Origin of the sequence: Polaromonas sp. 39-63-25, from assembly GCF_002278925.1 — a bacterium.
Classification (GTDB): Bacteria; Pseudomonadota; Gammaproteobacteria; order Burkholderiales; family Burkholderiaceae_C; genus Polaromonas.
On record NZ_NCJH01000015.1, the window covers coordinates 112,585 to 159,451 of the forward strand.

45 protein-coding genes and 1 other RNA gene (1 of these 46 cut by a window edge) are annotated in these 46,867 nt (G+C 64.2%); 30 read left to right on the forward strand and 16 right to left on the reverse strand.

Going from position 1 to position 46,867, the window contains the following annotated elements; translation table 11 throughout:
• Nucleotides 1-685 carry the 5' portion of a YncE family protein gene (locus B7X65_RS17430; RefSeq protein ID WP_324488454.1) on the reverse strand. It extends 299 nt beyond the left edge of the window, so only the first 685 of its 984 coding nucleotides appear in the window; it begins with the start codon at nucleotides 683-685; its stop codon lies beyond the left edge, outside the window.
• Between the two features lie 94 nt (nucleotides 686-779).
• Between B7X65_RS17430 and B7X65_RS17435 the strand changes: the two genes are divergently transcribed.
• Nucleotides 780-1,562 (forward strand): alpha/beta hydrolase, encoded by a 783-nt coding sequence (locus B7X65_RS17435; protein ID WP_293595567.1) that lies wholly within the window; start codon nucleotides 780-782, stop codon nucleotides 1,560-1,562.
• An 82-nt stretch (nucleotides 1,563-1,644) separates the two neighbouring features.
• On the opposite strand, the gene B7X65_RS17440 is transcribed toward B7X65_RS17435, so the two are convergent.
• Nucleotides 1,645-2,373, reverse strand: a complete 729-nt coding sequence (locus B7X65_RS17440; RefSeq protein WP_293595608.1) for a 16S rRNA pseudouridine(516) synthase — start codon at nucleotides 2,371-2,373, stop codon at nucleotides 1,645-1,647.
• 176 nt (nucleotides 2,374-2,549) lie between these two features.
• Here B7X65_RS17440 and B7X65_RS17445 point away from each other — a divergent pair, with 176 nt between their 5' ends.
• Complete coding sequence (locus B7X65_RS17445) at nucleotides 2,550-3,830, forward strand: phosphatidylserine/phosphatidylglycerophosphate/cardiolipin synthase family protein (protein ID WP_293595568.1); 1,281 nt, start codon at nucleotides 2,550-2,552, stop codon at nucleotides 3,828-3,830.
• A gap of 124 nt (nucleotides 3,831-3,954) precedes the next feature.
• On the opposite strand, the gene ssrA is transcribed toward B7X65_RS17445, so the two are convergent.
• The 4 genes from ssrA to ompA form a co-directional block, all read right to left on the reverse strand.
• Nucleotides 3,955-4,317, reverse strand: a transfer-messenger RNA (tmRNA) gene (gene ssrA / locus B7X65_RS17450).
• Nucleotides 4,268-4,915, reverse strand: a complete 648-nt coding sequence (locus B7X65_RS17455; protein WP_293595609.1) for an HAD-IA family hydrolase — start codon at nucleotides 4,913-4,915, stop codon at nucleotides 4,268-4,270. Before B7X65_RS17455 ends, ssrA begins: the two co-directional genes overlap by 50 nt.
• A gap of 12 nt (nucleotides 4,916-4,927) precedes the next feature.
• Nucleotides 4,928-5,635, reverse strand: coding sequence for a bifunctional 2-polyprenyl-6-hydroxyphenol methylase/3-demethylubiquinol 3-O-methyltransferase UbiG (ubiG, locus tag B7X65_RS17460; RefSeq protein ID WP_293595569.1), 708 nt, complete (start codon nucleotides 5,633-5,635; stop codon nucleotides 4,928-4,930).
• Between the two features lie 69 nt (nucleotides 5,636-5,704).
• The gene (ompA, locus tag B7X65_RS17465; protein ID WP_293595570.1) at nucleotides 5,705-6,337 is read right to left on the reverse strand and encodes an outer membrane protein OmpA; all 633 of its coding nucleotides are present in this window, start codon (nucleotides 6,335-6,337) and stop codon (nucleotides 5,705-5,707) included.
• Nucleotides 6,338-6,590: 253 nt separating this feature from the next.
• Between ompA and gyrA the strand changes: the two genes are divergently transcribed.
• From gyrA to rfaD, 11 genes are all read left to right on the forward strand, one after another.
• Complete coding sequence (gene gyrA / locus B7X65_RS17470; protein ID WP_293595571.1) at nucleotides 6,591-9,239, forward strand: DNA gyrase subunit A; 2,649 nt, start codon at nucleotides 6,591-6,593, stop codon at nucleotides 9,237-9,239.
• Nucleotides 9,239-9,826: a DUF2059 domain-containing protein gene (locus tag B7X65_RS17475; protein ID WP_293595572.1), complete on the forward strand. Its 588-nt coding sequence runs from the start codon at nucleotides 9,239-9,241 to the stop codon at nucleotides 9,824-9,826. Before gyrA ends, B7X65_RS17475 begins: the two co-directional genes overlap by 1 nt.
• A 91-nt stretch (nucleotides 9,827-9,917) precedes the next feature.
• Nucleotides 9,918-11,000 carry a prephenate dehydratase gene (pheA, locus tag B7X65_RS17480; RefSeq protein ID WP_293595573.1) on the forward strand — a complete coding sequence of 361 codons (1,083 nt, stop codon included), beginning with the start codon at nucleotides 9,918-9,920 and terminating at the stop codon, nucleotides 10,998-11,000.
• Nucleotides 11,001-11,038: 38 nt separating this feature from the next.
• Nucleotides 11,039-11,917, forward strand: a complete 879-nt coding sequence (locus B7X65_RS17485) for a prephenate dehydrogenase/arogenate dehydrogenase family protein (protein WP_293595574.1) — start codon at nucleotides 11,039-11,041, stop codon at nucleotides 11,915-11,917.
• A gap of 10 nt (nucleotides 11,918-11,927) precedes the next feature.
• Complete coding sequence (locus B7X65_RS17490; protein ID WP_293595575.1) at nucleotides 11,928-13,910, forward strand: bifunctional 3-phosphoshikimate 1-carboxyvinyltransferase/cytidylate kinase; 1,983 nt, start codon at nucleotides 11,928-11,930, stop codon at nucleotides 13,908-13,910.
• 148 nt (nucleotides 13,911-14,058) lie between these two features.
• Nucleotides 14,059-15,744 carry a 30S ribosomal protein S1 gene (rpsA, locus tag B7X65_RS17495; RefSeq protein WP_096697422.1) on the forward strand — a complete coding sequence of 562 codons (1,686 nt, stop codon included), beginning with the start codon at nucleotides 14,059-14,061 and terminating at the stop codon, nucleotides 15,742-15,744.
• Nucleotides 15,745-15,813: 69 nt separating this feature from the next.
• On the forward strand, nucleotides 15,814-16,125 hold the full coding sequence (locus tag B7X65_RS17500) for an integration host factor subunit beta (RefSeq protein ID WP_077595754.1): 312 nt from the start codon (nucleotides 15,814-15,816) through the stop codon (nucleotides 16,123-16,125).
• Between the two features lie 52 nt (nucleotides 16,126-16,177).
• The gene (locus B7X65_RS17505) at nucleotides 16,178-16,450 is read left to right on the forward strand and encodes a lipopolysaccharide assembly LapA domain-containing protein (RefSeq protein ID WP_293595576.1); all 273 of its coding nucleotides are present in this window, start codon (nucleotides 16,178-16,180) and stop codon (nucleotides 16,448-16,450) included.
• On the forward strand, nucleotides 16,440-17,585 hold the full coding sequence (gene lapB / locus B7X65_RS17510; RefSeq protein WP_293595577.1) for a lipopolysaccharide assembly protein LapB: 1,146 nt from the start codon (nucleotides 16,440-16,442) through the stop codon (nucleotides 17,583-17,585). The genes B7X65_RS17505 and lapB overlap by 11 nt, the downstream gene beginning before the upstream one ends.
• Before the next feature lie 107 nt (nucleotides 17,586-17,692).
• The gene (gene rfaE1 / locus B7X65_RS17515; protein ID WP_293595578.1) at nucleotides 17,693-18,640 is read left to right on the forward strand and encodes a D-glycero-beta-D-manno-heptose-7-phosphate kinase; all 948 of its coding nucleotides are present in this window, start codon (nucleotides 17,693-17,695) and stop codon (nucleotides 18,638-18,640) included.
• Between the two features lie 15 nt (nucleotides 18,641-18,655).
• Entirely contained in the window at nucleotides 18,656-19,672 is a 1,017-nt protein-coding gene (gene rfaD, locus B7X65_RS17520) for an ADP-glyceromanno-heptose 6-epimerase (protein WP_293595579.1), read from the forward strand.
• 21 nt (nucleotides 19,673-19,693) lie between these two features.
• On the opposite strand, the gene B7X65_RS17525 is transcribed toward rfaD, so the two are convergent.
• Both B7X65_RS17525 and B7X65_RS17530 read right to left on the reverse strand, forming a co-directional pair.
• On the reverse strand, nucleotides 19,694-20,044 hold the full coding sequence (locus B7X65_RS17525) for a cytochrome C (RefSeq protein WP_293595580.1): 351 nt from the start codon (nucleotides 20,042-20,044) through the stop codon (nucleotides 19,694-19,696).
• Between the two features lie 10 nt (nucleotides 20,045-20,054).
• On the reverse strand, nucleotides 20,055-20,507 hold the full coding sequence (locus tag B7X65_RS17530; protein ID WP_293595581.1) for a CBS domain-containing protein: 453 nt from the start codon (nucleotides 20,505-20,507) through the stop codon (nucleotides 20,055-20,057).
• 197 nt (nucleotides 20,508-20,704) lie between these two features.
• Here B7X65_RS17530 and B7X65_RS17535 point away from each other — a divergent pair, with 197 nt between their 5' ends.
• On the forward strand, nucleotides 20,705-21,160 hold the full coding sequence (locus tag B7X65_RS17535; protein WP_293595582.1) for a helix-hairpin-helix domain-containing protein: 456 nt from the start codon (nucleotides 20,705-20,707) through the stop codon (nucleotides 21,158-21,160).
• A 123-nt stretch (nucleotides 21,161-21,283) separates the two neighbouring features.
• Here B7X65_RS17535 and B7X65_RS17540 read toward each other — a convergent pair whose 3' ends face one another.
• The 3 genes from B7X65_RS17540 to B7X65_RS17550 are packed head-to-tail and all read right to left on the reverse strand — an operon-like array spanning nucleotide 21,284 to nucleotide 25,339.
• Entirely contained in the window at nucleotides 21,284-22,438 is a 1,155-nt protein-coding gene (locus B7X65_RS17540; protein WP_293595583.1) for an FAD-dependent oxidoreductase, read from the reverse strand.
• Nucleotides 22,435-23,175 (reverse strand): DUF3047 domain-containing protein, encoded by a 741-nt coding sequence (locus tag B7X65_RS17545; RefSeq protein ID WP_293595584.1) that lies wholly within the window; start codon nucleotides 23,173-23,175, stop codon nucleotides 22,435-22,437. The genes B7X65_RS17540 and B7X65_RS17545 overlap by 4 nt, the downstream gene beginning before the upstream one ends.
• A 1-nt stretch (nucleotide 23,176) precedes the next feature.
• On the reverse strand, nucleotides 23,177-25,339 hold the full coding sequence (locus B7X65_RS17550; RefSeq protein WP_293595585.1) for an FAD-dependent oxidoreductase: 2,163 nt from the start codon (nucleotides 25,337-25,339) through the stop codon (nucleotides 23,177-23,179).
• A gap of 206 nt (nucleotides 25,340-25,545) precedes the next feature.
• Here B7X65_RS17550 and mtnP point away from each other — a divergent pair, with 206 nt between their 5' ends.
• The 6 genes from mtnP to B7X65_RS17580 all read left to right on the forward strand — a co-directional run bounded on the left by mtnP (nucleotide 25,546) and on the right by B7X65_RS17580 (nucleotide 31,078).
• Complete coding sequence (gene mtnP / locus B7X65_RS17555; RefSeq protein WP_293595586.1) at nucleotides 25,546-26,424, forward strand: S-methyl-5'-thioadenosine phosphorylase; 879 nt, start codon at nucleotides 25,546-25,548, stop codon at nucleotides 26,422-26,424.
• 20 nt (nucleotides 26,425-26,444) lie between these two features.
• Entirely contained in the window at nucleotides 26,445-27,407 is a 963-nt protein-coding gene (gene arsS, locus B7X65_RS17560; RefSeq protein WP_293595587.1) for an arsenosugar biosynthesis radical SAM (seleno)protein ArsS, read from the forward strand.
• 6 nt (nucleotides 27,408-27,413) lie between these two features.
• On the forward strand, nucleotides 27,414-28,097 hold the full coding sequence (locus B7X65_RS17565) for a TIGR04283 family arsenosugar biosynthesis glycosyltransferase (protein ID WP_293595588.1): 684 nt from the start codon (nucleotides 27,414-27,416) through the stop codon (nucleotides 28,095-28,097).
• A 7-nt stretch (nucleotides 28,098-28,104) separates the two neighbouring features.
• On the forward strand, nucleotides 28,105-28,806 hold the full coding sequence (locus B7X65_RS17570; RefSeq protein ID WP_293595589.1) for a TIGR04282 family arsenosugar biosynthesis glycosyltransferase: 702 nt from the start codon (nucleotides 28,105-28,107) through the stop codon (nucleotides 28,804-28,806).
• Nucleotides 28,803-29,879, forward strand: coding sequence for a methyltransferase domain-containing protein (locus B7X65_RS17575; RefSeq protein ID WP_293595590.1), 1,077 nt, complete (start codon nucleotides 28,803-28,805; stop codon nucleotides 29,877-29,879). Before B7X65_RS17570 ends, B7X65_RS17575 begins: the two co-directional genes overlap by 4 nt.
• Nucleotides 29,880-30,139: 260 nt before the next feature.
• Entirely contained in the window at nucleotides 30,140-31,078 is a 939-nt protein-coding gene (locus B7X65_RS17580) for a succinylglutamate desuccinylase/aspartoacylase family protein (protein ID WP_293595591.1), read from the forward strand.
• A gap of 111 nt (nucleotides 31,079-31,189) precedes the next feature.
• Here B7X65_RS17580 and B7X65_RS17585 read toward each other — a convergent pair whose 3' ends face one another.
• The 3 genes from B7X65_RS17585 to B7X65_RS17595 form a co-directional block, all read right to left on the reverse strand.
• Nucleotides 31,190-31,735 carry a DinB family protein gene (locus B7X65_RS17585; RefSeq protein WP_293595592.1) on the reverse strand — a complete coding sequence of 182 codons (546 nt, stop codon included), beginning with the start codon at nucleotides 31,733-31,735 and terminating at the stop codon, nucleotides 31,190-31,192.
• Between the two features lie 90 nt (nucleotides 31,736-31,825).
• The gene (locus tag B7X65_RS17590) at nucleotides 31,826-35,437 is read right to left on the reverse strand and encodes a hydantoinase B/oxoprolinase family protein (RefSeq protein WP_293595593.1); all 3,612 of its coding nucleotides are present in this window, start codon (nucleotides 35,435-35,437) and stop codon (nucleotides 31,826-31,828) included.
• A 21-nt stretch (nucleotides 35,438-35,458) separates the two neighbouring features.
• A complete protein-coding gene (locus B7X65_RS17595) occupies nucleotides 35,459-35,998 on the reverse strand; it encodes a winged helix DNA-binding protein (RefSeq protein WP_293595594.1) in 540 nt (179 codons plus the stop codon).
• A 158-nt stretch (nucleotides 35,999-36,156) separates the two neighbouring features.
• Here B7X65_RS17595 and B7X65_RS17600 point away from each other — a divergent pair, with 158 nt between their 5' ends.
• The 10 genes from B7X65_RS17600 to crcB all read left to right on the forward strand — a co-directional run bounded on the left by B7X65_RS17600 (nucleotide 36,157) and on the right by crcB (nucleotide 45,620).
• The gene (locus B7X65_RS17600) at nucleotides 36,157-37,125 is read left to right on the forward strand and encodes a TRAP transporter substrate-binding protein (RefSeq protein ID WP_293595595.1); all 969 of its coding nucleotides are present in this window, start codon (nucleotides 36,157-36,159) and stop codon (nucleotides 37,123-37,125) included.
• A 9-nt stretch (nucleotides 37,126-37,134) separates the two neighbouring features.
• The gene (locus B7X65_RS17605) at nucleotides 37,135-37,644 is read left to right on the forward strand and encodes a TRAP transporter small permease (RefSeq protein WP_293595596.1); all 510 of its coding nucleotides are present in this window, start codon (nucleotides 37,135-37,137) and stop codon (nucleotides 37,642-37,644) included.
• Between the two features lie 7 nt (nucleotides 37,645-37,651).
• Nucleotides 37,652-38,953 carry a TRAP transporter large permease subunit gene (locus tag B7X65_RS17610; RefSeq protein WP_293595597.1) on the forward strand — a complete coding sequence of 434 codons (1,302 nt, stop codon included), beginning with the start codon at nucleotides 37,652-37,654 and terminating at the stop codon, nucleotides 38,951-38,953.
• A gap of 106 nt (nucleotides 38,954-39,059) precedes the next feature.
• Nucleotides 39,060-42,005 (forward strand): monovalent cation/H+ antiporter subunit A, encoded by a 2,946-nt coding sequence (locus B7X65_RS17615; protein ID WP_293595598.1) that lies wholly within the window; start codon nucleotides 39,060-39,062, stop codon nucleotides 42,003-42,005.
• Entirely contained in the window at nucleotides 42,005-42,385 is a 381-nt protein-coding gene (locus tag B7X65_RS17620) for a Na+/H+ antiporter subunit C (protein ID WP_293595599.1), read from the forward strand. The genes B7X65_RS17615 and B7X65_RS17620 overlap by 1 nt, the downstream gene beginning before the upstream one ends.
• Nucleotides 42,382-44,079, forward strand: a complete 1,698-nt coding sequence (locus tag B7X65_RS17625) for a monovalent cation/H+ antiporter subunit D (protein ID WP_293595600.1) — start codon at nucleotides 42,382-42,384, stop codon at nucleotides 44,077-44,079. Before B7X65_RS17620 ends, B7X65_RS17625 begins: the two co-directional genes overlap by 4 nt.
• Complete coding sequence (locus tag B7X65_RS17630) at nucleotides 44,079-44,570, forward strand: Na+/H+ antiporter subunit E (protein ID WP_293595610.1); 492 nt, start codon at nucleotides 44,079-44,081, stop codon at nucleotides 44,568-44,570. Before B7X65_RS17625 ends, B7X65_RS17630 begins: the two co-directional genes overlap by 1 nt.
• The gene (locus B7X65_RS17635) at nucleotides 44,567-44,845 is read left to right on the forward strand and encodes a K+/H+ antiporter subunit F (protein ID WP_293595601.1); all 279 of its coding nucleotides are present in this window, start codon (nucleotides 44,567-44,569) and stop codon (nucleotides 44,843-44,845) included. Before B7X65_RS17630 ends, B7X65_RS17635 begins: the two co-directional genes overlap by 4 nt.
• On the forward strand, nucleotides 44,842-45,210 hold the full coding sequence (gene mnhG / locus B7X65_RS17640) for a monovalent cation/H(+) antiporter subunit G (protein ID WP_293595602.1): 369 nt from the start codon (nucleotides 44,842-44,844) through the stop codon (nucleotides 45,208-45,210). Before B7X65_RS17635 ends, mnhG begins: the two co-directional genes overlap by 4 nt.
• A gap of 23 nt (nucleotides 45,211-45,233) precedes the next feature.
• Nucleotides 45,234-45,620 (forward strand): fluoride efflux transporter CrcB, encoded by a 387-nt coding sequence (crcB, locus tag B7X65_RS17645; protein WP_293595603.1) that lies wholly within the window; start codon nucleotides 45,234-45,236, stop codon nucleotides 45,618-45,620.
• A 137-nt stretch (nucleotides 45,621-45,757) separates the two neighbouring features.
• Here the strand turns inward: crcB and B7X65_RS17650 are convergent, their stop codons facing one another.
• Nucleotides 45,758-46,432, reverse strand: coding sequence for a transmembrane anchor protein (locus B7X65_RS17650; protein WP_293595604.1), 675 nt, complete (start codon nucleotides 46,430-46,432; stop codon nucleotides 45,758-45,760).
• A 20-nt stretch (nucleotides 46,433-46,452) separates the two neighbouring features.
• Nucleotides 46,453-46,867, reverse strand: a 415-nt coding sequence (locus B7X65_RS17655) for a HupE/UreJ family protein (protein ID WP_293595605.1), incomplete at its 5' end; no start/stop codon positions are given.

Sequence of the window (46,867 nt, forward strand, 5' to 3'; positions counted from 1 at the left end):
CGGTCTTGATGCTGCGGCTGTGCTGCGGCTGCTTGCCGCTCACGTCGTAAACCTCGACCGCGTCGCTGCCGGTCAGTCCGACCAGCAGGAACTTGTCGTCGGCCGTGCCGAACACGTCGGCGGGCGTCAGGCCCGTCGGCGTGCGCCACTTGATGGTCTGGGTGCTCAGGTCGATCGCGATCAGTTCATCGCTGTCTTGCATCGTCGAATACACCGTGGCGCTTTTGCTGTCTATCCACAAATGGCTGGGCGTCTTGCCGGTGGGGATACGCTTGACCAGTGCGATATCGGTGCCGTCCCAGCGGTAGATGTCGATGTGGTTGAGCCGGTTGGCCGCCGTGACAAACCACTTCATGTCGGGCGAAAAGCGCAGGTGGTAGGGGTCGATGATGTCGCGCACCACACGCTGGACGTCGGCGGTCCGGGGGTCGATGAAAGTCAGCGTGTCAGACAGGGCGTTGGCCACGATCACCGACTTCTCGTCAGGTGTGAGGTACAGGTGGTGCGGCTGCTTGCCGGTGGGAATGCGCCGGGTTTCCGTCCAGTCGACCGGATTGATGACGCTGACGCTGTCACTGAGCGAATTGAGCACCAGCAGGGGCATGGTCTGCGCCAGGGCCGGGACAGTGGCTCCGCCCAGGCAGGTGCACAGGACGGCTGCAAACAAACGGAAGGGGAAATTCACGCAGCGGCTTTCTTCGGACAGCCGGCAAGTTTACCGGCAGGCTTTTATCAACGCGCCAGAGGCTCGGTACGCTTACATCCCTTACGATCTGGTGATGAATTTGGTAGAGATTGCCGGCACACGGCTTGAAGTGCAGCCCATCACCGGTTCGGCCAGCCTGGCACCGCTTGTTTTCCTGCACGAAGGCCTGGGCTCGGTCAGCCTGTGGACCCAGCGCGGCCGCAACTGGCCCGAAGCAGTCTGCCAGGCCACAGGCCGTGCCGGCCTGATGTATTCGCGGCGCGGCTACGGCCGCTCGGACCCCGTGCCCGACGTGCGCGGCACCGGCCGCCTGGCGCCCGACTACATGCACCGCGAGGCCTGGGAGGTGTTGCCGGCCCTGCTCGCCAGCCAGGGCATCCACCAGCCGCCCGTGCTGCTGGGCCACTCGGATGGCGCGAGCATCGCCCTGCTCCATGCGAGCCGGCACCCGGTGAGCGCCGTCATCGTGATGGCACCGCACCTGATGGTCGAGGACATCGCCGTGCAGGCGATTGGCCAGGCAACGGCTGCCTTTGAGTCGGGAGGATTGCGGGAGAAGCTGGCCCGCCATCATGCCGATGTGGATAGCGCCTTCTGGCAGTGGAACGACGTCTGGCTGTCGCCCGGTTTTCGCAGCTTTGACATCCGGCCGGACTGTCGGCACATCAGCGCGCCGCTGCTGGCCATCCAGGGGCTGGGCGACGAATACGGCACCCTGGTGCAGCTCGACGAGCTGGCCTTGGCCGCGCCGCAGACCGTGCAGTTGCGGCTGCCCGATTGCGGGCATTCGCCGCAGCGCGACCAACCCGACCGGACGCTGGAAGCGGTTGTCGCTTTCCTGCAGCCGCTGCCATGACGCTATCGATTCAATAGCTTTTAACGCCCGTCATATAAGGGCTGGAGGCAATTTTCTCCATCAGACACGGGGTTTCTGGTACTCAGCCAGCAATGGCCGCCAGGTCCTGCGCCGTGAGCCAGCGCCACTGGCCGGGTTTCAGGTCGCCCGGCAGATCCAGCGAACCGATGCGCGAGCGGTGCAGGCCCGCCACGTCTTCCACCCGGTTGCCCACCGCGGCAATCATGCGTTTGACCTGATGGTACTTGCCCTCGGTGAGCGTCAGGCGCAAGGTCTGCTCGCCGGTTTTTTCGCAGGCTGCGGCCCGCACCGGCTTGGGGTCGTCGTCCAGCACCACGCCCGCCAGCAGCTTCTGGACCTGTTTGTCATCGACCGGGTGTTTGGCAGTGACCTCGTACACCTTGGGCACATGGTGCTTGGGTGAACTCATGCGGTGGATGAACTTGCCGTCGTCCGACAGCAGCAGCAGGCCGGTGGTGTCCTGGTCCAGCCGCCCCACCGCCTGCACACCGGCAGCCGCGCCGCCGCCGCGCTGGCGAATCGGCGCCGGCAGCAGCGTGTAGATGCTCGGGTAGGTGCTGGGCTTTTGCGAGCACTCGTAGCCGGCCGGCTTGTGCAGCATCAGGTAGGCCTTTTCGTGGTATTCCCAGTCCACACCTTGCACCGTGAACTTCAGCCCTTCCGCTACAAAATCCATAGCTGGCTCCGTACAGGGGACGCCGGCCACGGCCACAAAACCCTGTTGAACCAGGCCGGCGCAGACGCGCCGTGTGCCAAAGCCCTGGGAGAAAAGAATGTCCTGCAATTGCATGTTTTTTGCCATGGGCCTATTGTCGCCGGGCCGGACAGGGTCCCGGCCTACCGCGCAACAGCCCATCGGCTTTCAGGGGCCGGCCGGGCATCTGCTTATGCTTTTTACCATCGACGCAGCGCTTACCGGCACGTGTCGCACCCGCCCCTGTACCACGACCCCGTTTCCGACCCATGATGAAAAAAAACCGCGTTGCACTGACCATTCTGCTCACCTTCCTGATCACCGTGGCCGGCGTGCTACTCGTCCTGAACTTCAGCACTGGAGAAAAAAAGGTCAACCGCGAGTTGCCGCGCCTGTATGCCACGCAGGACCCCCAGTTCCGCCGCGCCATGGGCGCCCTGCTCGGCCCGGCCCTGGTGGGCGGCAACCGGGTCCGGGAGCTGCTCAATGGCGACCATATCTTCCCCGCCATGCTGCAGGCCATCCACGGCGCGCAGCGCAGCATCACCTTTGAAACCTACATCTACTGGTCCGGCGATGTGGGCCGCCAGTTTGCCGACGCTCTGGCCGAACGTGCCCGGGCCGGCGTGAAGGTGCATGTGCTGCTGGACTGGGTCGGCAGTGCCAAGATCGATGCCTCGTTTCTGCAGGAGATGGAAGCGGCCGGCGTGGAAATCCGAAAATTTCACAAGCCGCACTGGTACAACCTGGCACGCATGAACAACCGCACCCACCGCAAGCTGCTGGTCGTGGACGGCAAGACCGGCTTCACCGGAGGCGTGGGCATTGCGCCCAAGTGGACCGGTGCCGGCCAGGACGCCGAGCACTGGCGCGACTCCCACTTCCAGATCGAGGGCCCGGCCGTCGCCCAGATGCAGGCTGTGTTCATGGACAACTGGCTCAAGGTCACCGGCAAGGTGATGCACGGCGAAGCCTACTTCCCGGCCCTGCTGGCGGTCGGCAGCAGCGACGCCCAGGTGTTTTCCAGTTCACCCTCGGGCGGCAGCGAAAGCATGCAGCTGATGTACCAGCTGTCCATCACGGCGGCCGGGAAAAGCATCGACCTGTCGACCGCGTACTTTGTCCCCGACGAGCTCACCACCCGCGCCCTGACCGATGCGCTCAAACGCGGCGTGAAGATCCGCATCATCACGCCCGGAGAAATCATCGACACGGACACCGTGCGTGCGGCGTCGCGCGGCAGCTGGGGGTCACTGCTACAGGCCGGCGCGCAGATCTACGAGTACCAGCCCACCATGTACCACTGCAAGGTCATGATCGTGGACCAGCTGCTGGTATCGGTCGGCTCGACCAACTTCGACAACCGCTCCTTTCGCCTCAACGACGAGGCCAACCTCAATGTCTACGACGAAACCTTTGCAGCGCGGCAGACCCGGGTGTTTGAGGACGACCTGAAGCGCTCCCGGCAGATCACCTACGAGGAATGGGCGAACCGCCCTCTCAGGGAAAAATTCATGGAGCGGCTGGCGCTGCTGCTGGAGTCCCAGCTCTGACAGAAGCTGAGGCGGCGGGTTGCCGGCGGGGCGCGAAAAAACCGGCTGTTGGACGGGCGGGCTGCGATTAACCAAAGAAAAAGGCCGCGAACCATCTCTAGTTAGCGGCCTTTGTCTCGGCGTATGGTGGAGCTGGGGGGATTTGAACCCCCGTCCGCAAGCCTTGTTCGGGCAGATCTACATGTTTAGCGGTCTGATTTGAGTCTCGCCACCTGTATCGCGCAGTCGCACGCTATACAGGACGCCAGCACCCTATTTTCTCGCCCCGGGTTAAGGTACCCAGCCCGGAGCCAGCCGATGAAATTATCTTTACAGCCGGGAGCGTTCAACTTGCGCTAAACACCCCTTGCCCAGCCCATCGGCCTGCTGTTGTAAAGCTCACTGGCAATTAAGCAGCGAGTGCGAAACGTTCGTCGTTTGCAGTTAGTTTGTTTGAATCACAAGAGGGATGACGGCGAAACAATGGTGGCGTCGGCTTTCCAGTGCCGGGTATCGGCCAGCGCACCGAGGTAACCATAGGCCGCGGCCACGGTCGGCATGCCGGCGGCGCGCCCGGCGACGATGTCCCGCTCGTCATCACCGACATAGACACAACGCCCGGGATGGAGCTGGAGCTGACGGGCGGCTTCCAGCAGCGGCGCCGGATGCGGCTTGGCGTGGGGAGTGGTGTCGCCGCTGATGATGGTCTGCGCGGACTCAAACAGCGGCATCCGGCGCGTCAGCGGCAGGGTAAAACGCGCCGATTTGTTGGTCACCACACCCCATTTGAGTCCGGACCGGTCAATTTGCGCAATCAGCTCGGCCACGCCGTCGAAGGCATAGGTGCGCTCGGTCATGCAGGCTTCGTAATTGGCGAAAAACTCTTCTTTCAGGTCACCGAAACCATCATCGTCAGGCGACAGCCCAAAAGCAATGCCAATCATGCCGCGCGCACCCGCACCGGCCATGGGCCGGTAGTCGGCCAGCGGCAGCGACGCCAGACCGCGGTCGGTGCGCATCTTGTCCGCGGCAGCGCCCAGGTCGGGCGCACTGTCGATCAGCGTGCCGTCCAGATCGAACAGCACAGCCTCAATACCGTTGAATATCGGCCCCATCACTCAGGGCTTCTGCGTGGCCAGCATGTAATTGACGCTGGTGTCGGCGCTGAGCCAGTAATGCCCGGTCAACGGGTTGTATTCCATGCCTTTGGTCTGCTGCAGATCGAGCCCGGCAAGGCGGCAATAAGCAGCCAGTTCGCTGGGTTTGATGAACTTGGCGTATTCGTGGGTGCCGCGCGGCAGCAGGCTCAGCACGTACTCCGCGCCGACGATGGCAAACAGAAAGGCTTTGGCATTGCGGTTGATCGTGGAAAAGAAAACCTGGCCACCGGGCTTGACCAGCGTCGCGCAAGCCCGCACCACGGAGGACGGGTCAGGCACATGCTCGAGCATTTCCATGCAGGTGACCACATCAAAGCTTCCCGGCTGTTCGGATGCCAGTGCCTCCGCACTGATCTCCCGGTACTCGACGCCCTGGGTATTGGCCTCGAGCGCATGAAGCTGCGCCACTTTCAACGCCTTGCTCGCCAGGTCGATGCCCAGAACCTGGGCGCCCCGGCGAGCCATGGAATCGGCAAGAATGCCACCACCGCAGCCGATATCGAGGACGCGCTTGCCCTGGAGCGGCGCCAGGCCCTCAATCCAGCCAAGTCTCAAGGGATTGATCTGGTGCAGGGGGCGGAACTCGCTCTCGGTGTCCCACCAGCGATGGGCCAGATCGGAAAATTTGGCCAGTTCGGCCGGGTCTGCGTTTTCAGTGGTGTGCATGGATCTGATTATCGCCCGCCCATAAAAAAACCGCGCCGTAGCGCGGTTTTTTAAGCGATCCTTGAAGGATTACTTGTTGGCGCGGGTACCAACCACTTCGATTTCCACGCGACGGTTCTTCGCGCGGCCTTCGCTGGTCTTGTTGTCAGCAACTGGCTGTTTCTCGCCCTTGCCTTCGGTGTAGACGCGGTTTTTCTCGATGCCCTTGGACACCAGATAAGACTTGACAGACTCCGAGCGGCGAACCGACAGTTTCTGGTTGTAGGAATCACTACCCACTGCATCGGTGTGACCGACAGCAATGATGACTTCCAAGTTGATGCCCTTGATCTTGCCGACCAGGTCGTCAAGCTTGGCTTTGCCTTCAGGCTTGAGCACAGACTTGTCGAAGTCGAAGAACGCGTCAGCAGCGTAGGTGACCTTGGTCGCTGCAGGAGGAGCTACCGGCTTGGGAGCAGCTGGCTTGGCAGGAACTGCGGCGACGGGAGCCGAAGCAGGAGCTGCAGGAACGATAGCACCGTCGCAACCTGGAGCGGCAGTAGCCGGGGTCCAGTTGGAATCACGCCAGCAGTACTCGTTGGTGCCGTTTTTCCAGACCAGCTCATTGGTGCCGTTTTTCCAGTTGTCAATTGTTTGTGCACCAGCGGCGGTTGCAAGCGCTGCGGAAGCAAACAACATTGCCACTTTGTTGAGTTTCTTCATGGTTCTCCTCTAGAGAAAAGCCGCAGACTGGCTGCGATTGGATACACGCCGTAAGTGACCATCACTCAAAGCGTTACAGTTATTGTGCCATAGCTCATTGACCGTTCAAGCGCCCTATCGGCTTCGTCTGACAGAGATTCGAGAATCTTTGTTTTTTGTTGCGGACTTGCCACACCCCGATCGAACCCGGCACAGGCCTTAAAATCAGCAGGCTTATCTCCCTGCGCATTGCATTACCCTTTTCAGGCCTCTCATGACCCAGTTTGCCAAAGAAACCCTGCCCATCAGTCTTGAAGAGGAGATGCGGCGCAGCTACCTGGATTACGCGATGAGCGTGATCGTGGGTCGCGCCCTGCCCGATGCGCGCGATGGCCTCAAGCCGGTGCACCGACGCGTGCTGTTTGCGATGCATGAGCTCAACAACGACTGGAACCGGCCTTACAAGAAATCGGCCCGTATCGTCGGCGACGTGATCGGCAAGTACCACCCGCATGGCGACCAGTCAGTCTATGACGCGATTGTCCGCATGGCCCAGGACTTTTCCATGCGCCACATGCTGGTGGACGGCCAGGGCAACTTCGGCTCGGTGGACGGCGACAGCGCCGCGGCCATGCGTTACACCGAGGTGCGCCTGTCCAAGATCGCCCAGGAGATGCTGACCGACATCGACAAGGAAACCGTCGATTTCGGGCCCAACTACGACGGCAGCGAAAAGGAGCCGCTGGTTCTCCCCTCCCGCATTCCCAACCTGCTGATCAATGGCTCCGGCGGCATTGCCGTGGGCATGGCCACCAACATCCCGCCGCACAACATCAACGAGGTCGTTGATGCCTGCCTGCACCTGCTGAAGAACCCCCAGGCCAGCATCGACGAGCTGATGGAGATCATCCCCGCGCCCGACTTCCCCACCGCCGGCATCATTTATGGCATCAACGGGGTCAAGGACGGTTACCGCACCGGCCGCGGCAAGGTCGTCATGCGTGCGCGCTGCCACTTCGAGGACATCGACAAAGGCCAGCGCCAGTCCATCATCGTTGACGAGCTTCCCTACCAGGTCAACAAGAAGACGCTGCAGGAACGCATGGCCGAGCTGGTCCACGAGAAAAAAATCGAGGGCATCAGCCACATCCAGGACGAAAGCGACAAGTCCGGCATGCGCCTGGTCATCGAGCTCAAGCGCGGCGAAGTGCCCGAGGTGGTGCTGAACAACCTGTACAAGCAGACGCAGCTGCAGGACACCTTCGGCATCAACATGGTGGCGCTGGTCAACGGCCAACCCAAGCTGTGCAACCTGAAAGACCTGATCCAGGTGTTCCTGTCGCACCGCCGCGAGGTGGTCACGCGGCGCACGGTGTTCACGCTGCGCAAGGCGCGCGAGCGCGGCCATGTGCTCGAGGGCCTGGCCGTCGCGCTGGCCAACATCGACGATTTCATCGCGATCATCCGCAACGCGCCGACACCGCCGGTCGCCAAGGCCGAGCTGATGCTGCGTCCCTGGGACAGCAGCCTGGTACGCGAGATGCTGACACGCACCCGCGCGGACGGCGGCGTGGTCAACGCCGACGACTATCGCCCGGACGGGCTGGAGAAGGACTTCGGCATGGGCAGCGACGGCCTGTACCGCCTGTCCGAAACCCAGGCCCAGGAAATCCTGCAGATGCGCCTGCAGCGCCTGACCGGCCTGGAGCAGGACAAGATCGTTGCCGAGTACAAGGAGGTCATGGCGGAAATCGACGATCTGCTCGACATCCTGGCGCGTCCGGAACGTGTCTCGACCATCATCGGCGAAGAACTCGCTGTCATCCGCCAGGAGTTCGGCCAGTCCAAGCTGGGCCTGCGCCGCAGCCAGGTCGAGCACAGTTCGTTTGACCTGAGCACCGAAGACCTGATCACGCCGACGGACATGGTGGTGACGCTCTCGCACACCGGCTACATCAAGAGCCAGCCGCTTTCCGAATACCGGGCGCAAAAGCGCGGCGGCCGCGGCAAGCTCGCCACGGCCACCAAGGAAGACGACTGGGTCGACCAGCTCTTCATCGCCAACACGCACGACTACATCCTGTGTTTTTCCAACCGCGGCCGGCTTTACTGGCTCAAGGTGTGGGAAGTGCCGGCTGGCTCGCGTGGCTCGCGTGGCCGTCCCATCGTCAACATGTTCCCGCTGCAGGAAGGCGAAAAAATCACGGTGGTGCTGCCGCTGACCGGCGAAAAACGCAGCTTCCCTGCGGACCAGTATGTGTTCATGGCCACCAGCATGGGCACGGTCAAGAAAACCCCGCTCGAAGACTTCAGCAACCCGCGCAAGGCCGGCATCATTGCCGTGGACCTCGACGACGGCGACTACCTGATAGGCGCCGCACTCACCGATGGCAAGCACGATGTGATGCTGTTCTCGGACGGTGGCAAGGCGGTGCGTTTCGATGAAAACGACGTGCGTCCCATGGGCCGCAATGCCCGCGGCGTGCGCGGCATGACGCTCGACGACGGCCAGGGCGTGATCGCCATGCTGGTCGCGGAAGATGAAGAACAAAGCGTTCTGACGGCCACCCAGCACGGCTACGGCAAACGCACCTCCATCCAGGAATACACGCGCCACGGCCGTGGCACCAAAGGCATGATTGCCATCCAGCAAAGCGAGCGCAATGGCAAGGTGGTCGCAGCCACCCTGGTGCACGTGGACGACGAAATCATGCTGATCACCGACAAGGGTGTGCTGGTTCGTACCCGTGTCAGCGAAATCCGGGAGATGGGCCGCGCCACCCAGGGCGTCACGCTGATCGGCCTCGACGAAGGCTCCCAGCTCAGCGGCCTGCAGCGCATCGTGGAAAACGACGCCAGCCTGGACGACAATGAAACCGACACTGACACAGGCGCACCTGCCTCCAACCCGGAAACGAATTGATGAAAAAGCTGCTCACCACCCTCCTGATTGCTGGCTGCGCCTTCTCGGCCGCGAGTCAGGCCCAGACGACCGACCCCAAGCTCGAGTGGGCCACCCGGCTCGTCGCCCTGCAGCAGGGCCCCGACCTGGACAGCCTGGTCGAACAACTGGCCGGCAGCGCCACCCAGGACCTGATCTCCGGCTGGGAATCCAGGCTGGAAACCTCCGTTCCCAAAGCCAAGCAGGCCAAGGCCACCGAGGACCTCAACGCCGAGCTTGCCAAGTTCGCCGCAGATGCCAACAAGATCATCGGCAGCAAGGTCAGTCAGGCCAACAAGGATGCCCTGGTACCGGCCTACATGGACCGCTTTACCCTGGAAGAACTCAAGCAACTCACCGCTTTCTTCGACTCCCCTGCCGTAAAGAAATACAAGGCAACCACGCCCGATCTGGTCAATGTCTTCGTGAAACAACTGGTGGAGTCCTCCAGAACCGAGATCCAGGCCCGCGCCAAGCAGTTCAACGAAACCGCCACCAAAATCGTCGGCGCCGCACCCGCAGCGAAGCCTGCAGGCGCCGCCCCCGCGGCCAAACCCGCGAAGAAATGACGCGGGGCTGTTTCCCCAAGCCGGCGCGCCGTCGCCCAACCTTCCACCTGTGCGACGCCCTCCTGCCCGCCGGGCCTGAGACGCCTTATCCATGACCCAAAGTCTTCAGCAACTTCGCGTAAAAATCGATTCTGTCGACCAGCAACTGCTGGCGCTCCTGAACCAGCGTGCCTCGCTGGCCAACGAGGTCGGCGAGATCAAACGCCAGGACGGATCGCCGGTCTTCAGGCCGGAACGTGAGGCCCAGGTCATCCAGGGGCTGCAGGCGGCCAATCCCGGCCCGCTCAAAGGGGACAACATCGCCCACATCTGGCGCGAAGTCATGTCGGCCTGCCGCGCGCTCGAAGCACCCCAGCGCGTGGCCTACCTCGGCCCTGCTGGCACCTTCAGCGAGCAGGCAGCCGTGCTGTTTTTCGGCTCCAGCATCGAACACGTGCCCTGCGCCAGTTTTGACGAGGTGTTTCGCGCCGCGACGGCCGGCACCGCCCAGTTCGGGGTGGTGCCTGTGGAAAACAACACCGAAGGCGTGGTGACACGCACGCTGGACCTGTTCCTGAATTCACCCCTGCATGTGGTGGGCGAAACCAGCCTGCTGGTGCGCCACAACCTGCTGCGCCTGACGGCGTCGTTAGACGGCATCGAGGTCGTGCTGGCCCACGCACAGGCACTGGCGCAATGCCAGGGCTGGCTCGCCACGCATCTGCCCCATGCCGAGCGGCGCGCGGTCTCCAGCAATGCCGAAGGCGCCCGCCTGGCGGCCAGCAACCCCGCGTGGGCCGGTATCGCCAGCGAACGGGCGGGTGCCGAATTCGGCCTGCACATTGCGGCTCACGCGATCCAGGACGACGCGTTCAACCGCACCCGCTTTGCCGTGATCTGCCTGCCGCAGGTGCTGGGCGCGCCGCAGGCGTCGGGCAAGGACTGCGTCAGCCTGATCGTGTCGGTTCCGAACAAGCCAGGTGCTGTGCACGACATCCTGGTTCCCCTGAAAACCCATGGTGTGTCGATGACACGCTTCGAATCGCGCCCTGCCCGCTCGGGCCAGTGGGAGTATTTTTTCTACATCGACTTGCAGGGTCACCCTTCGCAACCCAACGTGGCAGCGGCCCTGAAAGACCTGCAGCAGCTCTGTGCGTTCTACAAAGTGCTGGGCACCTATCCGGTCAGCGACTGAAACCATGACGCAATTGCAAGTAACCACGGCCCCCCGACATGTTTGAACAACTGGGATTGATAGGCTGCGGCCTGATGGGTGGCTCCTTTGCGCTGGCGCTCAAACGCGCAGGTCTGGTCAAACGGGTGGTGGGTTACAGCAAGTCGCCGTCCACGACCGAGCGCGCGCGCCAGATGGGCGTGATCGACGTGGAAGCGCCTTCGGCATTGCTGGCGGTCTCCGGTGCTGACATCGTGCTGCTGGCCGTGCCTGTGTCCGCCACCGAGGCCACCTTCAAGGCCATCCGCCATCTCGTGACCCCGACAACGCTGATCATGGACGTCGGCTCCACCAAGCGCGATGTCGTGGACGCCGCGCGCCGGGTGCTGCGCGACCACCTCGGCTGTTTTGTGCCGGCCCATCCGATCACCGGCAAGGAAGTTTCTGGCGTCGAACATGCCGATGCGGACCTGTACACCGGAAAGCAGGTCATCCTGACGCCGATCGAACGCACCTTCACGGTTCAGCTTCAGAAAGCCGTGGATGTCTGGACGGCGCTGGGCTGCAACGTCGTCAAGATGTCGCCCCAGTCGCATGACGCCGCGTATGCCGCCGTCAGCCATCTGCCGCACCTGATCGCGTTTGCACTGATCAACAGCATCTCCGGCCAGGCCCAGGGCAAGGACTACCTGTCGCTGGCCGGCCCGGGGTTTCGCGACTTCACCCGCATTGCGGCGAGCGACCCCAAAATGTGGCGGGACATCCTGATTGCCAACCGGGAGGAGTTGCTGGAGCAGTCGAAGATTTTCCAGGCCACCCTGCATTCGCTTGAAAAGCTGATCAGCAGCGGCGACGGCGATGCACTGGAAGCAGGTATCGACCATGCCAGCCATACCCGCGCCAACTGGCGGATCACCCCCCCCAAAGCCCTCAAGTAGGCGCGGGGCCATGTTCGATACCGAGTTCCTGGACATTCCAGCATTGACGGGTGCCGGCGGTAGCGTGCGCCTGCCCGGCTCCAAAAGCATTTCCAACCGGGTCCTGCTGCTCGCGGCGCTGAGCGAAGGCCGCACCACGGTGCATGACCTGCTCGCTTCCGACGACACTGCCGTGATGCTGGCCGCGCTGCGCCAGCTCGGCTGCACGGTGGCACAAAGCGGCAACAGCGCCGTCATCGACGGCCTGGGCGGCCAGCTGGCGCAAAGGCAGGCCAAGCTCTATCTCGGCAACGCGGGCACCGCCATGCGACCGCTGACGGCGGCGCTGGCGCTGCTGGGTGGAGACTTTGAACTGTCGGGCGTGCCGCGCATGCATGAGCGTCCGATTGGCGACCTGGTCGATGCCCTGCGCGGCCTGGGTTGCGCCATTGACTATCTGGGCGAAAACGGTTTTCCGCCGCTGCGTATCCGTACCGGCCAGCTCTCACTGGATGCGCCCATCCGCGTGCGCGGCGACGTCTCCAGCCAGTTCCTGACCGCCCTGCTGCTGGCCCTGCCGCTGGTGGCCACACGCGCTATTCACATCGACGTGGTCGGCGAGCTGATCTCTCGCCCCTACATCGAGATCACGCTGAACCTGCTGGCGCGTTTCGGCATCGCCGTCCAGCGCGAGAGCTGGCGGCGTTTCACCATTCCGGCCGGCAGCCGCTACCGGTCGCCCGGCGAGATCCATGTCGAAGGGGACGCTTCATCCGCTAGCTATTTCATAGCGCTTGGCGCAATAGCAGCGGTGGCTTCAGGCCAAAATGGCATCGAAATTGTGGGGGTGGGTGCGGACTCCATCCAGGGCGACATCCGTTTTGTGGAAGCCGCGCGGATGATGGGCGCACACATAGCCAGCACACCCAATACCCTGCGTATCTCCCGCGGCGCCTGGCCGCTCAAGGCCATCACCCTGGACTGCAACCACATCCCCGATGCGGCAATGACGCTGGCCGTGATGGCGCTGTACGCGGACGGCACCACCACGCTGAGCAACATCGCCAGTTGGCGCGTCAAGGAAACCGACCGCATCGCCGCCATGGCCTGCGAGTTGCGCAAGCTGGGGGCCGGCGTGGAGGAAGGCGCCGACTACATCCGCATCACGCCGCCAATCCAGTGGCGCACCGCCCCCATCCACACCTACGACGATCACCGCGTGGCCATGTGTTTTTCGCTGGCGGCCTTCAACCCGGCGCGTCTGCCGGTGCGCATTCTGGACCCGAAATGTGTCGCCAAGACCTTTCCGGACTACTTCGAAGCCCTGTTTTCGGTGTCGGTGACCGAGCGCCGGCTGATCCCGGTGATCTGTGTCGATGGCCCCACCGCGTCGGGCAAAGGCACGCTGGCCGCCCTGGTGGCGCACCGTCTCGGCTACCACTACCTCGATTCCGGCGCCCTGTACCGCCTGACCGCGTTTGCCGCCGGCCGTGCCGGCGTGGCGCTCGATGACGAAGCCGGCGTCGCCGCCGTCGCGCGCACCCTGCCGGTGCGTTTTCAGGGCGAACAGGTGTTTCTGGGCCAGAAAGACGTGTCGGACGCCATCCGCAGCGAAGCCGCCGGCATGGCCGCCTCCCGGGTGTCGGTGCATCCCGCCGTGCGCGACGCCCTGACCGAGTTGCAGCGGGGCTTTCGGCAGTTGCCGGGGCTGGTGGCCGATGGGCGGGACATGGGCACCGTGATTTTCCCGGACGCCGCGCTGAAAATCTTCCTGACGGCGAGCGCCCGGCACCGGGCGGAACGACGCCATAAGCAATTGATTTCAAAGGGAATTCCGGCTACAATAGCCGCGATTGAGCAGGATTTGGAGGCAAGGGACGCGCGTGACATGTCACGGCAATCCGCCCCTTTGAAGCCTGCTGATGACGCTGTGCTACTGGACAACTCCGAGCTGTCGATTGAAGAATCGGTAGACCGGGTGTTGCAACTCTGGCAAGGCACCCGGCCCTTCTGACCCTCATACATTTTTGTAGGCACGCCAGTGCCTCGGTCGGCAGGATCACTAACTTAACCGCGGTCACCCGCACACAACCGCCGCAGTCAGCTCTAAAAACGATAGCAATGGTGCCGTCGGAAACCTGCTCTGTGGACTAGGAAAATCAATGTCTGAATCTTTTGCCGCCCTCTTTGAAGAATCGCTGAAACGCTCCGAAATGCGTACGGGCGAAGTCATTACCGCCGAGGTAGTGCGTATTGATCACAACCACGTGGTTGTGAATGCCGGACTCAAATCCGAGGCTTATGTCCCCCTCGAAGAATTCAAGAACGACCAGGGCGAACTCGAAGTCCAGGTCGGCGACTTTGTCTCCGTGGCCATCGACTCGGTCGAAAACGGTTACGGCGACACCCTGCTGTCCCGCGACAAGGCCAAGCGCCTGGCCTCGTGGATGAGCCTGGAAAAAGCCCTGGAATCCGGCGAATTCGTCACCGGCCAGACCAGCGGCAAGGTCAAGGGCGGCCTGACCGTCCTGGTCAACGGCATCCGTGCCTTCCTGCCCGGCTCGCTGATCGACACCCGCCCCGTCAAGGACTTGTCTCCGTACGAGAACAAGACCATGGAATTCAAGGTCATCAAGCTCGACCGCAAGCGCAACAACGTCGTGCTGTCACGCCGTGCGGTTGTAGAAGCGTCCATGGGCGAAGAACGCGCCAAGCTGATGGAAACCCTGAAAGAAGGCTCCGCCGTCAAGGGTATCGTCAAGAACATCACCGAATACGGTGCCTTCGTTGACCTGGGCGGCATCGACGGCCTGCTGCACATCACCGACATGGCATGGCGCCGTGTGCGTCACCCGAGCGAAGTGGTGACGGCTGGCCAGGAAATCGTGGCCAAGATCCTGAAGTTCGACACCGAGAAAAACCGCGTGTCCCTGGGTCTGAAGCAGATGGGCGACGACCCATGGATGGGCGTGAACCGCCGCTATCCGCAGAGCACCCGCCTGTTCGGCAAGATCACCAACATCGCCGACTACGGCGCGTTTGTGGAACTCGAGCCGGGCATCGAAGGCCTGGTCCACGTGTCCGAAATGGACTGGACCAACAAGAACGTGGCCCCGAGCAAGCTCGTCAACCTCGGCGACGAAGTCGAAGTCATGGTTCTGGAAATCGACGAGGACAAGCGCCGCATCAGCCTGGGCATGAAGCAGTGCAAGGCCAACCCGTGGCAGGAATTTGCCCAGGACACCAAGCGCGGCGACCGCGTCAAGGGCCCGATCAAGTCGATCACCGACTTCGGCGTCTTTGTGGGCCTGGCTGCCGGTATCGACGGCCTCGTGCACCTGTCCGACCTCTCGTGGAACGAACCCGGCGAAGCCGCCGTTCGCAACTACAAAAAGGGCCAGGAAGTCGAAGCCATCGTGCTGGCCGTTGACGTGGACCGCGAGCGTATCTCCCTGGGCATCAAGCAGCTCGATTCCGACCCGTTCACCACCTTCGTGTCGATCAACGACAAGGGTGCGGTTGTGACCGGCAAGGTCAAGACGGTTGACGCCAAGGGCGCCGAGATCGATCTGGGCGAAGACATCATCGGTTACCTGCGCGCCAGCGAAATCAGCCGTGACCGCGTCGAAGACGCACGCAACGTGCTGAAAGAAGGCGACGAAGTCTCCGCAGTCGTGGTGAACGTGGATCGCAAGACCCGCAACATCCAGCTGTCGGTCAAAGCCAAGGACAACGTTGACCAGCAGGAAGCCATGGCTTCCCTGAGCCAGCAGTCTTCGCGTGAAAGCGCCGGCCTGACCAACCTGGGCGCCCTGCTGCGCGCCAAGCTGGACAACAACGAGAAGTAAACCGGACCCCTGAGACATGGCGTGCCCGCTCCCCGGAACGGCACGCCATTTCTCTGTCCCCCCATTTTTATGACCCGAAGCGATCTTGTCGAGGAACTGGCTGCACGTTTCAGCCAGCTGACCCACCGCGATGCCGAATATGCCGTCAAGACGATTCTTGACGCCATGAGCGATGCACTGGTGCGTGGGCACCGCATAGAGATTCGTGGTTTTGGCAGTTTTTCGATCAACCGGCGTCCGCCGCGCATGGGCCGCAACCCGCGCTCTGGCGAAAGCGTTGCGATTCCGGAAAAACGTGTTCCCCATTTCAAGCCGGGCAAGGCCCTGCGCGAAGCGGTGGATACCCGGACCGAAGAAATGCTGGCCCCTCCGGCCAAATAACGGCGCCCTGCCTGGTGCTGGCTACAATTGCCGGACCACAAGGGGACCTGTAGTGAAATACCTCATGTGGCTGCTCAAGGCAGCCATTTTTTTTACGCTTTTTGCGTTCGCGCTGAACAACCAGCAAGCCGTTTCCGTGTATTTCTTTTTCGGTACGCTGTGGCAGGCGCCCCTGGTGCTGGTCGTGCTGGTCACGTTTGCCTGCGGGCTGGCCACCGGCATCCTGATGATGATGCCGCGCTGGTGGAAAAAACGCAAAAACGTGCGCGCCAGCCAGCAGAGCCAACTCGGCGAGAACCCCTCCACCATGCACCATGGACTTTGATTTCACCTGGGTTCTGCTCGGGTTTCCGATTGCCTTCACGCTGGGCTGGCTGGCCTCCCGCCTCGATCTGAGGCAGATGCGCATCGAAAACCGGCAGGCGCCTAAAGCTTACTTCCGCGGTCTCAATTTCCTGCTCAACGAACAGCAGGACCAGGCGATTGACGCCTTTATTGAAGCCGTCCAGAACGACCCCGACACCTCCGAGCTGCACTTCGCACTGGGCAACCTGTTTCGCCGCCGTGGCGAATACGAGCGGGCCGTGCGTGTACACGAGCACCTGATGTCGCGCGGCGACCTGACCCAGACCGAGCGCGACCGTGCGCAGCACGCGCTGGCACTGGATTTCCTCAAGGCCGGCCTGCTGGACCGCGCGGAGGTGGCGCTGCGAAAGCTCGAAGGCACGACTTATGAAGAAGAAGCCAGGCTGGCTCTGCTGTCGATTTATGAACGCTCGCGCGACTGGACACACGCCACCGATATCGCCGCCAAGCTCGACAGCGCCAGCCACGGCAGCTTCAGCGCCCGGCAGGCCCACTACCTGTGCGAACAGGCGGTGTCGGCGGCAGCTTCCGGCGATACCGGCCAGGCGCTCGACAGCCTGCAACAGGCGGCCGTCATGGCGCCGGCCTCACCGCGCCCGCTGATCGACCTGGCCAAGCTCCAGACCCAGCTGGGTCAACATGCGGATGCGTTTGCAACCCTGCGCCAGCTGGAGCGAACCGCCCCCCAGGCCTTGCCGCTGGCAGCCGGCCTGCTCGTCAACATTGCACAGCAAAGCGGCCAGCAAGCGGCCGCGCTGGACCTGCTGAAGGCCAACTATGCCCAGCTGCCGTCGATTGACGTGATCGAGGCCATCGTCAAACTCGATACAGAGTCCGCCGATCCGCGCCAATGGTACGGCCGGCACCTCGAGCGAGAAGCCTCGCTGGTGGCAGCGGCCAAATGGATTGCCGGTGAAAAACTGGGCAGCGAGCACGAACACAGCATGGTGCAGCGCGCGCTCGACCAGGCCACCAAGCCCCTGATGCGTTACCGCTGCGCCGCCTGCGGTTTCGAAGCGACGCAGCACTTCTGGCACTGCCCCGGCTGCCAGGCCTGGGACAGCTACCCTGCCCGGCGCATCGAAGAGTTATGAACACCCCCGTGGCTGCGCTTCGCTTGCCTTCCCCCTTGCAGGGGGCGGACACCAGCGGCCCGGCAAAGCCGGTTCCGCGGCGTCCGCTTGAATAAGATTCTCTCAACATGACCACATCTTTAACTCTGTCCCGCGAACAGCTAGCCAAGGCCCGCGTGCTGGTGGTCGGCGACGCCATGCTGGACCGCTACTGGTACGGGGCGGTAGACCGCATCTCGCCGGAAGCGCCTGTGCCGGTGGTGCGTGTCACGCGCCAGGAAGAACGCATGGGCGGCGCGGCCAACGTGGCCTATAACATCGTGACTGTGGGCGCGCGCGCCTCGCTGCTGAGCGTGGTCGGCGACGACGAGGCCAGCCACCAGCTCGAGGCCCTGGTGGCCGGCTCGGGCATCACGCCCTGCTTCGGCCGCGACCCGCAGCTCAAGACCACGGTCAAGCTGCGCGTGATCGGCCGCCAGCAGCAGCTGTTGCGCCTGGATTTTGAAAACACGCCCGAAAACGAGGTGCTGGCCTCGCAGTCGGCCGAGTTCGAAAAACTGCTGCCGGCGCATGACACGGTGCTGTTTTCCGACTACGGCAAAGGTGGTCTGGCGCACATCGGCCTGATGATTGCGCAGGCCCGCGCCGCCGGCAAGGTGGTGCTGGTCGACCCCAAGGGCTCGGACTATTCGCGTTACCAGAACGCCACGGCCATCACCCCGAACCGCGCCGAACTCGAGCAGGTCATCGGCCCCTGGCAGGATGAAGCCGACCTGCAGCGCAAGGCGCAGAACCTGCGCGAGGTCCTCAAGCTGCAGGCCCTGCTGCTGACGCGCAGTGAAGAAGGCATGACGCTGTTCGACGCCCAAGGCCAGCTGCATGTGCCGGCACTGGCGCGCGAGGTTTTCGACGTGACCGGGGCCGGCGACACCGTGATCGGCACCCTGGCCGCGATGGCTGCCGCCGGCCTGAGCCTGCGCGACGCCGTCCCGGTGGCCAACCGCGCCGGCGGCATCGTGGTCGGCAAATTCGGCACGGCGACGGTCAGCTACGGCGAGCTGTTTGCCGCGCCCTGAACACAAGGAACAAACATGAAAATCGTCGTCACGGGTGCCGCAGGTTTTATCGGCTCCAACCTCATCAAGGGACTCAATGCCCGCGGCATCGACAACATCATTGCCGTCGATGACCTGACCGACGGCGACAAGTTCCGCAACCTGGCCGACCTGCAGATCGCCGACTACATCGACGCCGACGATTTCTACGAACTGTTTGCCGAATCCGCCTTTGGCAACGTCGAGGCGGTTTTCCACGAGGGTGCCTGCAGCGACACCATGGAGAGCGACGGCAAGTACATGATGGACAACAACTACGCGCTGTCCTGCGACTTGTTTGCCGCCTGCCAGGAACAGCGCACCCGGCTGCTCTACGCCTCCTCGGCCGCGACCTACGGTGGGTCGGACACCTTCCGTGAGTCACCCGAGTTCGAGAAGCCGCTCAATGTCTACGGCTACTCCAAGCTGCTGTTCGACCAGCGGCTGCGGCGCGAACTGGGAACCGGTTTTTCCGGCACGGCCACCCAGGTCGCCGGCTTTCGCTATTTCAATGTGTACGGCCCGCGTGAGCAGCACAAGGGGCGCATGGCCAGTGTCGCCTTTCACCAGTTCAACCAGTTCCGCGCCGAAGGCAAGGTCAAGCTGTTCGGCGAGTACGGCGGTTACGGCCGTGGCGGGCAGATGCGCGACTTCGTGTTCATCGACGACATCGTGGCCGTCAATCTCTGGTTTTTCGACAACCCCGGAAAGTCCGGCATTTTCAACCTCGGCACTGGCCGTGCCCAGCCCTTCAACGATGTGGCGCTGGCCGTCGTCAACACCCTGCGCCAGCAGCAGGGCGATGCGCCGCTGACGCTGGAAGAAGCCGCGCACGGCAGCCTGATCGACTACATCGATTTCCCCGTCGCGCTGGTCGGCAAGTACCAGAGCTACACCCAAGCCGATCTGACGGCCCTGCGAGCGGCCGGCTGCGACCATGTGTTTGCCGATGTGCAGACCGGCGTGGCGGCCTACATGCGCGCCTTGACCCAAGGCGAAGCCGCAAAAGCCTGACCGGCCCGCGACCAGCGCCCGTCAGCGGGCGGGCGCCGGTGCGGCGGCGTCTGCCGTCGAAGCAGCATCGCCCCGCAGCTCGGGAAAACGGTAATACAGGGTGTTGAGGTAACGCGCCACGTCGGTCACGTCCTCCTCCCGCCAGCCCAGCCCCGAGGTTTTCTGCCAGCGTTCGACTTCGGCCTTGAGGCTGGCCCAGTTGTTGGCCGCCTTTTTGTCGCGCCAGTGAAGCTGGGCGTTGTGACAGCCGATGCAATGGGTCGAATACAGCAGTTCGCCGCGCAGGGCATCGGTTTTGGTCCGGGCAAGCACAGGCCCGGCAAGGCCCCAGAGAACGACCACAAGAAAAACAAGCCACTTCTCAACCATCATGAGGCTCTCCTCATGCGCGCTGCTCGAATTCCCGGTCCCTGGCACCGATCACCCCGGCGGCCAGATCGGCCAGCTCCCGCGTCAGCAAGGCCAGGATGTCCTCCATCGTGACGACACCCGTCAGCCGGCCCGACTCATCGACGATGACCAGCCGTCGCAACCGGTGCCTGCGCATCAGTGCCACCGCGTCCATCGCATCCATCTCGGGGGTCGCCTGGACTAGTTCGACGGACATGATGTCTCCGGCGGTAAACACCTCGGGATCCAGCCCTTCGGCCATCAAGGCGAGCACCAGATCCCTGTCGGTCAGGATGCCGACCGGTCGGCTCTTTTGCGCAGCATCGACAACGACAAGCGCGCCGACATGGTGCTTGCGCATCAGCTGGGCGGCCACCAACGCCGAGGTCTCGGGCTCGACCACAGCCACCACGGCGGTTGCAAAGTCTTTCAAACGAGTGGGCATCTTCAGCTCCTTTTCGCCGCCTGGAGGCTTCTTTGTGGCGATACTGCAGCTTATGCCTTTCCCGGCGCCTGCATTGTTGATCCAGCGCAAATACACGGGTTGGTCAACCTGGCGGCTGCAACAGCCGTTAAACGCAGGACATCCCGGTGCACGGGAGGGATCACCTGCTTCAACCATCCATTTTGAGGAGCTTCCCGATGTTCAAGAAACTGTTGGCCTTTGTCGCCACCATGTATGTCGCCATGGCCTTTGCCGCGGTTGACGTCAACACCGCCACCTCGGCCGAACTTGACGCCATCAAGGGCATCGGTCCGGTGAAGTCGGCGCTGATCATCTCCGAGCGCAAGAAAGCGCCGTTCAAGGACTGGAATGACTTTGTGACCCGCGTCAAAGGTGTGGGCACCGACAGCGCCGCCAAGTTTTCCGCCGATGGCCTGACCGTCAACGGCACCAGCTACAAGGCCGGCGCCAAGGCCGACAAGAAAGCCGACAAGCCGATGACTGAAAAAGCCAAGGATGCCGCGGTCGCCACCAAAGACACCGTCAAAGGTGCTGCCATTGCCACCAAGGACGCGGCCAAGGAAACCGCGAAGGACGTCAAGGCCGCGGTGACGCCCAAAACCGACACCAAGACCGAGCCCGCCAAGAAGTAAACGCCACGCGCTTGTGAGTCAACCCGCCTTGCGCGGGTTTTTTCATGCCTTTTCGGCCTCCAGTCCTTATCCCACAAGCGCAAGCAGCTATCAAAAACAGAGCAATTCAGTGAATGTTCCAGGTCAGGCCGGCGCGGTGTACCGGGCCACAAAGCCGCGGTCGATGCGGTCTTTCAGGTGCCACACCCAGCGCCCTTCCACGTGCAACTGGCCCCAGGCGGCTATCGCGTAACGCCCGCCACAGGAAATCAGGTTCAGCGTGCGCCCGGGTGGCGCGTAAGGCAGCAGCGGCTGGCCCTGCCATGCAGCGCGCAGGTTGGCCAGCAGGGGCGGCCCGGCACGTACCGCATAAACACCGCTGCGCGGATGCGGCGCATCGATGCGGCTGGCCACATCGCCGGCCGCAAACACATGGGCATGGCTGGTGCTTTGCTGAAAGCGGTTGACGGCCACGAACCCGGCGTCGTCCAGTGCCAGCCCGCTGCCGGCCAGCCAGCCCGGCGCCTGGGCGCCGACGGCCAGCAAGGGGGCGTCGCAGGCCAGGCGCGCGCCGCCGGCCAGTTGGACTTCCCCGGCCGACATGCCCACACAGGCATCAGGCAGCACCGTGATCTGCAGGCGCCGCAGGGCCTGCACCACCCGGCGCTGCACACCGGCCGGGTAGTTCCAGGCCGGCGGCGGGCCGCCGGTCACCAGGCTCACGTGGCCACCGGGCGGGTAGTCGGCACTCCGAAGCGTATGGGCTGCGGCCATGGCCAGTTCCAGCCCCGCCGCGCCCGCCCCCACCACCACCAGATGAATCGGCCGGCTGCGACCCAGCGCCGCCACCTGGGGCCACAACTGGCCGAAGGCTTCGATGGGCCGCACAAACAGCGCGTGTTCGCGCGCGCCGGGCATCTGCGCCTCGATGCTTTCGCGGTCCATCACCGGCCCGGTGTTGATGCTCAGCCAGTCCCAGGCCACGGTGTCACCGCTGGCCAGCGTCACGGTTTTCGCCTCGGCATCGAGAGCCACGCCGCTGCCCTCAATGTAACGGGCACCGCAACCCGCCAGCAGGCCCGCCAGCGGAATGACACATTGGTCCAGGCTGTAATGCCCGGCCACAAAACCCGGCACCATGCCGGAATACAGCTGGCGCGGGTACGGGGCAATCACGGTGATGTTCAGATCGGCCGGCCGGTTTTGCGCCAGGCTGTGCAGCACATGCACATGGGCATGGCCGGCGCCCAGCAGCACCAGGTGTTTCAGGCCCGGTCGTGTATTCGAAGGGAAAGTCATGGGGACAGTGTGACATCCCCGACATGGCCCACGCTGCGACCACCGGTGTTGTCGGCATCGGCGCCCACCAGCACGGCCTGTAGTGGCGGCACCGTATCACTTTCATCGCCAAAGGCGCGGCGGAAATCAGCCGCCAGATCGCGCGAATGAGCCACCCACTGACCCAGGCGCTGCTCGCCGCTGTCCAGCACGATGAAACGCACGCGCGCGCTGTAGGCATTGGGCAGCAGGGTGCCCGGCGCCAGCGTGCCGTCCCAAACGTAACACAGGACGGCCGACGGCAGCTTCTCGCCGCTGGCCGCGCGCGCCAGGCGCAGCAGGTTGCGCTCGATCAGGCCGAGCCTGGCCAGCGGCAGGTCAAACAGCGCACACACCTTGAGCGGGCTGTCGTCGCCCTCACGGCGGCGCAGATCGCCCCCGCGCAGCGCCTCGTCCAGCCGCCAGCGCCAGCGCAGCTGCAGCCCGGCCTCGGGCACCGCCGCAGGCAGGTCATGCACCAGGTTGCCATACGATTTGTCTGCCTCGACCCGCAGCACCTTGCGCCCGTCCAGCTCGACCAGGGCATAAGTGGTCAGCGGGATCTTGCCGCCCGGCACGCCCACCACGCGCCAGGGCGCAGGTGGCAGCGCTCCAGTGGCCGATGAAAACGCGGAGAGGCCCGGTCCTGCCGCCTGCGCCTGCGCCTGGGCCAGGGGCAGCAGCAGTCCGGCGAGCCGCACCGCCAGCCAGCGCTTCATGTCAACCCCGCTTCCAGTCGTGGTAGCGGCGCACCCATTCGAGCAGTCGGTGGGGCTGGTGCGCGCGTTTCCATTCGCCGGCCGCGTATTTGTTGGCCTCGGCCAGCGTCGGGTAGGTGTGGATGGTGGAGAGGATCTTGTTCAACCCCAGGCCGTGCCGCATGGCCAGCACATACTCGGCCAGCAGGTCGCCGGCATGGGTGCCGACAATGGTCACGCCCAGAATCGTGTCCTTGCCCGGCACCGTCAACACCTTGACGAAACCGCGCGCCTCGCCGTCGGCAATGGCTCGGTCCAGGTCGTCCATGCCATAACGGGTCACTTCAAAGGCGATGTTTTTCTCCCGCGCTTCCTGTTCGTTCAGGCCGACACGCGCCACCTCCGGGTCGATGAAGGTGGTCCAGGGAATGACCGAGTAATCGGCCTTGAACAGCCTGAACTCGCCAAACAGCGCGTTGACCGCGGCGTACCAGGCCTGGTGCGCCGCCACATGGGTGAGCTGGTAGGGCCCGGCCACGTCGCCCGCCGCATAGATGTTGGGGTACATGGTCTGCAGGTAGTCGTTGGTGTCCACCGTCCGCTGCACCGGGATGCCGAGTTCTTCCAGCCCGTAGCCCTCCAGCCGTGCGACCCGCCCGACGGCGCAGATCAGCTGGTCAAAGTCCAGCCGCTGTTCGCTGCCGCCGTGTTCGACGACCAGGGTTTTCACGCCATTCGAGGTTTCGCAGCGCAAGGCCTTGTGGCCGGTCAGCACCGACACACCATCGGCGGCCAGCGCCTGGCGCGCCAGTTCCGACACCTCCACATCTTCACGCAACATCAGGCGCGGCGCCATCTCGACCTGCGTGACCTGCGAACCCAGCCGGGCAAAGGCCTGCGCCAGTTCACAGCCTATCGGTCCGCCGCCGAGGATCACCAGGCGCCGGGGCACTTCGTCGAGTTGCGAAAAAGCCTCCCACAGGGTGTCGCTGGTCACATAGCCAGCCTCTTCCAGCCCCGGCAAGGGCGGTACCAGAGGCCGGGCACCCGCTGCGATCACGATGCTGCGTGTTGTCAGGATCTGGGTGCCGCCGTCGTTGAGGGTGATCTCCACCCTCCAGGGGTTGACGATGCGCGCATGGCCTTGCAGCACCTCCACACCCAGGCCGGTGTAACGCGCGACGCTGTCATGCGGTTCAATGGCGCGGATGACCGCCTGAATCCTCTGCATCACCGCCTTGAAACTGAACACCGGCGTGCTGTTGCTCAGGCCATAACTGGCACCATGACGCATCTGCTGCGCCAGCTTGGCGCTGCGGATCAGCGCCTTGGACGGCACGCAGCCATAGTTCAGGCAGTCGCCGCCCATCTTGTGGGCTTCCACCAGCGTCACTTTGGCCTTGACCACCGCAGCGATGTAGGCCGAGACCAGACCACCGGCGCCGGCGCCGATCACGATGAGGTTGCAGTCAAAGGACGTGGGGCGCACCCTGGCCCAGCGTGCATAGACCTTGCGGCGCTTGAGAAACTGCAGCAGCTTGTTGACGACCAGTGGCAACAGACCAAGCAGCACAAAGGAGCCGATCAGCGCCGGCGAGGCAATCGACTGCAGCGAATCGATCTTCGCGATCTGCGTGCCGGCATTCACATACACCACGGCGCCGGCCAGCATGCCGAGCTGGCTGACCCAGAAATAGGTCCAGGTTCTGATGCGGGTCAGCCCCATGAGCAGGTTGAGCGCAAAAAACGGCACGACCGGGATCAGCCGCAGCGAGAACAGGTAAAACGCACCCTCTTTCTTTATGCCCTTGTTGATCTCGTCCAGCCGCTTGCCAAAACGGGCCTGGATGCTGTCCCGCAGCAGGTAACGCGCCGCCAGCATGGCCAGCGTCGCCCCCAGGGTCGAGGCGAAAGACACCACGATGGTCCCGAGCACCAGACCAAAACCGGCGCCAGCCGCCAGTGTCATGATGACGGCGCCCGGCAGCGACAAGCCGGTGACGGCAACGTAAACCGCAAAAAACACCAGCGTCACCCACACCGGCTTCTGCTCAAAAACCGCCTGGAAAGACATCTGGCTCTGCTTGAGGAAAGCCAGGCTCAAATAACGGCCCAGATCCAGCGCAAAAAAGGCGCCTATGCCCGCCAGCAGCAGCACGGCAATGACAAGTTTGCGTGAATTCAAGTCCGTCCCCGGTGTGTGTTCTGTAGATGTTGTCGGGCGAAAACGCCGATTCTTACAAAACCAGGCGTGGGCGGTGTAAGAAATCCCGCCCGGCAGCGACCAAGCAGGAAAATGGGTTTAACGCGAGGCTAACACTGCTTCCTCAAAATCCGCTCAAAATCCCTGTCTGAGCCTGACATTCACCCATCCCCAAGGAAATCCCCCACATGACCCAGGCACTGGTAGGCATCATCGGAGGCAGCGGCCTCTACCAGATGGACGCGTTGCAGGACGCGCAAGAGCATGTGATGGACACGCCCTTCGGCGCGCCCTCCGACGTGCTGGTCACCGGCAGCGTCCACGGCGTTCCAGCCGTGTTCCTGGCCCGTCATGCGCGTGGCCACCGCCTGCTGCCCTTCGAAGTTCCGTACCGCGCCAACATCCACGCCATGAAGCAGCTCGGCGTGCGTTACATCGTCTCGGTGTCGGCCGTGGGTTCGCTGCGCGAGGATTTCAAGCCGCTGGACATGGTGCTGCCCGACCAGTTCATCGACCTGACCAAGCGCCGGGACAGCACTTTCTTCGGCCAGGGCGCGGTCGCCCATGTCTCCATGGCCCAGCCGGTCTGCCCCGCTGCCGCCGGCGTGCTGGCGCGTGCGGTGCGCAGCGTGCTGGCTGCCGATGCCTCCGGCCACGGCGTCACCCTGCACGAAGGCGGCACCTATGTGTGTATCGAGGGGCCGCAGTTTTCCAGCCTGGCCGAATCCCATTGGTACCGCAGCATGGGCGCGGGCGTGATCGGCATGACCAATATGCCCGAGGCCAAACTCGCCCGCGAGGCACAGATCGCCTACACCACACTGGCCATGGTCACCGATTTCGATTGCTGGCACCCGCGCGAGGCGCAGGTGAACGCCAACATGGCGCTGGCCAACCTGCTGAAAAATGCGGGCCGCGCCCAGCAGGTGGTGGCCGAGGCGATACGCCTGCTGGGAGCCGAGCAACCGGCCAGCGAGGCCCACACCGCCTTGCACAACGCGCTGGTCACCCAGCCCGACGCCATGGCCCCCGAGGTGCGCGCACGCCTGGCCGCGTTGCTGCCCTGACTTTTGATGGACATCCGCTTATGCACGACACCCTCCCCTTGTTGAAAAAAACGCCCTTCCCGGCCATCCGCCGCGGCAAGCTCGACACCTTGCAGGTCAACCTCGGCTACCAATGCAACCAGAGCTGCCTGCATTGCCATGTCAACGCCGGTCCGAACCGCACCGAAATGATGGATGCGGACACCCTGGCACTGATCCCGCAGGTGCTGGTCGCGCGCGGCCTGGGCACGCTGGACCTGACCGGCGGCGCGCCCGAACTGCATGAGGGCTTTCGCGAGCTGGTGCGCACTGCGCGCGCGCAGGGTGTGCGTGTGATCGACCGCTGCAACCTGACCATCCTGCTCGAGCCCGGGCAGGAAGGGCTGGCCGAATTCCTGGCAGAGCAAGGCGTGGACATCGTGGCCTCCATGCCCTGCTACTCGGCCGCCAATGTCGACAAGCAGCGCGGTGAAGGTGTGTTCGACCTCAGCATCGCGGCCTTGCAAAAACTCAACCGGCTCGGCTACGGCCAGGCCGGTTCCGGCCTGTCGCTGAACCTGGTCTACAACCCACAGGGCCCGTCGCTGCCGCCCGACCAGCAGGCGCTGCAGGCCGACTACAAGCGCGAGTTGCTGGCGCATTTCGGCATTGTGTTCAACGAGCTGTATGCGCTGACCAACATGCCCATCCAGCGCTTTGGCTCGACCCTGGTGTCCAAGGGCACGTTTGACAACTACATGGACCTGCTCAAGGGCAGCTTTCAGGAACAGAACCTGGCCGGCGTGATGTGCCGCAACACCGTCAGCGTGGACTGGCAGGGCTGGCTGTCGGACTGCGACTTCAACCAGCAGCTCGGCCTGCCGCTGGGCACCTCGGGCCTGCAGCGCCATCTGCGTGACCTGCTCGGCAGCGGGATCGATGAGCAGCCCATCCGTGTGGCGGGCCACTGTTATGGCTGCACCGCCGGCCAGGGCAGCAGTTGCGGCGGCGCGCTGGAGCACTGAGCCGCCATGGCAGCGGCGCGCCTATCCGTGGTTTTGCCCGTGCTCAACGAAGCCGCGGGCCTGGGTGACGCCCTGCATGCGCTGGCACCGCTGCGGGCACGCGGCGCCGAGCTCATCGTGGCCGACGGCGGCAGTAGCGACCGCAGCGCCGCGCTGGCGACAGCCGGCGGCGCACAGCTTGTCCACGCGCCGCGCGGCCGGGCGCTGCAGATGAACGCGGGGGCCGCGCAGGCCAGTGGCGATGTCTTGCTGTTTCTGCACGCGGACACCGTGCTGCCCGACGGCGCCGACGCGCTGATCAGCGAAGCCCTGGCCGGCGGCTCGCGCGTCTGGGGCCGTTTTGATGTGGCCATCACCGGCCGCCCCCCCATGCTCAAACTGATCGCCGCCCTGATGAACCTGCGCTCGCGGCTGACCGGCATCGCCACCGGCGACCAGGCGATGTTCATGACGCGCGCGGCCTTCGAGGCCGTGGGCGGCTTCCCGGCCCAGCCGCTGATGGAAGACATCGAGATGTCCCGGCGCCTGCTCAAACTGTCGCGCCCGGCCTGCCTGAACGCCAAAGTGCAGACCTCGGGCCGGCGCTGGGAAAGCCGCGGCGTCTGGCGAACCGTGCTGCTGATGTGGCGCTTGCGTTTTGCCTACTGGCGCGGCGCAGCGCCCGAGCGGCTTGCGGACCTCTACCGGTGAACGCGCCATGACCCGCCTGGTGATTTTTGCCAAGGCGCCCCAGTCTGGCGCCGTCAAGACGCGGCTGATCCCGGCGCTGGGTGCGGACGGCGCAGCGGCGCTGGCGCGTGCCATGCTGGCGCACACGCTGCAGCAGGCCCTGGCGGCGGGCCTGGACGCGGTGGAGCTGTGTATGAGCCCGGCGCCCGGTGACTTGGCCTGGCAGGGCGTGGCGCTGCCTGAAGGTGTGGACTACACGGCGCAGGGCGACGGCGACCTCGGTGAACGCATGGACCGTGCGATACAGCGCGCCCTCGCCCTGCACCCCGGCCCGGTGCTGCTGATCGGCACCGACTGTCCGGCACTTGGCAGCGCGCACCTGCGCGAGGCGGCCCGGCAACTGGCGCAACACGACGCGGTGCTGCTGCCGGTGGCCGACGGCGGTTATGTGCTGATCGGCCTGCGAGCGCCCTGCCCCGCCATCTTCAGGCAGATGGCGTGGAGCACATCCACCGTCGCTGCCGAAACACTGCAGCGCCTGAGCGCGCTGGGCCTGCGCGTCTGGCAGGGGCCGGTGCTGCACGACATCGACGAAGCGGCGGACCTGGCCCACCTGCCGGTCGGCTTCGTGGTCCAAAACATCAAACCAAATCGGCCTCCAGCCCAATCAGTACAAGCGCCACCAGCTCCTGATTTCATAGCAAATTCATTTCCGGAAGAACGCCCATGAGCAACGACAACAACAGCAACACCTACGACATCGTCACCGACTACTACGGCCGCCAGCTGCAGGGCACGGCAGACCTCAAGACCAGCGCCTGCTGCGACGTCAGCAGCATGCCCGAGTGGCTCAAGCCGCTGCTGGCGCGCATCCATCCCGAGGTGCTGTCGCGTTATTACGGCTGCGGCCTGGTCTGCCCGCCGCTGCTGGAGGGCTGCCGCGTGCTCGACCTCGGCTGCGGCTCCGGCCGCGACGTGTATGCGCTGGCACAACTGGTCGGGCCCACCGGCTCGGTGGTCGGCGTGGACATGACCGATGAACAACTGGCCGTGGCGCGCACGCACCAGGCCCACCATGCGGCGCTGTTCGGCTACGACAATGTCGCGTTTCTGCACGGCTACATCGAACGGCTGGACGAACTCGGCCTGGCGCCCGGCAGCTTCGACGTGATCGTCTCCAACTGCGTGGTCAACCTCTCACCCGACAAGGACGCGGTGCTCGCCGGCGTGCAGCGCCTGCTCAAGCCCGGGGGCGAGTTCTACTTTTCCGATGTGTATGCCGATCGCCGCGTGCCGGCCGCGGTCAAAAACGACCCGGTGCTGTATGGCGAATGCCTGGGCGGCGCACTGTACTGGAAAGACTTCGAACGCCTGGCGCAAGGCCACGGCTTTGCCGACCCGCGCCTGGTGGAAGACCGGCCGCTGGACATCACCGACCCGCAACTTGCGGCGCGCACCGGCAACTTGCGCTTTTATTCGGCCACCTGGCGGCTGTTCAAGCTGGCCGCGCTGGAGACCGCTTGTGAAGACTATGGCCAGGCGGTGATTTACCAGGGAAGCATCCCCGGCCAGACGGGCCGCTTTGTGCTCGACAAACACCACGACATCCAGACCGGCAAGGTGTTCCCGGTCTGCGGCAACACCTGGCACATGCTGCAGGGCACGCGCCTGGCGCCGCACTTCAGCTTCATCGGCAACTTCGACACGCACTATGGCATTTTCGAAGGCTGCGGCACCAGCCTGCCGTTTGACGGCGCGCCGGGCAGCATCGCCAGCGTTTGCGGGCCGGCTGGCTGCTGCTGATTTGCGTCAAACCACGGGGTAGCTACCGATCGCCGTCGCCCTGTTTCTGACCTCGACAACAATCGTCCTGCAGTCTGCCTGCCCCGAGGTGTTTGACCCCAGGCCGGGGAGTACCCCGGCGGTCGCACCGGGCCTGCGCAACAAGCCATTCCTGATGAAAAGCAGCCCCGTCGCGTCAGCCCATGCGCGATATTCAGCTATTATTTATTTAGCATTTGGTGACGCAAGGCGCCACCCACCTCCACCACCGAAGGACTCCATTGACCTCTGAACTGCCCCTCGAAGTTCTTCCCCGCGACCTGTCCGCCTACCGGGCGGGCAACACCGGCATCGACTACGTTCACCGCTTCGCCTCGGGCCGGCCCGGCCCGCACCTGCTGGTCAACGCACTGACCCACGGCAACGAGATCTGCGGCATGGTCGCGGCCACGCATCTGCTGGATGCCGGCATCCGGCCGCTGATCGGCACGCTCACCGTCAGCTTTGCGCATATCGAGGCCTACAACGCATTCAACCCCGACCAGCCCTACGACAACCGCCAGGTGGTTCACAACCTCAACCGCGTCTGGTCGGACGAGTGGCTGGACGGCCCCGAAGACAGTCCCGAGCTGCGCCGCGCACGCGAGTTGCGCCCGGTGATTGCAGCGGCCGACCACATCCTGGACATCCACTCGACCTCGCAGGCCGTGGAACCCTTCTGGGTCTACCCCGCCTTCGAGCGCAACGCGGCCGTTGCGCAAGCCATAGGCAGGCCGGCTGTCCACCTGGTGATGCCGGACGGTTTGGGCTCAGGCACCCCCCTGATCCAGCACGGTCGCCATGGCCAACAGGGCAGCAACGCCGGCGCGGCGCTGGTGGTGGAATGCGGCCAGCACTTCGCCCAAAGCTCGGCCGATGTGGCGACCCAGGTGACGCTGGACTTCCTGGCCCACTTCGGCCTGATCGAACACACCGCCGCGCCTTCCGCCCTGCCCGCGCAACGCCGCTTCGAGCTGCTGCAAACCCGCATGGTGCTGACGAGCGAGTTCCGCTTCGTCAAGCCCCTGCTCGGTTTTGAGACCTTCCACAAGGGCGAGCTGATCGCCACCGACGGCAATGCGGAAGAAGTGCGTTCACCGTGCGACGGCTGCACGGTGTTCATGCCGACCCGGGAGCCGATTGTCGGGCGCGAAGCGGTGTATCTGACGCGGGCGATGTGAGGGGTCTTGCCACGAAGTGAAGGAACTTCGAAGCGGGACAACGCCACGTCAGAAGGCCATGAAAGCACGGGTAACGACGGCAGACGCCACCGGCGTGGACGCAGCCCCGCCTTACACCAGCGCAATCAAGTCCGTCACCCCCACGTCCACGCCGGCCTGCATCAGCAGCGTGGTCGCCTGCCCGCGGTGGTGCGTCTGGTGGTTGAAGAAATGCGTCATCGCCTGCCAGGCCGGGTGGGCGCGCGGCACGCCCTTGCTGTTGCTGTAGGTCATGGTGAACTGCGGATAGCCCTCGGGCATGTCCGCCACCCAGGCCTCGATCGCGGCATCGAGCTGCTCGCGCTTGGCGCGCAAGGCGGGCCAGTCGTCAAACGGCACGGTGTCCAGCCGGCTGCCCGCCGGCAGATCCAGCACGGCCCCGTTCAGGCTGGCGAACGTGACGCCGTGGTCCAGGCCGCACTGCGCAAAACGCCGCAGCCAGATCTGGTCAGCCACCACCAGGTGATTGAGCGTGCGGTGAAGGGATCCGAAAAAAGCACCGCGCTCGCGTTTTCGTTCTTCGTCGCCCAGGGTATCGCAGGCGTCGAACAGGCGCTGGTTCATCCAGCGGTTGTACTTTGCCAGAAAGCGGTAGTTGTCCGCAAATGCCGCATCCATGCCCGTCACTCCTGAATTGATAGCTGCCTGCGCCCGTGGAATAAGGGCCGAAAGCGTTTTTTACCACACATCAGCAAATGAAGCCTCGCCTCATGGCTTGCCGAAGCCGCCGCCGCCCGGCGTGTGGATCTCAAAGATGTCACCGGGCAACATCTCTGCCTGACCGATGTGCTCCAGCGCCTCGATCTGCCCGCCGGCGCGCACCACCACATTGCGGCCGACCTGGCCCGGCTCACCCCCGGCCATGCCAAACGCGCCGTGTTTGCGGCCGTTCGACAAAATGCTCGCGGTCATGGGTTCGAGAAAACGCACGCGCCGCACGCCGCCGTTGCCGCCGTGCCAGCGCCCGGCGCCACCCGAGCCCTGGCGGATCTCGTAACTCTCCAGCCGCACCGGGAAGCGGAACTCCAGCACCTCGGGGTCGGTCAGGCGCGAGTTGGTCATGTGGGTCTGCACCACCGACGTGCCGTCGAAGCCATCGCCAGCACCGCTGCCGCCCGAGATGGTTTCGTAATACTGGTGCCGCTCGTTGCCGAAGGTGAAGTTGTTCATGGTGCACTGGCTGGCGGCCATCACGCCGAGTGCGCCATACAGCGCATTGGTGATGCAGGTAGAGGTTTCCACGTTGCCCGCCACCACCGAGGCCGGTGGGTTCGGGTTCAGCATGGAGCCGGCCGGGATGATGACCTTGAGCGGTTTCAGGCAGCCCGCGTTGAGCGGAATGTCGTCGTCCACCAGCGTGCGGAACACGTAGAGCACCGCCGCCATACACACCGCCGTGGGGGCATTGAAGTTGTTGCTTTGCTGGGGCGAGGTGCCGGTGAAGTCGATCTCGGCGCTGCGGTTTTTCGTGTCCACCCGGATCGCCACCTGGATCTGCGCGCCGTTGTCCAGCGGCAGCGTGAAAGCGCCGTCCTTCAGCCGGGTGATCACGCGGCGCACCGACTCCTCGGCGTTGTCCTGCACATGGCGCATGTAGGCCAGCACCACCTCCAGGCTGAAGGTGTCCACCATCTTGCGCAGTTCCTGCACGCCTTTTTCATTGGCGGCGACCTGCGCCTTCAGATCGGCCATGTTCTGCTGCGGGTTCCTCGAAGGGTATTGACCGCTTTTCAGCAGCGCCACCATCTCGGCTTCGCGCAGCACACCGCGTTCGACCAGCTTGACGTTGTTGATCTGCACGCCCTCTTCCTCGATGCGTGTCGAAAACGGCGGCATGGAACCCGGCGTGGTGCCGCCGATGTCGGCATGGTGACCGCGCGAGCCGACATAAAAGGTCGGCAGGTCCGCGTTGCCCAGGTAGACCGGCGTGATCACCGTGATGTCGGGCAGGTGCGTGCCGCCGTGATAGGGGTCGTTGAGCACATAGACGTCGCCCGGCTGCATTTTTCCGGCGTTCTCGCGGATCACCGTCTTGATGCTTTCACCCATGGAACCCAGGTGCACCGGCATGTGCGGCGCATTGGCAATCAGGTTGCCTTCGGTGTCGAACAACGCGCAGCTGAAGTCCAGCCGCTCCTTGATGTTGACCGAGTAGGCGGTGTTCTGCAACTGCAGGCCCATCTGCTCGGCGATGTTCATGAACAGGTTGTTGAATACCTCCAGCAGCACCGGATCCACCGTCGTGCCGGCTGCAAACTTGATCGCACGCTCCGCGCGCCGGTCCAGCACCAGATGGTCCAGTGCCGTCAGCGCGGCCTCCCAGCCGGGTTCGACCACGGTGGTCGCGTTTTTCTCGGCAATGATGGCCGGGCCGGAAATAATGTCGCCCGGCTGAAGATCCTCACGCACCACCAGCGCGGCATCGTGCCACTGGCCGCCCGAATACATGCGTACCGTTTCCCGGCGCGGCACTTCACGTGGTTCGTGCGTGTGGTGGCGTGGCTCAGCCGGCGCATCGCCAGCGACAACAGCCTCAACCGACACGGCTTCGACCACCAGACCCTTGCCCTGCATCAGAAAGGCAAAACGCTGTCGGTAGGCGGCTTCAAAACTCGCCTCGATCTGGTCCAGCGTGCCGAAGGGAACCACCAGCGCCGAGTCGCTGCCCTCGTAGCGCACATGCACGCGGCGGTGCATGGTGATGGGCCCCAGGCTGACCTGCTGGCGCTGGAGTTCGACCTGCGCCGTCGTTGCAAGGCCTTCGAGCGTTGCGGCAATTTCGGGCACAGCTGACTCAGTCAGCTTGAGCTCCACCGCTTGTTCACGGATCACGTTCTGGTCAGCCAGACCCATGCCGTAGGCGCTGAGCACGCCGGCGAGCGGGTGCACAAACACCCTGGTCATGCCCAGCGCGTCGGCCACCAGGCAGGCGTGCTGCCCGCCGGCGCCGCCGAAACACTGCAGGGTGTAGCGCGTCACGTCGTACCCGCGGGCGACAGAGATCTTCTTGATGGCATTGGCCATCTGCTGCACCGCGATGTTGATGAAACCTTCGGCCACGACCTCGGCGCTGCGCCCGGTCTGGCCGGCCAGTTCGTTGAACTGCGTTTCCACCGCCTCGTAACTGAGCGCTTCATCGGCATTCGGGCCGAACACCTTGGGAAAATAACGCGGCTGCACCTTGCCCACCATCACGTTGGCATCGGTCACGGCAAGCCGGCCGCCGCGGCGATAGCTGGCCGGGCCGGGGTTGGCACCGGCGCTCTGCGGCCCGACGCGGAAGCGCTCGCCGTCGAACTTCAGCAGCGAGCCGCCGCCGGCCGCCACGGTGTGAATGCTCATCATGGGTGCGCGCATGCGCACGCCGGCGACCTGGGTTTCAAACTCGCGCTCGAACTCCCCGGCGTAGTGCGAGACATCGGTGGAGGTGCCGCCCATGTCGAAGCCGATCACCTTGGTATGGCCGGCTATCGCCGCGGTGCGGGCCATGCCGACAATTCCGCCTGCCGGCCCGCTCAGGATCGCGTCCTTGCCCTGGAACACATGGGCGTCGGTCAGTCCCCCCGAAGACTGCATGAAAAACAGCTTGACTCCGGGCATCTCGCCGGCGACCTGCTCTACATAGCGGCGCAGGATGGGCGAGAGGTAGGCATCGACCACGGTCGTATCCCCGCGGCTGACGAATTTCATCATCGGGCTGGTCTCGTGCGAGGTGCTGATCTGCGTGAAACCCACGTCCTGCGCAATCCGCTTTGCCGCCTTTTCATGGTCGGTGTAGCGGTAGCCGTGCATGAAAACAATCGCAACGCTGCGCAGCCCTTTCTGGTACTGCGCCAGCAGCTCCTGCTTTAATAGCGTTTCGTCGAGCGCCTGCAGCACATCACCCTGGGCCCCGACCCGCTCGTGCGCTTCCACCACGGCGCTGTAGAGCAGCTCGGGCAGCACGATGTGGCGGTCAAACAGCCGCGGCCGGTTCTGGTAGGCGATGCGCAGCGCGTCGCGAAAGCCGCGCGTCGTCACCAGCAGGGTTGGCTCACCCTTGCGTTCAAGCAAGGCATTGGTGGCCACCGTGGTACCCATCTTCACGCAGTCGACCACATCGGCGCGAATCGGCTCGCCCGCCTTCAGGCCCAGAAGGTGGCGGATGCCGGCCACGGCGGCATCGCGGTACTGCTCGGGGTTCTCCGACAGCAGCTTGTGCGTGACCAGCGAACCGTCGGGGCGTTTGGCCACGATGTCGGTGAATGTGCCGCCGCGGTCTATCCAGAACTGCCAGCGCTTCTTTTCCATTGCCATTGCCGTTGCCGTTTCGGTTGCCATGTTCGTTACCTTGATGGTTTCTTAAAGGGAGGCTGCAGCCCGCGCAGCCTGGTCATACATGCCGGAGAGCACACGCAGCAGACGCGCCAGCTCGCCAATATCGCGGTTCAATCCGTCATCTGCATTCATCGCATCAATCAGGCAGGACTCACGGATCTCGCGGTAGCGCTGCACATGGGCACGGCCCGCTTCCGTCGATGCGTAGGTGACCTCCTTGCCGTTTTTGCTCGACTCAACCACTCCCAGGTTGAGCAGCTTCTTGAGCGAATAGTTGATCAGGTGCGTGTCTTCGACGTTCATGATGAAACAGATGTCCGCCAGCCGCTTGTCTCGCGCGCGGTGCGTCACATGGTGGAGCACCAGAACATCGAGCGGCGTCAGGTCCTTGAGGCCGGCAGCACTCATACAGTGCACGATCCACCGATGAAAGGCGTTGCCCGCCACGATCAGCCCGAATTCAAACTCACTCATCTCCGAACTGTGCGGCGATACCAGGTGCGCAGAAGAAACAATGGGCGAGCGCTCCGGGCTCGCAGCCTTATCGACCGGCTTTTTTGACATGACCCCACTCCTGTTGGCATTGATGTTGCATGCGGCAGATTGTAGGCAGATGAATGACAATTTATCAACGAATTGTTGACACTTAGGGGAAACACCCATCATCATCCCCTCTTTAGCCGCGTAAAGTCCGTCCCATCAACTCAACCAATGGAGTCACCATGAAGCTTCGCCTCTTGACCCTTGCCACCAGCCTGGCCCTTGCCACCGGCGCCACCTTTGCCCAGACCAAGTGGGACCTGCCCGCCGCCTACCCCGCCACCAATTTCCACAGTGAAAATCTGGTGCAGTTCGCCAATGACGTGGACAAGGCCAGCGGTGGCAAGCTCAAGATCACAGTCCACGCCAACGCATCCTTGTTCAAGGCGCCCGAGATCAAGCGTGCCGTACAGGGCGGCCAGGCCCAGGCCGGCGAAATCCTGCTGGTCAACTTCCAGAACGAGTCGCAACTGTTTGGCGCCGACGGGCTGCCCTTTCTGGCCGACAGCTACGACTCGGCCATGAAGCTGTATCAGGCGCAAAAACCGCTGCTCGAAAAGAAACTCGGCGAACAGGGCATGGCCCTGCTTTACGCCGTGGCCTGGCCCCCGCAGGGCATCTATGCCAAGAAGCAGCTGAACGCCGCCGCCGACCTCAAAGGCGTGAAATGGCGCGCCTACAGCCCGGCCACGGCGCGTATCGCCGAGCTGGTGGGTGCCCAGCCCGTGACCATCCAGGCCTCCGAGCTGTCACAGGCGCTGGCAACCGGCGTGGTCGAGTCTTACATGTCCTCAGGTTCCACCGGCGTGGACAGCAAGACCTACGAACACCTCAAGTTCTTCTTCGACACCCAGGCCTGGTTGCCGAAAAATGCGGTCATCGTGAACAAGGCCGCCTTTAACGCGCTGGACGCGGCCACCAAACAGGCCGTGCTCAAGGCGGCCGCCGAGGCTGAAGTGCGCGGCTGGGCAGCGTCCAAACGTGTCAACACCGCGTCGCTGGACACGCTCAAGGCCAACGGCATGAACATCGTCACGCCCTCGCCGGCCCTGAAGGCCGACATGAAAAAAGTCGGCGACGTGATGCTCAAGGAATGGCTGGACAAAGCCGGCCCTGAAGGCCAGGCGCTGGTTGACGCCTACCGCAAATAAATAGCCGCGATGCGCAAGCTGCTAGACGGCATTTACAACAGCGCCGCCGCCCTGGCGGCGCTTTTTTTGGTGGGTCTGCTGGTCATGGTGCTGCTGTCCATCGTGAGCCGGCAACTGCATTTCCATGTTCCGGGCACCGACGCCTACGCGGGCTACCTGATGGCCGGCAGCGGCTTCCTCGCGCTGGCGCACACCCTCAAGCGCGGCGAACACATCCGCGTGACGCTGCTGGTCAACGCCCTCAAAGGCCGCTGGAAAAAAGCGCTGGAACTCTGGGCCCTGGCCGCGGCCACCTTGCTGGCCCTGCTGTTTGCGGTCTACAGCTGCAAGCTGGCCTGGCAGTCGCGCGTGTTCAACGACATCTCCACCGGAAGCGATGCCACGCCACTCTGGATACCCCAGCTTGCCATGGCCTTTGGTGCGGTCATCCTGGTGATTGCCTTCATCGACGAGCTGGTGCTCGAGATCCGGGGCCGCCGAACAGCCGTCACCAGCAGCGAAGCGCTGCGCAACGAATAAGGATTCCATGAACGACCTGACCATCATGGCCATGCTGGTGCTCTCCCTCTTCTTCATCCTGGGCACCGGCGTCTGGATCGGCCTGACGCTGTCGGGCGTGGCCTGGATAGGCATGCAGCTGTTCACCACCCGTGTGGCCGGCGACGCCATGGCCGTCACCATCTGGGGCTCCGCCTCAAGCTGGACCCTGACCGCCCTGCCGCTGTTTGTCTGGATGGGCGAGATCCTGTTTCGCACCCGGCTCTCGCAGGACATGTTCAAGGGCCTGGCGCCCTGGATGCAGGCCTTGCCCGGACGCCTGCTGCACACCAACGTGGTGGGTTGCACCATTTTTGCAGCGGTGTCGGGCTCCAGCGCGGCCACCTGCGCCACCATCGGCAAGATGACGCTGCCTGAACTCAAGCGCCGCGGCTATCCGGAACACATGATTGTCGGCACGCTGGCCGGCGCCAGCACCCTGGGCCTCCTGATCCCGCCGTCCATCATCATGATTGTGTATGGCGTCTCGGCCGAGGTCTCGATTGCCAGGCTGTTCATTGCGGGCGTGTTGCCCGGCCTCCTGCTGGCCTTGCTGTTTTCGGGCTACATCGTGGTCTGGGCGCTGCGCAACCCCGGCCAGATTCCCCCGGCCGACGCAAAAACGACGTTTCTGCAGAAGCTCTCGGCCTCACGCGCGCTGATTCCGGTGGTGCTGCTGATCGCCTCGGTGCTGGGCTCCATCTACTCCGGCATTGCCACGGCCACCGAGGCGGCAGCCATCGGCGTGGTGGGCGCCCTGGTCATCTCTGCGCTGCAGGGCTCCATGAGCTGGAGCACCTTCCGCGAAGCCCTGATGGGCGCGACGCGGCTTTACTGCATGATCGCGCTGATCCTGGCCGGCGCGGCCTTTCTGACGCTGTCCATGGGCTACATCGGCCTGCCGCGCCACCTGGCCGAATGGATTGCCTCGCTGGGCCTGAGCCAGGGCCAGCTGATCCTGGCGCTGACCTTCTTCTTCATCGTGCTCGGCTGCTTTCTCGACGGTATCTCCATGGTCGTGCTGACCATGGGCGTGCTGATGCCCACCATCCAGAAAGCCGGCATCGACCCGATCTGGTTCGGCATCTTCATCGTGCTGGTCGTCGAGATGGCGCAAATCACCCCGCCGGTCGGCTTCAACCTGTTTGTGCTGCAGGGCATGACCGGCCGCGAGCTGCCCTGGATCGCCAAGGTCACCTTGCCGATGTTTTTCCTGATGTGTGCGGCCATCACCCTGGTCTATGTCTTTCCGGGCATCGTCACCTGGCTGCCGCAGCAGATGAGCCGCTAGAACCTCACCGCCAGCGTCAGGCCAGGCATCGGCCTGCCAAAGGCCTTGGACAGCGCAAAGGTTTGCCGGCGGCCTGCACCAGGGCCGCTCTATAGAATCAGGCGAGATGCCCCTCGTCCTGCTCGTCGCCCTTCCCTTTATTGCCAGCGTGCTGGCCACCCTGTTACCGGCCAACGCCCGCAACCGGGAATCGACGCTGGCAGGCCTGGTCGCCCTGGGGTGCGCCTTGCAGGTGGCCTGGCTGTTCCCGCAGCTGGCCGGCGGCAACGTGATCCGGGAAGAGATCGAATGGGTGCCGGCGCTTGGCCTGAACCTCGTGCTGCGCATGGACGGTTTTGCCTGGCTGTTCTGCATGCTGGTGCTCGGCATAGGCGCGCTGGTCGTGCTGTACGCGCGTTATTACATGTCGGCATCGGACCCGGTGCCCCGCTTCTTCTCGTTTTTCCTGGCCTTCATGGGTTCCATGATGGGCGTGGTGCTGTCCGGCAACCTGGTGCAGATGGTGATGTTCTGGGAGCTCACCAGCCTGTTTTCCTTCCTGCTGATCGGTTACTGGCACCACCGGCGCGACGCGCGGCGCGGCGCCCGCATGGCGCTGACGGTCACCGGCGCCGGCGGCCTGTGCCTGCTGGCCGGTGTGCTGGTACTGGGGCGCATCACAGGCACCTACGACCTGGACCTGGTGCTGGCCTCGGGCGACGAGATCCGGGCGCATCCGCTGTACACCGTGGTGCTGGTGCTGGTGTTGCTGGGCGCCTTCACCAAAAGTGCCCAGTTCCCGTTTCACTTCTGGCTGCCGCGCGCGATGGCCGCACCGACCCCGGTGTCGGCCTACCTGCACTCGGCCACCATGGTCAAGCTCGGGGTGTTCCTGATGGCGCGCCTGTGGCCGGTGCTCTCCGGCACCAGTGAATGGTTCTGGCTGGTCGGCGGCGCCGGCGCCATCACGCTGTTGCTGGGCGGCTTCATCGCCATGTTCCAGCGTGACCTGAAATCATTGCTGGCGTATTCGACCATTTCCCACCTCGGCCTCATCACCCTGCTGCTGGGGCTGAACAGTCCGTTGGCCGCGGTGGCCGCGGTCTTCCACATCATGAACCACGCGACCTTCAAGGCCTCGCTGTTCATGGCGGCCGGCATCATCGACCACGAAACCGGCACGCGCGACATCCGCAAACTCAGCGGCCTGATGCGGCTGATGCCCATCACCGGCACGCTGGCGGTGATTGCCAGCGCCTCGATGGCGGGCGTGCCGCTGCTCAACGGCTTTCTGTCCAAGGAAATGTTTTTTGCCGAGACGGTGTATATCCAGTCCACAGGTTGGCTCAACTGGGGCCTGCCCGTCATCGCCACCCTGGCGGGCATGTTCAGCGTGGCCTATTCGGCGCGTTTTGTTTTCGACGTTTTTTTCGGCCCGCCCTGCGGACCCGATGTGCCGCGCACACCGCACGAGCCGCCGCACTGGATGCGTGTGCCGGTCGAGCTGCTGGTGCTGGTCTGCCTGGTCGTGGGTGTTGCACCGCACTGGTCGGTGGGCCCGCTGCTGGCCGAAGCGGCCCGGCCGGTGGTAGGCGGCACCTTGCCGGCCTACAGCCTCGCGGTCTGGCACGGTTTGAACCTGCCGCTGCTGATGAGTTTTGTCGCGATGGCCGGCGGCGCCGCGCTCTACCTGCTACAGCGCCGCGGCCGCGCGCTCGGCCATCTGGCGCACACACCGCTGCTGCACCGTTTTGACGGTCAGCGCATTTTCGAGAACGTGCTGGCGCGCGTCAGCGAGGCCGGCCGGCGCAGCCGCTACCTGCTGGGTACGCGGCGCCTGCAATCTCAACTGCTGCTCCTGCTGGTGATCGCGCTCGCGGGTGCCGCGGCCGCGCTGTGGCTGACGCCTGCCGTACGCGGCAAACGCGAGCTGCTGGCCTTTTCACCGATGTTTGCCATGACCTGGGTCATAGGCGCGGCCTGTGCCGTCGCCGCCGCCTGGCAGGCCAAGTTCCACCGCCTGGCCGCGCTGATGCTGGCCTCGGGTGCCGGTCTGGTGTGCTGCATCACCTACATCTGGTTTTCGGCGCCCGACCTGGCACTGACCCAACTGGCGGTGGAAACCGTCACCACGGTGCTGCTGCTGCTGGGCCTGCGCTGGCTCCCCATGCGCAAGGTGGCCATCCAGCCCATGCAGACGCGCCTTCGGCTGTGGGGCCGGCGCGGGCGCGACCTGACCATCGCCGTTTTGGCCGGCGCCGGCATGGCAGCCCTGTCATGGACGGTGATGACGCGGCGTTTTCCGGAAAGCATTTCCCCCTTCTTTCTCAAGCGCGCGCTCACCGAGGGCGGCGGTACCAATGTGGTCAACGTGATGCTGGTGGACTTCCGCGGCTTTGACACTTTCGGCGAAATCACCGTGCTCGGCGTGGTGGCCCTGACGGTGTACGCGCTGCTGCGCCGCTTCCGCCCAGCGATCGAGTCCATGGCCCTGCCGGCGCAGCAGCGCGCGCAGGTCGACGACGGCAGCAGCGACCTGCTGAACCCGCGCCGTGCGGTGGACACCGCTGTCGGCTACCTGATGGTGCCGGCCGTGCTGGTGCGTTTGCTGCTGCCGGTGTCGGTGCTGGTGTCGGCGTATTTCTTCATGCGCGGCCACAATGCGCCGGGCGGCGGTTTTGTCGCCGGCCTGGTGATGTCGATCGCGCTGCTGCTGCAGTTCATCGTATCCGGCACCGAGTGGGTGGAAGAACACCTGCGCATCTACCCGCGCCGCTGGATCGCCCTCGGCCTGCTGCTTGCGCTGGCCACTGGCGGCGGCGCGGTGGTGCTGGGTTACCCCTTCATGACCACCCACACCGCCCACCTGCATTTGCCGCTGCTGGGCGGCCTGCACGTGCCCAGCGCGCTGTTTTTCGACCTCGGCGTGTTCGCTATCGTGCTGGGGTCCACCATGCTGATTCTCACGGCACTGGCCCACCAATCGGTGCGCAGCCACCGCTGGGTCGAAGAGCAAAACGAGCGCCAGGCCGCTGCCGAAGCGAAGGCAAGCTCCGAAGGAGAACCCGCCTGATGGAAATCGTCCTCGCCCTCGGCATCGGCGTGCTCACCAGCTCGGGCGTGTACCTGCTGCTGCGCCCGCGCACCTTCCAGGTCATCATGGGCCTGACCCTGATCTCCTACGCGGTCAACCTCTTCATCTTCAGCATGGGCCGCCTCAAGCTTGACAGCGAGCCGGTGCTGGTGCCCGGCATCACCGCCACGCTGGCCAACACCGCCGACCCGATGCCGCAGGCGCTGGCGCTGACGGCCATCGTCATCGGTTTTGCGATGACGGCCCTGTTCCTGGTGGTGATGCTGGCCTCGCGCGGCCTGGCCGGCACCGACCATGTGGACGGCAAGGACGACGCGGGGGATGACACCAGCGTGCATGTGAAGGGAGCGCCCGAATGAGTGAACTCCTGCACTGGCTGGACCGCCTGCTCGAGGCCACCATGCCGCACCTGGTGGCCGTGCCCATTCTCGTTCCCATGCTGACCGCCGCGCTGATGCTGCTGCTGGGCGAACACCGGCGCCGCACCAAGGCAGCGCTCACCGTGGTCTCCGGCCTGATCGGCCTGCTGGCCGCGCTGGCACTGCTGCGCTGGGTCAATGCGGTGGACACCGGCACCGGACCCGGCTCCATCGGTGTCTACCTGCCGGGCAACTGGCGCGCACCCTTCGGCATTGTGCTGGTGGCCGACCGCCTGTCCACGCTGATGGTGGCGCTGACCGGCGTGATCGCCTTCGCCGTGTCGATTTATTCGACTTCGCGCTGGGACCGTGCGGGGGTGCATTTTCACCCGCTGCTGCAGCTGCAGCTCATGGGGCTCAACGGGGCCTTCCTGACCGGCGACCTGTTCAACCTGTTCGTCTTTTTCGAGGTCATGCTCGCGGCCTCTTACGGCCTGTTGCTGCACGGCTCGGGGCGCTTGCGGGTAAGCGCCGGCCTGCATTACATCGCCATCAACCTGGCGGCCTCGTCGCTGTTTCTGGTCGGTGCGGCGCTGCTGTACGGCGTGACCGGCACGCTCAACATGGCCGACCTGGGCCTGCGCATTGCCAAGCTCGATGCGGCCGATCGCGGTCTGGTGCACGCGGCCGCGGCGATTCTGGCCACCGCCTTTTTTGCCAAGGCCGGCGCCTGGCCGCTCAACTTCTGGCTGGTGCCGGCCTACAGCGCGGCGGTGGCCCCCGTCAGTGCGGTCTTTGCGCTGCTGACCAAGCTGGGCATCTACACCGTGCTGCGCCTGTGGACCGTGCTGTTCGCGCCCGACACCGGCGCGTCGGCGCAGTTTGGCCAGGAGGTGCTGCTGGCCATCGGCCTGTCCACGCTGTTCGTCAGCGCGCTGGGCATCACCGGCACGCAGCGCCTGTCGCACCTGGCCGGGTATGCCGTGCTGATCTCCGCCGGCACGCTGCTGACCGCCATCGGCCTGGGACAGCCTGCGGTCTGGGCCGGCGCGCTGTATTACCTGCTCAGCTCGACGCTGGCCGCCAGCGCCTTCTTCCTGCTGATCGACATGATCGAACGCTGGCGCAATGCGGGCGCCAGCATCGCCCCGCATGAGAAAGCAGGCAACGCGCCCTTTCTCTCGGAAGACCTGACCGCCATCGACAACGTGAACCTCGACGACGAACAGCAGGCGCTCTACGGCCGCGAGATCCCGGCCGGCATTGCCTTTCTGGGCCTGTCCTTCGTGGTCTGCACGCTGCTGCTGGCCGGCCTGCCGCCGCTGTCGGGCTTTGTCGGCAAGTTCGCCATGTTGTCGGCCCTGCTGGACACACCCGTGATTTCACCGGCGAAATGGAGCTTTCTGGCGCTGCTGCTGCTGTCCGGCTTCCTGACGCTGGTCGCGTTGAGCCGCGCCGGCATCCGCTACTTCTGGACGCAGCCCGTGAGCAGCATGCCGGCCTTGCGCGCCCTCGAGGTGCTGCCGGTCGCCGCGCTGCTGGCCGCCAGCGTCGCCCTGAGCATCGAGGCCGGCCCGGTCATGCAGCACGCCAACGCCATGGCGCAAAACCTGTTCAAACCCGCCGCCTACCGCAACGCCGTGATGGGCGCCCGGCAGGTGCCAAATCCGCCCACCCCGAAGGTCTCGCCATGATGCGGCGCTGGTTGCCTTCGCCGCCGCTGTCGCTGGCGCTGTTCGTCGTCTGGCTGCTGCTGAACCAGACACTCGATGCGGCCACCTTGCTGATGGCGGCGTTTTTTGCCGTGGCGGTACCTCTGCTGACCCGCAGCCTGCGCCCCGCCACCGTGCGCATGCGCAAACCAGGTGTCGCCCTGCGCCTGGTCGTGCGGGTGATGGGCGACCTGCTGCATTCGGCGCTGACGGTCGCCCGGCTGCTGCTGACGCGGCGCACGGCGGACATCGAGGCCCACTTCGTGGAGATCCCGCTGCAGCTGCGCGACCCGAATGCCCTGGCCATGCTGGCCATGATCTGCTGCCTGACACCCGGCACCGCCTGGGGAGAGTTGTCGTTTGACCGTTCCAGGCTGTTGCTGCATGTATTTGAGGTGAAAGACGAGGCGGCTTTCATCACGCTGATCAAGACGCGTTATGAAGCCCCGTTGATGGAGATTTTCGAATCATGAGCGACTTTCTTTTCTGGGGACTCAAACTCGCCCTCTTCCTGCTGGCCGTCGCCATGCTGTGCGCGGTCGCCCGGCTGCTGATCGGACCGACCGCGCAGGACCGCGTGATGGCGCTGGACTGCCTCTACATCAACGGCATGCTGATGATGCTGGTGCTGGGCATTGTGTACGCCAGCAACGTCTACTTTGAAACCGCCCTGCTGATCGCGCTGTTCGGTTTTTTCGGCTCCACCGTCATTGGCAAGTTTCTGCTGCGCGGCGAGGTGATCGAATGAGCACCGGCTTGCCGCTGTGGGCCGAAGTCCTCACCGCCGTGTTTGCCGTGGTCGGTGCCGCCTTTGCAGCCATCGGCTCTTTCGGGCTGGTGCGGCTGCCGACCTTTTTCCACCGCATCCACGCACCCACCCTGGGCGCAACCGTCGGCGTGTGGTGCATCACCCTGGCGACCATCATCTACTTTTCGGTCCAGGGCGACAGCCTGTTCCTGCGCGCCGTGCTGATCACGCTGTTTGTAGCCCTGACGGCGCCCGTCACGACGATCTTCCTGATGCGCGCCACCCTGTTCCGCGAACGGCAAAAGGGCGGCGCGGTGCCACCGGCCGCAACCTCGGCCCGGGCGCCGGATCAGGATAAGCTTTAACTTTCTCCAAGATCGGACGCACCATGCATGCAGTCATCGCCATCTGTCTGGGTGCCAGCGCCGGCGCACTGGCCCGCTGGGGCCTGGCGCTGTGGCTGACGCCCGGCGGCCTCATTCCCTGGGGCACGCTGGCCGCCAACCTGATTGGCGGCTACCTGATCGGCATCTGCCTGGCCTTTTTTCAGTCCCTGCCGCAGCTCGACCCGGTCTGGCGCCTGATGCTGGTGACCGGCTTTCTGGGCGGGCTCACCACTTTTTCCTCCTTTTCCGCTGAAGTTGTCACCTTCCTGCTGGAAGAGCGTTACGGCCTGGCGCTGGGCACGGCAGCGCTGCATGTGCTGGGCTCGCTGCTCATGACCGTACTGGGCATCAAAACTGCTCTGTTTTTGATAGCTTACCGCGCACAGTAGGCAAGGGCTAGAGCCACTTTTCTTGTGTGACGGCAGCACCGGTAGCCTGTCCGTAAAGTCGCCCATGCCATGAGATCACCGCCGGGTGGACTCGTGCAGTGAAATGGGGCCGCGGTAGCTACCGCGGCCCCATTGCCTTACATCATTTTTTTGATATCGGTGTAGTCACCGCGTGTGCGCAGGATGACCTTGACGTTTGACTTGCCCCGATTGCGCCAGTACCAGCCGTGGTTGCCCGTGAATGCAGCTTCCAGCACGCCTTCATCTGACGCAACCGCACGGCCTTTCTCGTAGCTGATCGACTTGCCCGGCGCATCACCGTGTGTGTCGAAGTTGACCACACCGCCCTCGACGACCCACGAATAGTGAGCTTTGGCGCCCTGGACCATCTTGAGCTTGATTTCCGTGCCCTCTCCTGGAGTCAGGGTAACGGGCATCTCGTCGCGCCATTCCATCTTGGGAGCGGCAGCCTGGGTTGTCTCCTTCGGGGCAGTTGCCACCGTCGAGCTTGCGAGTGATTCGACCGCATTGGCAGTAACCACGCCCCGCGTTGTTCCGGCTGCCGGTGACTGTGTTGCCGACGTCGCGGTGGCAGCATCGGCTGCGGCCTGCGCCGCCAGCTGTTGCTTGACATCGCCCATTTCAGTCAAGCGAAGGACTCGACCGATGCCGGTGGGATCGATGCCGTATTCGGCCGGAAGCACGACGGCAACCAGCAGCACCAGCGCCGAAATGGCGGCCAGGATGGTAGAGCGCACAAGCTGCCTGGAAGAAGGCAGTTCGGCGCGCAGGGGGGTATCGCTGTTGTACATGTTGAATATTCCTTGGGTGTTCAGGACACGAAGTAGCCAGTGAGTTGCATGCCCACCAGAATGAAGCCCGCGCTCATCATGGCGACGTTGGCGGTGTAGGCGTGGCGGATGAAGCTGGGTGTGCGGCGCCAGTAGCTCATGCCGATCAGGATGACCGCCAATGCCAGCAGCTGTCCGATTTCCACACCCACGTTGAAGGCCAGCAGGTTGGGTAGCAGTCCGTCGGGGGAGATCCCGTACTCCTGGATCTTGGTCGCCAAACCAAAGCCGTGAAACAGGCCAAACACCAGGGTCGCGATCTTGGTGTTGGGCTGGAACCCCAGCCATCGCTGGAAGGCACCGATGTTGTCCAGGGCCTTGTAGACGACGGACAGACCGATGATCGCGTCGATCAGGTAGCTGTTGATTCCGACGTTGAAGTAAACGCCCAGGATC

What these genes read in the sequence shown, in the direction of transcription:
- B7X65_RS17610 (WP_293595597.1), top strand. Translation starts at nt 37,652, where the DNA reads ATGAACGACCTGACCATCATGGCCATGCTGGTGCTCTCCCTCTTCTTC.
- gyrA (WP_293595571.1), top strand. Translation starts at nt 6,591, where the DNA reads ATGACCCAGTTTGCCAAAGAAACCCTGCCCATCAGTCTTGAAGAGGAG.
- B7X65_RS17530 (WP_293595581.1), bottom strand. Translation starts at nt 20,507, where the DNA reads ATGCCCACTCGTTTGAAAGACTTTGCAACCGCCGTGGTGGCTGTGGTC.
- mtnP (WP_293595586.1), top strand. Translation starts at nt 25,546, where the DNA reads ATGACCCAGGCACTGGTAGGCATCATCGGAGGCAGCGGCCTCTACCAG.
- B7X65_RS17600 (WP_293595595.1), top strand. Translation starts at nt 36,157, where the DNA reads ATGAAGCTTCGCCTCTTGACCCTTGCCACCAGCCTGGCCCTTGCCACC.
- mnhG (WP_293595602.1), top strand. Translation starts at nt 44,842, where the DNA reads ATGAGCACCGGCTTGCCGCTGTGGGCCGAAGTCCTCACCGCCGTGTTT.
- B7X65_RS17490 (WP_293595575.1), top strand. Translation starts at nt 11,928, where the DNA reads ATGTTCGATACCGAGTTCCTGGACATTCCAGCATTGACGGGTGCCGGC.
- B7X65_RS17620 (WP_293595599.1), top strand. Translation starts at nt 42,005, where the DNA reads ATGGAAATCGTCCTCGCCCTCGGCATCGGCGTGCTCACCAGCTCGGGC.
- B7X65_RS17540 (WP_293595583.1), bottom strand. Translation starts at nt 22,438, where the DNA reads ATGACTTTCCCTTCGAATACACGACCGGGCCTGAAACACCTGGTGCTG.
- rpsA (WP_096697422.1), top strand. Translation starts at nt 14,059, where the DNA reads ATGTCTGAATCTTTTGCCGCCCTCTTTGAAGAATCGCTGAAACGCTCC.
- B7X65_RS17615 (WP_293595598.1), top strand. Translation starts at nt 39,060, where the DNA reads ATGCCCCTCGTCCTGCTCGTCGCCCTTCCCTTTATTGCCAGCGTGCTG.
- B7X65_RS17625 (WP_293595600.1), top strand. Translation starts at nt 42,382, where the DNA reads ATGAGTGAACTCCTGCACTGGCTGGACCGCCTGCTCGAGGCCACCATG.
- B7X65_RS17500 (WP_077595754.1), top strand. Translation starts at nt 15,814, where the DNA reads ATGACCCGAAGCGATCTTGTCGAGGAACTGGCTGCACGTTTCAGCCAG.
- B7X65_RS17630 (WP_293595610.1), top strand. Translation starts at nt 44,079, where the DNA reads ATGCGGCGCTGGTTGCCTTCGCCGCCGCTGTCGCTGGCGCTGTTCGTC.
- crcB (WP_293595603.1), top strand. Translation starts at nt 45,234, where the DNA reads ATGCATGCAGTCATCGCCATCTGTCTGGGTGCCAGCGCCGGCGCACTG.
- B7X65_RS17545 (WP_293595584.1), bottom strand. Translation starts at nt 23,175, where the DNA reads ATGAAGCGCTGGCTGGCGGTGCGGCTCGCCGGACTGCTGCTGCCCCTG.
- rfaE1 (WP_293595578.1), top strand. Translation starts at nt 17,693, where the DNA reads ATGACCACATCTTTAACTCTGTCCCGCGAACAGCTAGCCAAGGCCCGC.
- B7X65_RS17590 (WP_293595593.1), bottom strand. Translation starts at nt 35,437, where the DNA reads ATGGCAACCGAAACGGCAACGGCAATGGCAATGGAAAAGAAGCGCTGG.
- B7X65_RS17650 (WP_293595604.1), bottom strand. Translation starts at nt 46,432, where the DNA reads ATGTACAACAGCGATACCCCCCTGCGCGCCGAACTGCCTTCTTCCAGG.
- rfaD (WP_293595579.1), top strand. Translation starts at nt 18,656, where the DNA reads ATGAAAATCGTCGTCACGGGTGCCGCAGGTTTTATCGGCTCCAACCTC.
- B7X65_RS17435 (WP_293595567.1), top strand. Translation starts at nt 780, where the DNA reads ATGAATTTGGTAGAGATTGCCGGCACACGGCTTGAAGTGCAGCCCATC.
- B7X65_RS17565 (WP_293595588.1), top strand. Translation starts at nt 27,414, where the DNA reads ATGGCAGCGGCGCGCCTATCCGTGGTTTTGCCCGTGCTCAACGAAGCC.
- arsS (WP_293595587.1), top strand. Translation starts at nt 26,445, where the DNA reads ATGCACGACACCCTCCCCTTGTTGAAAAAAACGCCCTTCCCGGCCATC.
- B7X65_RS17575 (WP_293595590.1), top strand. Translation starts at nt 28,803, where the DNA reads ATGAGCAACGACAACAACAGCAACACCTACGACATCGTCACCGACTAC.
- ubiG (WP_293595569.1), bottom strand. Translation starts at nt 5,635, where the DNA reads ATGCACACCACTGAAAACGCAGACCCGGCCGAACTGGCCAAATTTTCC.
- B7X65_RS17485 (WP_293595574.1), top strand. Translation starts at nt 11,039, where the DNA reads ATGTTTGAACAACTGGGATTGATAGGCTGCGGCCTGATGGGTGGCTCC.
- B7X65_RS17605 (WP_293595596.1), top strand. Translation starts at nt 37,135, where the DNA reads ATGCGCAAGCTGCTAGACGGCATTTACAACAGCGCCGCCGCCCTGGCG.
- ompA (WP_293595570.1), bottom strand. Translation starts at nt 6,337, where the DNA reads ATGAAGAAACTCAACAAAGTGGCAATGTTGTTTGCTTCCGCAGCGCTT.
- pheA (WP_293595573.1), top strand. Translation starts at nt 9,918, where the DNA reads ATGACCCAAAGTCTTCAGCAACTTCGCGTAAAAATCGATTCTGTCGAC.
- B7X65_RS17440 (WP_293595608.1), bottom strand. Translation starts at nt 2,373, where the DNA reads ATGCAATTGCAGGACATTCTTTTCTCCCAGGGCTTTGGCACACGGCGC.
- B7X65_RS17595 (WP_293595594.1), bottom strand. Translation starts at nt 35,998, where the DNA reads ATGTCAAAAAAGCCGGTCGATAAGGCTGCGAGCCCGGAGCGCTCGCCC.
- B7X65_RS17635 (WP_293595601.1), top strand. Translation starts at nt 44,567, where the DNA reads ATGAGCGACTTTCTTTTCTGGGGACTCAAACTCGCCCTCTTCCTGCTG.
- B7X65_RS17525 (WP_293595580.1), bottom strand. Translation starts at nt 20,044, where the DNA reads ATGATGGTTGAGAAGTGGCTTGTTTTTCTTGTGGTCGTTCTCTGGGGC.
- lapB (WP_293595577.1), top strand. Translation starts at nt 16,440, where the DNA reads ATGGACTTTGATTTCACCTGGGTTCTGCTCGGGTTTCCGATTGCCTTC.
- B7X65_RS17475 (WP_293595572.1), top strand. Translation starts at nt 9,239, where the DNA reads ATGAAAAAGCTGCTCACCACCCTCCTGATTGCTGGCTGCGCCTTCTCG.
- B7X65_RS17445 (WP_293595568.1), top strand. Translation starts at nt 2,550, where the DNA reads ATGAAAAAAAACCGCGTTGCACTGACCATTCTGCTCACCTTCCTGATC.
- B7X65_RS17535 (WP_293595582.1), top strand. Translation starts at nt 20,705, where the DNA reads ATGTTCAAGAAACTGTTGGCCTTTGTCGCCACCATGTATGTCGCCATG.
- B7X65_RS17570 (WP_293595589.1), top strand. Translation starts at nt 28,105, where the DNA reads ATGACCCGCCTGGTGATTTTTGCCAAGGCGCCCCAGTCTGGCGCCGTC.
- B7X65_RS17585 (WP_293595592.1), bottom strand. Translation starts at nt 31,735, where the DNA reads ATGGATGCGGCATTTGCGGACAACTACCGCTTTCTGGCAAAGTACAAC.